The organism is Polaribacter sp. (assembly GCF_051251875.1).
In the GTDB taxonomy this organism is placed as follows: Bacteria; Bacteroidota; Bacteroidia; order Flavobacteriales; family Flavobacteriaceae; genus Polaribacter.
In genome coordinates, this window is the sequence record NZ_JBPOGL010000014.1 from 1 (window position 1) to 57,671 (window position 57,671).

Genomic DNA, 57,671 nt, shown 5'->3' on the forward strand with positions numbered 1-57,671 from the left:
AAGTAATGATCCAATGTCTTTTTTTATCACAAAGATCTAATTATTTTTACGCTTCACACACAACTTTTGAGATTGATTCATTAAAATTCAGCAAAAAAAAATAATTAGTTCACCTGTTTTTTAAATTCCCTTGGTACCTTATTAATTGATTTAATCTGAATATTTTTATAAAAAACTTCTGCCGCTTCAGATTGAATTTGAATTCTTCCTTTTGTTAACGGAACAATTTTTCCTTCAGAATTTTTATACTTTGAGTTGTACAAAGCCATCACCACTTTTCCGTTTACAATATGATAACTGGTTCCTTCAAAACAAATCAATTCTAAGGTATTCCATTCTCCATGTAGATTTTCATTATTAAAACCTTTATTAGCATGCCCTGGAGAAGATCTATCTACACTAGAAAAGGGATTTAAGTTTCCATTTTTCACATACCTAAATTCTTTTTCTCCTTCTCTTTTTTCTGATGGAATGTCTATTAAAGTTCCTTTTAAACTATAATAATCTCCTAAATCTCCTTCTTGAACCTGAAACTCTTGTGAGGACATCCAAACATGCCAAAATTTTTCATAGGCACCAAAACAATGGTATAAAATGCCACTATCTCTTTCTTTTAATAAACGAGGTTCCCAAATTTGTTCTCCCCATTTAAATTGTAGCTTTAAATGATAGTTTTCATATTCTTGTTTTGAAGTTAACGCTCCATAAATTTCTCCTGAAATATGTAATACTTGCTCATCATCAATCGTTTTAAAAGTAAACACATTTTTAGGATCATTATTCAAGCCTAAAGGTTTTGAGTTGATACCCGTACTTTTTGGGTCTACATTTTCTAAACCTTTTACAGTTGCGTGTGGCGCTCCAATAAAAACATCCCAATTTTTAGAAGGATCTCCTTCAAAAAGATTGGTCCATTTTTTAGTTGATGGTTTTTTTACATTTTCTTTATCTGCCGCCCAAAGAATGGCTCCTTTAATCATTTTTTTAAAACGAACATCTTCATAAGATTCATTGGTATGCCCTAATCCTGTGTAAAAAATACGTCCACCATCAAAATGATGATACCAAGTTATTGGATGACTTTTTGTAGTTACATCTTTGGTTTTGTAAGAAGTATCATCTATAGTTGCTAAGACATTTACATGTTTTGCAACAGGTTTTATAAAACTATGCCATTCATCTTTAAAAATTTCTTCATCTTTTAAATGATTGATTGCAGGGTGTTCACTAGATTTATTAAAATGTAAAGTGGCATTTTGTACTTTAGGATGGGTTCTAAAAGTTGCTCCAATCATATTTATAAACCAATCCCACTCTTTTTCTGTGTCTGTTACAGAATGAATTCCTACAAAACCATTGCCATTATTAATATATTTTTGGAATGCTTTTTTCTGCTTTTCGTCAAAAATATTCCCAGTTGTACTTAAGAAAACAACAACATTATAATTCTTTAAATTTTCTGATGTAAAATCATTAGAATCTTTAGAAAAATCAATTTTCCAATGGGTTTCTTTTTGTAAATTTTTAAAGAATGAAATTCCCGAAGGAATAGATTTATGCTTATAACCACCGGTTTTTGAAAAAACTAAAATAGAAGTTTCATTTTGTTGAGAAAAAGCACTAAAAACTAAGAAAAAAGAAAAAAAAGCGACTATTATTTTTTTTAAACTCATTGAGGAAAGTATTATTTATAAAAGAATTATCTTTTAAATATTTGACTATATCTTGTACTGTATTGGATTATTTTTAGTTTATTCTATTCGAAAACTCTTGCAAAACGTACTGTATATATTAATAATCTCTATTCTGTCTTGTACGCATTTTGTTTGCCTCTCTATTTCCTTTAAATTTTTCTTTCTTAGGATTCCAATTTAGTGTTTCTCCTAATTCATACGCAATATTAGCAGCGTTACAAACTGTTGCCGTTCTATGTCCTATTTCTGCATCACAAATAGGCTGCGTGTTCGTTTTTATGCTATCTATCCAATTTTGATAATGATTGCCTTGCGCACTCATCATAAGTTTTTTATCTACTTTTAAAGTAGAGCGTAAAATTGATTCTGGATTGGTTTCTAAATAACTACGACTAATATCCATAGTGCCTTCTGTTCCAATAAAACGAACTCCCCAACCTCTACCAAAATCTTCGTGAACCATTTCTATTCCGTTTTCATAAAACATTCTTAAACCCCTTACTGCCTTTGGATCTGTAGGTGGTATAAATTTTACTGGTCCTGTGTGATCCATTCCCAAACACCATTGTGCAATATCAAACATATGACCACCCCAATCGGCTAAAATTCCTCCTCCAATTTCTTTATAATCTCTCCAATCTGGATATCTTTTCACCAATTTTGGTGCAATTTTGTCATTATATCCTATCAAAGGAGCAGGGCCACACCATTTGTTCCAATCAATTCCATTTGGTAATGGTTCTGTTGGTAAATCATAACTTCTTGCTGGGTCTCCAACATTTACCAATACTTTTTGAATGTTTCCTAATTTTCCTGAACTTACAATCTCTTGTGCAGTAATAAACTTTGACCAAGAACGCTGCATACTGCCTGTTTGAAATATCTTTTTTGTCTTTTTAACGGTATCAGCAATGGCTCTTCCTTCCGTTATGGTATTTGTTAAAGGTTTTTCGCAATAAACATGTTTACCCGCTTTCATGGCATCTATAGATTGTATAGCATGCCAATGATCTGGTGTAGCAACAATAACTGCATCAACATCATTTCTATTTAATATTTCTTGGTATTCTAAATAAGTATCAACACCTCTAAACCTCCCATTTTTTCTATGCTTAGCATATAAACTTTCTAAATTCTTTTTGAAAAATGTTCTTTTACTATCCCAAACATCACTTCCTGCAACAACTTGAATATTTGTATTTGAAAGAAACTTGTTTGATAATATATTCCCTTGCTTTCCTAAACCAATAACACCTATATTAATTTTATCACTTGGAGCAATAAAACCTTGTCCAAGAACATGTCTTGGTATTATAGAAATAGCTGCAAATGCTAATGAAGTTTTGGTTATAAACTTTCTTCGAGAAAGAGTTTTTTGATTTTCCTCTTCATTTTTAATCGATTTGATGCTATCCTTTTTCATAGTACTAATTGGTTTACATTGGTTTAGTTTTAGGAAAAACTTCTCTATTGAGAAGTCTTATTTACGCAAACCTATTTTAGAAAAATCAATTGGAGTGATACCCATTTTAAGTGCTGGCGAATCTGGTTTAAATCTAAAATCTCCATTTTCTGCATCAACAAATAATGGGTCCACTGCTTTACTGTTTTTGTCTACTCCGTTTTTTTGATTCTTTGCAATCAATTCTTTCCCTTTTTCAGGATTTGTTTTACAGAAATAAATGTTATTATCTGTATCTGCATCCATTGCTCTCGCTAATGCTCTACCTCTTCTATCTTCTGAGGTTCTTCCATTTCCTGCTGGTAACTCATCAATAAATCTTGACTCATTCGTAAAGGCATAAAAAATATTATTTTTAATAGTTGCACCTGTTAAAGGACCTTCTCTTACAGATAAATAATACCCTCTTGGTGGAGCAATAATATTTACAACAATATTATTTTCTACTTTATTATCTAGCTTCGTAAGAATACCTTGAGAAGTAGCATTAAAAATAATATTCTCTGTAATTAAAGTTCCTGTTTGTCCGCCATCTGTTCTAATGGCAGCTTGCATAATCATATCTGCTACCATTTCATGAATGTAATTTCTACGAATGATATTTCCTTTACCTGAACCTCTAATATAAATTGCATTACCATCTCCTAGCCTTTGCATTCCATGATGAATTTCATTATTTTCTACAATATTATCATGTGTATGTAAAAAAGGCAATACCTCTTCTAAACTTAAGCCTTTGTTAAATTCTGGCATTTCATCTCTACGTAACGTTCTTAAAAGCTCACGTCCATTTCCTTTTTTTGCAAAAAAATCGGTCATACAACCCGATAAAATAATAGCCGTATAATCTAAATGATGAATTAAGTTATTTGAAATATTGTTTTCTCCACTTTGCCAAACAAAGATTCCTGGTGAATGCCAATAAATTTCTCCAACATGATGAATGTTGTTATTATAAACAGTATTCTTTTTATTTACATCTTTTGTACCAGGCCCATAACCTGCAAGAAGGATTCCTCCACCTCCCATATGTTCTATATGGTTGTTAGCAATTTTATTGTTTATTCCATGTAAGTCTACTCTAATTGCACCACTTCCACTATGCAAAAAATGAGAATTTTCGATACTACAATTTTCTGTTCCTCTAAAACGGACTAAGGCGTTATCCTTATCTATCATATCCCAATCGTGTTGCAAACCTTTATCATCTGCAGTTAAGGTATATCTTTCTCCGTGTTTAAAAGTTAACCCATTAAAATGTAAGTTACGCACTGGTATATCTTCTTGTTTAGATTCTCTAATCTTGCCTTCTACACGAATTAGCTCCATTAATGTTGGTGCAAATACTGGAGAATCATTTCTCTTCCAAAGATATACTTTACCCTCTTTTGTATTTAACGCCCACTCACCTTCTTCATCTAATGCTTCAACTATATTTTCTATCCAACAGTTCTCTGTATCTTTCAAAAAATGAAGTACATTCATAGCATACGTTGCATCTATAGAAGTATAAGCTGTGTTCTTTTTTTCATTAACTGAAACTACAGGCAGCATATTTGTTATCCAAGCATGATGAGGTCTTACTTTAATTTCAACATCCTTTACATTGTCCCAATTTTTTATAAATCCGTCAGGAAATTTAACGCGGTTTCTACCATTCTGTTTTTCACCAGTGATAATTCCTTTTGATTGTGCTCTTGGCAACATTCCTTCATCATCATAAAGTGTTAAGAATTTATCAGAAACATTGGCTACATATACATTTCCTTCTGCTTCTTTTGGAAGTCCAGGAAGTTTTGTAGTTACTTTTTCCCAACCTTTAATTTCTTGCCCAGAACTAAATACAGGTTTTTCTCCTGGATACGCTGCATACGTAATTGTAGACTCTCCTTCTGCTGAATCTTTTAAATCAAAAACTACGGTTTTATTTAATTGATAAACACCACCTTTTATGTAAACTAAAATGTCTTTTGTTTTTCCTTTTTTAAAATCTCGAACAGCATCTTTAGCGTGTTCTAAAGTAGCAAAAGGACCGTCAGTTTTAGAAGCATTTGGTTCTGCCAATGTTCCTGACCAATCATCTGAACCTAAAGTAGACACAAAAAAATCTGCTTTAGTAGTGGTATTTATTTGTGCAGAACTACACCCAAGTCCAACTATTAAGGTGAATATAATAATCCATTTGTTTTTAATCTTATGCATAATTTTCGTCTTTATCAATTTATATTTTGAAAGAATATAATCTAGTTATTTATTAATTTGCAAACCAATTTTTGAAATATCAATAGGTAAAATTCCCATTTTTAAAGCAGGAGAATCTGGTTTAAATCTAAAATCCCCATTTTCAGGATCTACAAACATTGGGTCTGTTGCTTTGCTATTTTTGTCTACTCCATCACTTTGTGATTTAGCCAATCTCTTTTCTGCAATTGTATTGTCTGCCTTACTGTAAAAAATATTATAATCAGAGTCAACATCTCTTATTCTTGCTGGTACTCTACCTCTACTATCTTCACCAACCAATCCTTTTCCAGCTTTTGGTTCTGAAAGAAAAATACAAACATCTGTAGTTGAGTAAAAAATATTTCGTTTAAGCGTTGCCCCTGTAGATGGACCTTCTACCAATTTTAGATAAAGACCACCTCTAGGTGGACCAATATCAGCAATAATGTTATTTTCAAAACGATTATTGAGTTTTAAGGTCATCCCTTGTGAATTACATTTGTAAATCAAATTTTCTGAAATTAAAACATCCATTTGTCCTCCATCAGTTCTAATTGCACTCTGTTTTCCTGTTGGTGCTACTAAGTCATGTATATAATTTCTACGAATGATATTTCCAGCACCAGCAGCACGAATGTAAATACCATTTCCATCACCTAACTTTTTCATTACATGATGAATTTCATTGTTTTCTATGATGTTATTTTTACTGTGCCAATACGGACGAACATCATCTGGAGTTAAATCATTTAGTTTTGGTAATTTACCAATTTCATGCCATCTAATTGCTCTATGTTGTTCTCTTCTGTTAGAAGGTTTAAAAAATCGAATAACACAACCAGAAACGATCAATCCACAGTAATTTGTATTATGAATTAAATTATTAGCAACTCTATTATCTCCACTATTCCAAAGAAAAATTCCTGGAGATTGCCAATAAATTTCACCTATATGATGGATATTGTTATTGTAAACTGTATTTTTTTTATTTACATCTTTAGTACCTGGACCATAACCACAAAGTAGAATTCCACCTCCACCCATTTGTTCTATATGGTTGTTAGAAATGTTGTTATTCATCCCATATAAATCAACTCTGATAGCGCCACTTCCACTATGTAAAAAATGAGAATTTTCTATAGAACAATTTTCTGCACCTCTAAAACGAACCATTGCATTATCCTTGTCTAGCATATCCCAATCGTGTTGCAAACCGGCATCATCTTTGGTTAATGTATAACGCTCTCCGTGTTTAAAAGTGAGTCCACGAAAATGAAGATTTTTCACAGGAATATCTGTAGCTCCTTTAAAATCTATTTTACCTTCTACTTTAATAAGTTCTAATAATGTAGGTGCAACAATAGAAAACTTGTTATTTCTAGGCCAGAGATATACTTTTTTCTCTTTTGTATTCAATACCCATTCTCCTTGCTGATTTAATTCTTCTAACACATTTTCTACCCAAAAACCTTTTTTAGTAATTGCATAGGTTGCATCCACTGATGTAAGTGCAACGCCCTTTTTTTCATCAACAGATTTAAGGGGTAACATATTTACAATCCAATCTCTTGTAGGACGCACTAAAATTTCTACATCTTCTACATTAGACCAGTTTTTCAACGTTCCTTTCGGAAAAAGAAGTTTGTTCTTTTTACTTCCTTTTAACGGTACATAACGTTTTGATTGTGCACGTGGCAACATCCCTTCATCATCATACATTGTTAAGAATTTATCAGAAACTTTTGCTTCCCAAATATTGCCAACTGCTTCTTTAGGAAGTCCTGGAAGTGCTGTGGTTACTTTTTCCCAGCCTGTAATTTCTTTTCCAGAACTAAACACAGGTGTTTCATTTGGATAAGCTTGATAAACAATATTCTGATTATCACTTCCAGAATCTTTTAAATCGAAAACAACCGTTTTTCTTAGTTGATAAACACCTTCTCTAATTAGAACAGTAATATCTTTTGTTTTGTTTTTTTTCAGTTTTCGAACAGCGTTTTTTGCTTGTTCTAATGTTGCAAAAGGGCCATCAGTTTTAGATGTATTTGGAGCTGCTAAAGTACCAGACCAATTATCTGAACCTTGCGTTGACACAAAAAAATCTGCTGAAGGTATTTCAGAATTTATTTGAGCTATGGCACTAAAACATCCTATGATTAGTGTGAAAATTATGAGTATGTTTTTTTTCATTTTTTTAAATTATTATAATTAAATAAACATAGATTATTTTTCTGTTTATTAAACCTTTTACTCTTTTTATTTAACAATAAATGTAATTGGTATTTTATATGAAATCTTTACTGCTTTACCGTTTTGGTATGCTGGAGCTATTGCTTTTGGTACATTTTTTAAAACTTTTTTTACTTCATTTGACAGATAAGCACTTGGGGTTTTTACTTTTACATCTACAACACTACCATCTGTATCAATACTAAAGGAGCAAAACAGTCTTACTTTTCCTTTAAGTTTAGTGTTATTTAGTAAGTTCATATCAAATTTTTCTGACACATGAGCAACAACTTTTTCTCTATTACATTTTCTTAAATCTGTTGGGTTTTTTGATTTTTTACAACCTTTAAAAACTGATGTTTTTTCAACCTTAGCCGTATTGCTACATTCAACAATAGTTTTATTATTAGATTTAGTTATAATAGTATAAATATACCACTCCAAAATATCTTTAGAATTAATATTTAATTTTTCAATTGGAAATTTTTTAAATATGGAAACCAATTTATTATAACTACTTTTATTAGCATTATAATTTAAGGTTTTAATTTCAACAGCTTTCCCTTTTTTATCAATACTAAATATTAGTTTAATTTCATCTTGTTTTTTTGAAAAAGGTATGTTTTGTAACTCTTTTTCACTTAAATGATTTTTAAAATGCAATGCTAATTCATTTTCTGTACTTAGTTTAGGTAATATTTCATCTGATTCATTTACAAATAAATTAAAATATCCTTTGTAGAAATAACCAGTAGGGTTTCCATTACACATTGCTGGTGTTATTGGCTTAGGAAACAATGCTATAATGCGATGCAGTTCTTCTGATAATTCACGTGATGCAGTTTTAATCTTAATTTTACTTAGGGAACCATCGCTATTTATTAAAAATTTAGGATTTAACTTTAGCCCGCCTTTTATATTTGACTTTTCTAATACAGTATTTGATATGTTATTAATAATATGATTTTCAAGTTTTTTGTTAATACATTTTTTCATTTCAGAATAGCTTGCAACTAATTCGCAGCCTTCATAAAGAGGGAATTTTTTAATAATTACATACTGGCTGCAGTTAAGAATAGATTTACCATCTACCCAAGACGAAAGTTGAATTTCGTAACGATTTAACGGACTTATATTTTTAATATTTAGCTTTTCAATATCATAGGCTTTAAAAGCATCCACAAACATTTTTCTTAATTTAGAATTATTTACGTTTGTACTAACATCAACAATTTTGCCTTCCAAAAATTTAAAACCTAAGAAAAACCGTCTTTGATAATCATTTTTACCCAAAGGTTTTAACTCACTTAATAACTCTGTATCCACACGAGTTTTAAAAAAAGCAGTTAAATCGCTTGTAGTACTTGGTTTTGCATAATAATCATATTCCTTAAACTTATCGTTAAATTTTACAATTTTTGGTGGTTGAGAATAACCAACTAAACAATAAAATAGTGTAAAAATTATGAGTATGTTTTTTTTCATTTTTTATGTAATTATCTATTTTATTAAATCTCTACCAAATTTATTGTTATATCTACCAAAACTATTAGTAATTACAAATATGCACACACATTTCACAAATGGGTTGCTCATTTCTTGCATTTCATTACCCAATTCGCCCAAATTGGCTTTAATAACCTGTAAACAATAGAATTCTATTAAAAAACATTTACTCAATAATCGATTTTATTTGACGCCAATTCTCCATTCCTTCATTTGTTTGAGTAGTACCAACTGTACTTCTTCCATCTAAAATGATTTTTTTAAGTGCTGCTTTTAATTCAGCTGCTTTTTCTGGATGCTCTGCAATCAAGTTTTTTGTTTCTGCTATATCTTCTTTTAGATTGTACAATTGCATTTTTGGCAACTCTAATTTTTGCTTTCTTATATCCTTAGGACTTGGATAACTCCATCCACCAGAACCTGGGCAAGTAATTAACTTCCAATCTCCTTTTCTAATCGCAAAATCTCCAGTAATTGAGTGACTCACTAAATACTCTCTAATATCAATATCTTTTGTACCTGTAATTAAAGGCAACATACTATTGCTATCTTCTCCTTCTGAATCTTTTATTTTATACCCTGTAATTTCTGTACAGGTTGCAAAGAAATCAGTAGTACAAATTGTTTTATCTGTACTGGCATTTTTCAATGCTTTGGCTGGCCATTCTACAATAAAAGGCACTTTATGTCCTCCTTCAAAAATATCTGCTTTCGCACCTCTATAAACACCACTTGGATTATGGTTCACTGCTGCAAGTTCTTTAAAATCTGCTTTTGGAGAACAACCATTATCACTTGTAAATACTAATAATGTATTTTCTGAAATTCCTTGTTTTTTTAATACGTCTCTAATTTGTCTAACAACATCATCTACCTGCATAACAAAATCTCCATACTCATTTGTTTTGCTTTTTCCTAAAAATTCTTCTGAAGGTAAAATAGGCGTGTGAGGTGCTGGAAGCGGAAAATATAAAAAGAAAGGTTTTTTTTCTTTCGCTTGATTGCCAATATACGTTACCGCTTTATCTGTTAAATCTTGTAAGACAGTATTGTGGTCAAAATCATCTGCAGTCAATCCTTTTCTCCACATTTTTTTCTTTTTATTAGCGGTATATTTTGTTGGTACCATGGTTGGCATATCATTTTCTACATACACATAAGGTGCCATATCTAAGGAAGCACAAAAACCAAAAGAATACTCAAAACCATGTGTAGATGGTCCGTTTTTAATTGGTGCAGTAAAATCTACAACAGGTGCTGTTCTTGGACTTTTGGGGTTTGGATCTTCTGTAACAATTTTCCAATCCCAACCTAAATGCCATTTACCAATAAAAGCTGTATTATATCCTTGCGTTTGAAGCATTTCTGCAATCGTTATTCGCTCTTGTTTTATCAATGATTTTGAATAGCCATTTATTACGCTACTCTTTAACTCTGACCTCCAGTTATATCTTCCTGTTAAAATTCCGTAACGCGTTGGTGTACAAACCGCTGAAGATGTATGAGCATCGGTAAATTTTATACCGTTTGCAGCCATATTATCTAAATTTGGGGTTGCAATTTTTCCCTCAGGATTATAATTTTGTACATCTCCATACCCTAAATCATCCGCCAAAATATAGATAATGTTTGGTTGTTGTTTTGTTGCTGTAGTATGTTGTGCGTTGCTTTTGCAAGCAGTAACAATTAATACGAATGCTATTAAGCTAATTTTTAATTTCATTTTATTTATTAATTTTAAGTTGATTTATTTTTAAAATGTTAATACAGACGCAGGTGGAAGTGGTACTTTATTATTTTTTCGCCACGTAACAAGCTCCTTCAATAACTCTGAACCTTTTTCAGGATTTTTATCAATTAAATTTTGACTTTCCTTTAGGTCATCTTCTAAATTATACAATTCTACTTTTCCATCATTTAAAAACTGAATGAGTTTCCATTTTCCTTTTCTGATGACAGAACAAGGTGGATTTCTATATCTACTAGCAAGATGCCAAAAAAGTGGACGCTCTTTAAAAGCTTTGTTTTTTAGTAAAGGCACTAAACTTGTTCCGTCTAAAACGCCACTGTAATTTTTAATTTGTGCCAAGTCTAAAAAAGTTGGAAAATAATCCATACCAGTAATAGGTGTTTTAGAAATTCCAGCATTAATCTGTCCTTTCCAGTTTACAAAAGCAGGAACTCTAATTCCTCCTTCATACACCATACCTTTTGCGCCCCTTAATGCATTCGATTTACTTGTTAAACCATTAAATCCGTTGTCTGATGTAAAAATTACAATGGTATTTTCACGCAATCCTTCTTTATCTAAATAATCAAAAATTCGTTTTACATTCTCATCAATAGATGCAATCATACTTGCATAACCTGCTGCTTCTTCTTTGTTTTTTATTCCTTGCCCAGTTATAGTATCTGCTTGTTTCTCCATAAATTTTTGAAACGCTTCATCATTTCTTGGTACAATAGGACGGTGTGGCGCATAATAATGAAGATTAACAAAAAAAGGTGCTGCTTTATTTTCTTTGATAAAATCAATGGCCTCATTGGTTAATCTATCCGTAAGCCATTCATCATCTTTTTTATCTTTTATAAAAGGATTTTTAAAAGGTGCTTTATAACCTCCGCTTTCAGATTTATAACCTTTTTTATAACCTCTGGCAGGATCGCCCCACCAAGTTCCTCCAACATTTTTATCAAACCCTTTTCCTACGGGATAATATTGTTGAATTTCAGCTGATTGATGATTTGCTAACCAATTTAAAGTTCCGTTGGCTGGCTGCTTTAAATGTTTATTTAAAGGAAAACTTTTTTCTTCTTCAGGATTGGGCCCAACCACATGCCATTTACCAATATGAATTGAATGATACCCTGCTTTTTTTAGCGGTTCAGCATACATAGTATGTTCCAAACCCACTGTCCAACGAGAAAAAATATTGTCCTGATTATTTCCTTTTTCTAAAACAGGCACATTATAAACACCTGTTCTAAAAGACTGTTTGCCCGTTAACAACGCTGCTCTAGAAGGTGAACAAGTAGGATACATATAAGCATCACTAAACACCAAACTTTCCTTTGCCAAAGCATCTAAGTTAGGTGTTTCAAACCATTTACTTCCCATAAAACCAACATCTTGCCACCCTAAATCATCTGCCAAAATAAAGATGATATTAGGTTTATTTTGCTCTTTTTCTTGACTTTTACACGTTAATATTGAAAAAAAACAAAGTGTAACAATGCATGCTGTTTTAGAAAGTTTTAACATATTAATTAAAAATAGATGTAATGTCATTTACGGTAGTTCCAAAAAGTTGTTTGATAATTGGGTTTAAAGTTTCTTCATCTCCTTCAATATGACATGTTAATTGTATATGTATGCCACTTTCTCCAGATTTTAAAGCCATAGCTGGCGATGATGTTTCCAACTCATAAAATGGTCCTAATGGTTTTGCGCCAGGTTCTGGAGCTCCATCATTGTAAGCATTCACTACATCTCCTTCAAAAGGTTTGTCTTGAATTTCCCACATAGAGTTTACATAATCTGTAACATTTTTGGGTTGATTGTATTTTACAATGGTTAAAACACCATTTTTTGAATCGTAAGAACCTGCAATATCTTTCGCACGTTTTGGTGATAATCCTATTTTACTTCGATATTGACCATCTCCACTAAAATAAATAACACCATCTTTAACAACCAAACGATCTGAAGGTACTTTACCAAAATAAGCATCATTTACAATTGCTCCCAATTCAGTTTCATCACCGGAAATATAAGGTATCATAATTGTGGTATTTGGTGAATGATTGTACATACCCAACATCCAAATAGAAAGCAATCCTGTTTCTTTAACCCAATCAGATTTTCCAACATTGGTAAGCATATTGGTGGTTTTATACGCTACTGATTTTAGACTTTCATCTAGCGAAATTAAACCCAACTCTTTTTTGATATCTTCTTTAGATAAAATTGAAACCTCACGTTCAATAGCCATATCAAACTGAAATCCTGAATAATTTTTTAAAGCTGCTTTTTTTGTCAACACTACTTTGCTAGAAGATTGCTCCTTTACATCAAACGGTTCTAAATCAATAAGTTTTGGAGTGTACCAATCATCTAAAATAAATTTTGCCCCTTTTTTAAAAAAGATAGAAAATTGTCCGCCTTCTGGCCCTAGCCAAAAACGTTCTTCGCCACCAAAAACATTAATATGCTCTAAAGTATCTTTAGATTTGAATAATTCTTTATTAATCCAACCGTAACTTCTTCCCTTGTCACCAAAAGCACTACTGGTCATTACTCTACCTTGCAACGCTGCAGAAATAGCTACACTTGAATTGTTAGATTCGTCTGTAAGTTCAATGATTTTTATATATTCCTTCATAAAAGCAACATCATTTGCATAATTTGATGCGCTCTCATTTGCAGCATTAGTATTACTTGAACCGATTTTGTTATCGTCTTTTTTCATGTTAGATTTCTTTTTGGAATTACAAGATATTGCTAATAACAGAGCACATACAATAATTGTATTTCTTATTAATAGAAGTGATTTTTTCTCTTTCATTGAGCTATATTCTTTGTATTATATTGCTTGTTCTTATTTAGTTTCAAAAAAACTATCCTTATTTCTTATCGTTACTATTTACATTTTTAACCTCCATCAATTGTAATTTTACAAAGGCATAACTTTTTTCCATTAATTCATTATACACTATTTTATCTGCTTTTTTCTTTCGAAAAAAAGGTCCGTTAAAAAACCCATGATCTTTTCCTGCATAAGATTCTAACTGACAGGTATTTCCTGCTGCATTCATTAATACATTAAAACGTTCTGCATTTTCAAAAGGAACTGTTTTATCAGCTTTTCCATGAAAAACTAAAGTAGGCACAATTCCTTTTTTTACGTGATGATTTGGGGAAATATCTGTTTTACGTTCTTCACCTACTTTCTCCATTCCATACCCTTTTTCAGTTGTATCTAATACAGGATTGTACAGTATCATAGCATTAGGTTTAGAACTGAACGACAAATCTTCATTTTCTTCTTCATACCCTTCAATAACACCTGTACATGCAGCAACATGGCCACCTGCAGAACCACCTGCTGCAACTATTTTACTAGGATTGATTCCTAATTTTTTGGCATGTTTACGAACCCATCTAATTGCCGATTTAGCATCACTTACAGCATCAAAAGGTGTTGTACCGTGTTTGTTCTTAATTCTATATTCTGCGGAAATGGCAACAATTCCTTTTTGGGCAAAATAGCGTGATTGCTCATAAAATTGTTTAGGAGTTCCACTAGTCCAACCACCACCAAAGAAAAACACAATTACTGGAACGTGGTCCGTAACTTTATGCCCTTCAGGGTTAAAAACATGAAGAGACAACTTCTTGTTATCATTGGTTTTGTAAACAACAGATGAATCTGGTTTAATGGTTTCTTTAAAATCAACGGATTCTGCATGAGCTACTATGTTCGAAATCAGTAGAAATAATGTAACTAAAAATGTCTTCATATTTTTATATAATTTAAAAGTTCTAATATTTTATTTTGATTCGTTTTTTCATTTAATATATTTTCTGAAAGACTTTCTTTTTCCTTTTCAGATTTGTTTTTACACGATACAATTAATAAGGTAGAGATTACAATTCGCAGAATTGTAAGTGATGATTTTCCTTTCATAATTATATATTTTTTTCAGTGTCTACTATTGCTGTTTAGTTAATAATTTTTTTCTTGATTTGTTGTTTTTATACTAATTGGTTTTAATTACAGCATTTATATGTATTACCACCCTTATTTTATTTCGCTATATCTTCAGCGTAGATATCTATATCTCTATCATTTTGTTGTGAAATACCAGGTGTACTTCTTCCTAAGTCTACATAAGACTGCAATAAAATAGTGAGTTCTTTTACTTTTTCAGGATATTGAGCCTGTAGATTATGTTGTTCATCAAGGTCTTCAGATAAGTTAAATAACTGAATAGATGGCAAGCCGGAAGGTGTTTTTCCTGCTCTCGGATAGCTCCATCCTCCTGAACCGGGGCATAGTGCGAGTTTCCATTCTCCTTTTCTAATGGCGAAAGACCCATTTATAGAATGATGAACAATGGCTTCTCTATCATTGATTGATGAGTTTTTTAGCGTTGGTAAAAATGAAATCCCATCCACCCCAGAAGCTTCATCTAATGGTTTACCTAAAATGTCTGAACAGGTGCTAATGAAATCGGTCATACAGGTAAGTCGGTCTGTTTGAGTACCAGCTTCAATAATCGCTGGCCATCGAACAATCAATGGCACTCTATGACCTCCTTCGTATATATCTGCCTTATGGCCTCTTAAATTACCATTAGGATAATGTCCTTTTTCAATCAGAGCAGGAATTTTGGCTGCTGGAGAACATCCATTATCCGTTGAAAAAATCACAAGGGTATTTTCATTTAAACCATGTTTATCAAGTGCTTTGAGCACTTCACCTACTACCCAATCCGTCTCCATTAGAAAATCGCCATAATTGCCAATTGTAGATTTACCTTTCCATTTTTCGCTTGGTATAATAGGCGTATGCGGTGAGGTAAGTGGTAAATACAAAAAGAAAGGCTTGTTATTTTGGGCTCTTTCATCTATATAATCAACAGATTTTGCTGCAAAATCACGCAAACAATTTACAGCTTCAAAGTCCTCTGTTGCAGCACCTTTTCTCTTGAAAGCTTTAGTAACTGTTGGGATTTTGGCGGCACGGTCATTTTCAATATACACATAAGGTGGCATGTCTAATGAGGCTGTAATTCCAAAAAAGTAATCGAATCCATTGCTGGTAGGAGTCACAACTGGTTTGCTATAGTCAATATTCCACCCTTTCCCTACTTGTCCTTCTTTCTTTTTATAATCAGGAATTGTCTCCCAACCAATACCGAGGTGCCATTTACCAATACAAGCAGTATGATAACCTGACTCCTTCAAAAAACTCGCTACTGTTACCTCATCTTTTTTAATTAAAGGCGCTTCAGTTGGACTACTAAAAACGTGATTGGCAAGTCTCGTCCTCCAATTGTAACGACCTGTTAAAAGTGAATAACGTGAAGGAGTACAAACAGAAGAAGACGTATGTGCATCCGTAAACTGCATGCCTTCTTTTACCAAACGATCCAGATTAGGTGTTGGGGCTTTTCCTTTATTGCTCGAAATATCACCTATCCCCATATCATCGGCATAAATAAAGATAATGTTTGGAGTATCTTGTGCTTGCATTTTTAAAGTACCAACACAGCATACTAAAATTAAAAAAGCACTTAGTTTTAACGTAAAAAGTTTATTGTTATTCATAGTAATGTCTTATTAGTTTAGTTTATTCTTTTTCAATTCTAAAAATTAATTAATTTCTGTTTTATATCTATTTAAAATAGCTTCCATTTCTTTTACTACTTCTGGATATTGATTATACAAATTAGTTGTTTGATATTTGTCTTCCTCTAAATAATAAGGAAAAGCAAGTGAAACCGAACTTGTTGGCGTTTGTGTTGACCATATACCAACAACCTCATCTAAAACTTTTTGACCTGGTGTTGCAGTTCCCCAAACAGGAACCTTTATACCACGTTGTAATATTATATGATTACTAAAAATATTAGATAGTTTTAATTCAGAATTATTAAATCTAGCTTTTACAAAGGCATAACTTTTTTCCATTAAATCGTTATAAACTATTTTATCTGCTTTTTTCTTTATAATAAAAGGTCCGTTAAAAAAACCATGATCTTTTCCTGCATAAGATTCTAACTGACAAGCATTTCCTGCTGCATTCATATAATTCATAAAACTAAACTTAAATAATTATTTTTTTTTTCTTTCTTTTGAAAACAGTTTTTTACTAGGTTCTTTAGGCAACTCTTGCTGCCATTGTTTTATACTACTTATTAGTTTTTTAGAAACCTCTTCATATTGCTCTTTAATGTCATTTTTCTCATAGGTATCTGCAACAATATCATAAAGCTCAAAATAACTCAAATCATTATTGGCTACTAATTTCCAGTTCTGATCTACAACTGCATAAGACACCCAATGATCTGGAGCATTTTTCTTTGCTGGCCAACTAGAATCAAACTTCCAAAAAAGTGGTTTTGTTCGTAAAGCATATTCTTTTCCTAAAAGAGTAGCTTCTTGATTAATTCCATCTGGTTTATAAGCTTCAGTCAAAGTAACATTTGCTATTGCACAAAATGTTGGAAGCAAATCTACTGCAGAGATTAAGGATGTATTATCGATTTCTCCCGCTTTTATTTTTCCTGGCCAACGCGCAATAAACGGTACTCCAATTCCTCCTTCAAACAAAGATGCTTTATAACCTTTTCTCCCGCCTGTAACACCTTTTGATGCACTCGTATTAAACCCAGCTCCGGTTGCAGAATCGAACATTAATTTTAATTCTTTTACTTCAAAAGCAGCTCTCGCAGGACCATTATCAGAACTAAAAATAACCAATGTGTTATCGGTTAATTTTAATCGGTCAATTGCATCTAACAATTCACCAATTCTATCATCTGCATGAGATAAAACAGACGCATAAATATTATCAGCTTCTGCTAAATCAGGAAAACGCCATTGGTATTTAGGAATTACATGATGTGGTGTATGAGGTTCATGCATCCATAAATTAATAAAAAAAGGTTTATGCTCTTTGTTAGATTTTTCAATAAATGCAATGGTATTATTAACATCTTCATGAACGGGCATTTGTTCACCAGAACAATTAAATGCACCATATTCATCGTAACCATATTCCCCAGGTGAAGGTGAATCTGGAATCATATTATTTGAAAGATGCCACTTACCAAAATGAGCCGTTGTATAACCACTTTCTTGTAATAACCTTGGTAATAATGTTGTTGCTGGATCTAACCAATCTGGCATGTTCCGTTCTTCGTTATTTTGAACCCAAGCAAAATGACCATCAATGTTATTTCTTGCAGGAAATTGACCTGTCATAACTGCTGTTCTACTTGGTGAACACACACCACTAGCAACTGTAAATCTTTGAAAATCGGTACCTTCATGCACAAGACGATCAATATTTGGTGTTTTAATATATGGATGCCCATGAGCACTTAAATCTCCCCATCCCCAATCATCAGCAAAAATAAAAATGATATTGGGTCTGTTTTGTTCTGTTTCTTGACTTTTACACCCAAATATTGTAAAAAGACATATTGAAAGTGTAATCGATATTTTTAAAAGTCTCATCATTTTAATTCTAATTTTATGCAGACACCTCCACCAGAAGCTATATGTAGTTTTAGTGTTTCACCTGCGTTTACTATTCTTTTTTCTTTGATATATACTTCACGATTTTTCTCCCAAGTTGTATACTGTCCATCAAGAAAAATTGTTGCTTTATAACCTTCTAAGAATATGTTATTTTCTTTTTGATACCCTATTAATTTTGATAGGATCATTTGGTTTTTAAAAATTCTTCGATAGCTACGTTATTCTCAAATTCCTTAATTTCAATATTTCTATAAAAAATCTCAGCTGTTTCTGATTGAAAACCAATGATACCAGAACTAGGTTTTATATTAAAAGCCATATTAACAATCTCGCCATTTAGTTTATGAATAGTATACTCTTCACCCATCACTATAATTTCGCAGGTATTCCATTTATCATTTAATGCATTAAAATTTCTTGTGATTTTAGCATTATGAAGCCATCTTTTTCCTTTGTAAGACTTTTGTTTATTATAAAGAATTCCGCCATCGCTAGGACTTAAGAAATCACTTGTTTTTTCATTGAAGTACCAATCGTAAGTTTGTCCTGGAGGACGAATAAGATCTCCTGTACCATTACGATCTTCTTCTGGCATATATTGAATTTGGAATTCTACGCCAGTAGGAAAAATCTTATCATCTGTAACATGATAATACACCCCTGCGTCATATTGCCACTTTGCAAAATAATTAGCTTTTTTTGATCCCCACTTGTACTGAAATTTTAGATGATATTTCTCATAACTTTTTTTTGTGTACAGCATTCCAATAGTTCCGTCTGTTCCTTTATCTAAATCTATCTCTTCTGGCCATCCTTTGCCAAAAACATGAACCATTCCATCCTCAATTTGAAATACACGCTTACCCAAAGCTTCATCATTATCCTTTAGTTTAATATACCAACCTTCAAAATTTTTCCCATTAAAGAGCGTTTTAAATCCATTGCTTTTTTCTTTGTTGATAGCACAACCTCCAGATAAAAGCATTACGCTAAAAACTATTAAAATTGTATATTTTTTTTTCATACTTATTGAGTTTATATTATAGTTAGTTAATACTTTCTTTTTCTATATAGTTATTCAATTCGGCGATCTTTTATTAATTTATTGATGACTTATTTTAGCTGTATTCCAATTTCTGAACACCAATTTTTTAGACTTATTTTTCAAATTCATCATTTACAACTATGCACTACTTACCAGTCTTTCATCCACTTAAAATTTCTAAAGGATTTCATTACCAGTTTCAAATACTCCTAAAACCAATTTCACATATCGTTTTTAATCAATTTTCCAAACTTTAGTCTCTCCTTTTTTTAGGGTAATAACTTTACTTAATTTATCATCTAAAAATATTCTAAAGTCTCCACCATGTATTGCATGTATTGTAGCTTGTGCTAACTTTCCTTTTTTCCAATCAATATCAACTTCAAAACCACCACGTGCACGTAATCCTTTTACACTTCCGTTAGGCCAAGCAGATGGTAAAGCTGGTAATAAGTGTAATATATAAGGAGCATTTGTTAAAGATTCTTGCGGCACAACAGGCACAAAGTGATTGCTGTTTTCTATATCTTTTTTATAAGCTATAAAAGCTGCCTTTTCAATTTTATCAGCATCATTATTGATACTTCTTAAATGACTTTGCAACAACATTTCGCAAACTCCGGCTATTCCTCCAAAATTTCCATCAATTTGAAAAGGAGGATGAAAATCAAAAAGATTTGCATAAGCACGTTTTGAAGTTAAAAATTGATAAAACTGATGTGCTTTATCTCCATTATGCAACCTTGCCCAAAAATTTGTTTTCCACGCCGTACTCCATCCTGTGGAAACATCACCTCTGTGTTTCATAGTAACCAAAGCCGCATTAGCAATTTCTTTGGTGGTAAGAGGCGAAAAATCACGACCGGGATGCAAAGCTATTAAATGAGAAATATGACGATGTTGATCTGTAGGACTATCCCAATCTTCTGGCCATTCCTGCAGCTGCCCATATTGCCCAATTTTTTGAGGACAGAGATTAGGAATCATCTCTTGTAAAGATTTTCTAAATGTTGCATCTTTATCTAAAACAATAGATGCTTCGATACAATCTGTAAATAAGTTTAAGACTAACTGCTGGTCATAAGAAGCACCATAGGTTTGTTTGTTTAATTTTCCAAATTCTTTTGACAAATATGTGTTTTCTGGTGACCACGTTGGATAGACCACAAGTGTTCCATCTTTCCAAGGAGCAAGAAATTCCATATAAAATTCTGCAGCTCCTTTTAAAATAGGATACACTTCTTCTAGATATTTTTTATCTTGATTAAAGGCATAGTGTTCAAATAAATTTTGAGACAACCAAGCTCCTGATTGTTGCATACGCCTACCATGAACGTTAGGAGCTGTAAAACCGAATACATTTCCATTAAGCCCAACACTCCAACCTTTTTCAATTCCGAAAGTTTCTTTTGCTATAATCTTACCTGATTCCGATTGTATTTTTAACCATTTAACATAAGGAGTAAAAGAGTCTGGCAGATTCGCTGTTTCTACCATCCAGTAATTCATAGCAACATTGATGTCATTATGATAATCTGAATTCCATACAGGTTTTAAATATCCGTTCCATAATCCTTGTAAATTTGAAGGTACAGGTGCTGTTCTAGAACAACTTAATTGCAAGTAGCGAGAATAATTAAAATACAAATTTTCTAATTCTATACTCGCCCCATTTTTTACCAATGCATCTGTTGTTAAACCAGAGGGTTTATAATCTAACTCTAGTTGGCAACGATTCATCAATTCTGAAACATCTTTTTTGTGATTTTCTTTTAAATTTTCATAACCCATTTCCACAGCGGTTTCCATAGCCTTTTTAGTATCAGACTTATAATCTCTTCCTTTAAAAGATGGGTAAATAGGCAAATAATCTGAATAAGCTGTAAGGTATATTTTAACATCTGTTGCGTCTATCACTTTTATAGAACCGTCTTCTTGAGCTACTAACTTTCCTTTTCCTGCATCTATATAAATTAGTTGTTGAAATTTAGTATTGTCTTGCACCATTGAAGCTTCGCCATTTAACACTATCAAATTTCCCGTAGATGTTACCTTATTGATTTTATGTAAAGTGGATGTCTTTATTTTGAGGTTCATTTTGGCATTTTCAGCCCTATATCTTATAGCTATCAAATCATTTGGATGACTACAGAAAAATTCTCTAGTAAAATGTCCTTCACCAATAGTATAGCTTACATTCCCCATTCCTGTTTGAGCATCTAAAGTTCTGGAATAACCGCTAACTAAAGCGCTGCTATGTTGTTCTGTAGAAATATACAAATCTGTAAAGGGCGCATAATTGCCCAAAGGTTGGGTGCTACTTAAATATTTTGTAGAGAGTGATTCCATACTATTTTCAGAAGTACCATATTTACCTTGTCTGTATGCCTCTCTTACTTTTTCGAAATTTTTATGAGCACCTATTCTTGTACCTGATTGAGCAATAGAATCTAAACCACGCTTCGTATTCATCCAAAGCGTAATATCATTTATCATTAAATGTTCTTGACGAATACCACCAGTAAACATTGCTCCTAAACGTCCATTTCCTACAGGTAACGCCTCTTGCATAAAGCTTGATTTTATGCCTCTTTTTTTTGGATTATCCGGCAAATCATCACTTGCTGGAGTATTATAAAATAATTTATATGATTGTTTTTGACCACAAACAATTGCAGTAATAAACAAAAAGAATATTGTTATTAGCTGTAATTTTTGGTTCGATATTCTGTATTTATTTTTCATTAATCCATAGGTTTTATCCACATACAATGTCCTCCTCCAGCAACCATTTTTGCTTTTACAATATCACCTTTGTTTACAGTTGATGTTCTTACTTGGTATGCTTCTGCGTTTGTTTTACTATTTGTTTGCGCTGTATCTTCATAATAGGTAATTGCATATTTCTTATTTTCCTCTAGAAAATCTAAAGGGATTTCTAAAACTCCTCCATTAACATGAACAGAACCAATAAACCATTCTTCTCCATGTCTTCTTGCAGTAGAAATATAACCATCTATTTTGGAGTGTAAGACTTTACTTTCATCCCATTTTCCAACAGGCATTTTCTTGATAAATTCAAACAAATCTTGTTTAGCTGCATAAGCCTCTGGTGCATCTGGTAATACAACCAATCCACTAAAAACAATTAGTGTTCTTGCTGCTTCTGCTGTAACTGTGGTAAATAAAGAATTCGGTTTTCTTGGACCTTTTTCTCTTTCTTTTGCATTCACGCCAGAAATATCAAAAATTCCATTATTCATATCCAAAGGACCTTGTATTGCATTGATTAATGCCATTCTTACAAAGGTTTTAGGAGTAAATGCTTTCTTAGAATCTTGTTGTGCATGGCAGAATTCTCTTGTAATAGCATTCGGATACGTTCTAGTTACTCCCGCTAAAGGAACTGGACCATCGTGAAAATCTATTAACAAATTACTCTCTGCACTTAGTTTAATGGCGTCTCGTGTAAAATCAGCTTTATTGCCCATAAAACCATATTTAATTCCTTTTACACCTAATGATTTATAATGTTCAAATAGTTTTTCATCACCATAATCTCCTTTTCTTCTATCATAATATAAAAATATTGCTACGCCTTTCTTTTTAGCATAGGTTATCACTTTTGCCAAATCCAATTTTTCAGACATCTCAATATTTCCCGGATTTACATCAGTATACCATGCATCGTCAATTAAAAAATATTCTATATTATTTTCTGCAGCAAAATCTATAAATCTGTAATAACTTTCGTTATTAATTCCATAGGTAAATCCGTCTTTTGCTTTGTAGCCATGAACTCTCCAATCCCAAAGTGATTTTCCCGGTTTTACCCAATCTGAATTTTCTATTTTGTTAGGAGTCGCCAAATTAATAGCAACATTATTTACAATCAAATCTCCCATTGTTTTTCCCACTAAAATAACTCGCCAAGGCGAAGTAAGTTCTGCTTCTGTTGTAGTGGCTTTGTTTTTTGACACAATCGCATTTGTTTTTAAATCTGCTGCTATCTTCATTGTTTGAAACCCTTTTGCTTCATACAAATCAGATTCAAAAATTGCCATAAACAAATTCTCTGGCGTTGCTACAACTAAAGGAATATGTAATGCTACTTTTTTACCTCTTTTTGCCGTTTTGTTCTGTGCTACATCTAATTCTTCTAAGGATATTGGACCAAGTGGTTCCTTCTCCCCATTTGGTAAATAAAATTTACTTTGGTGTTGAGTGCTATATGAACAATTCCAAGAAACTTCCTTCGGTTTATTTCCTTTATCAAGAATAAATCGGAAAGCAACTCCTTCATTATAAACTCTTGCTAAAAATCTAGATGAAGTATTGTTTGAAGAAATAGAAAGTTCTAATTCTTGGTAATGATCTCTCATTTTTTTTTGTTGTCCCCAAACAGCCTCCCAATGCGTATCTACATCAGATACTTTGTGATTATTTACAATTACATCTGCACCTACTTCAAAATATTCTAAGGTTGATGTTTCTATCATTTTTTTACCCAACCAATCCATTTGATAATGGATTTTATTGTTTTTTAAAAAAACTTTTAGTGTTACATTTCCATCAGGTGAAACAACCTGATAATTGTTCTCTGTTCCTTGTATAGACAACGACAGCGTAAAAAGAAATACAAGAATTAAATATTTGATTTTCATCATAATACGATTGAATAAATTATTTTTATAATCAAAGAATTGATATCATTATACTACTAACTACCTGTTGTGCATTATAAATTTATTTCATCACAAAATGTCAGTTCGAGTGATTTTGAGGAACGAAAAATTGTATCGAGAACTTTTTTAATGCTAAAATTCTTACCTGCCTGTCGGCAGACAGGTTCTCGATACAAATTTTACTCATTTCAATCGTAAAATTCACTCGAATTGACAGAATTTTATCATAATGCACAACAGGTTACTTACTCTAAAGGTTTATTTAAAGTTACTTTAATCACAACATCAAGAGCTTTTTCAGCTTGTTCAGCTAGAGAAATTCGTAAATTATCCTTGTCTTGTTCATACGAGATAGCAGCTCCATTTGCTAAATAACTTACAGATGTTACCTTAGTAGAAATATTATCTAACACCATTTTACCAGATGTTGGTTTATGAAGCATATGAAGATATAGTACATCTCCTTCTTTATTTGTGCTAATATCTCCCCACGCTGGTCGGCTATCAAAAGGATTGGGATTTGTATTATGAATAGACTCACCATTTACTTTCATCCATTCACCAATAATTCCGTACAATCTAACCGCTTCAGGATCTAATTTACCGTTCCCCATGGGCCCGTTGTTCAATAAATAATTACCACCTGTACAAACGGTATGCACCATTCTTTCTAACATTTCTTTTTCATCATGATAAAACACTTCTCCCTTATCTTTATACCCAAAAGATGAACCAACTGAATCCGGAGATTCAACATATAAAGGAAGTTTTTGCGTTGGCACTTCTTTATCTGCTATTGAAACATAATCAAACAACTCTAAATTTTCTTGCAATACTTTGTCTTTTCCACCTTGAATAATTCTTGAATTGATTAAACAATTTGGACGATATTTTCTAACCACATCAGCAAACAACTTTGCACGTTTAAAATTCATTTGTGCAGGAGTATCAAACCAAATTAAATCTATTTCATAATTCTTCATTAATTCTTCTACTTGTGGGAGACTTTTCTCCTTAATATAGGTATCAAAATCTGGTTTAAAATCAGCAGAAAGATTAGGATGCAATCTCTCTCTTCTGGTTCTTCTTGGGTTCAGATACGGAGCATTTGGGTCGTCCCAATCTTGGGCATGAGAATAATAAACACCAAACTTTAATCCGTGACTATGACAAGCCTCACTTAATTCTTTAATAACATCACGCTTAAAAGGTGTATAGTCTACAATATTATAATCACTAACATTTGAATCAAACAAAGCAAAACCATCATGGTGTTTAGAGGTAATCACCACATATTTCATTCCGGCATCTTTAAAAGTTTTAACCCACTCTTCTGCGTTAAAATCAGCTGGATTAAACCCTTTAGCTACTTCATGATATTCATCTACAGACATTCTTGCATTTACCGCAATCCACTCAGCATAACGCGCCTTTGGAATATTATCTTTGTATGCTCCACCAAGATCAGAGTACACGCCAAAATGAATAAAAGCACCAAATTTGGCATCTTTATACCATTGATTTAATCTTGCTTCAGAATCAGGTGTTTGCTTTAAATTACTTGCGAAACGATATTCGAAACTGACATCTTTTTTCTGCTTTTGAACAACTTTTTTATCTTGCGCTTGCGTTGCGAAAACTGAAAGAAGTAATATATATACTATTTTTTTCATCGAGTTTTATTTTAAATTCTAGTTAATCTTTTGTCATCATACTTCCCCACCAATTATCATTTGGTTGAAAATCAGGAGACAACATTTGTTTTCTTTGCTTTTCTAAAGAGGGCATTTTTTTGTATTCCATTTTATGTAAATATTCGGTTGCTTTTGTTTCTGAATATTCAGGATCAGCTTCTGGAAACTTTGCTTTCACTTCTTTTAAATAAGCAAACAATTCTTTATTCAACTCTTCCACTTTTTTAGGATAAGCCGCTGCCAAATCAGTGGTCTCACTAATATCTTTTACTAAATTGTAGAGTTCTTTTCTGCCATCTTCATAATAGTGAATCAATTTCCAAGCTCCTCTACGAATAATTGATGAGGGTTCTCCTCCTTGATTTCCATAATGAGGAAAATGCCAAATAAGTGCACGTTCTTTGATGCTTTCTCCTTTTATTAATGGCAATAAACTAACACCATCATTATGTTCATTTGGCAATAGTTTTGCACCTGCCAACTCTAAAAATGTTGGATAAAAATCTGCACCAGTTACAGGAACATCTATTTTATCTCCTTTTTTAGATAGTCCAGGAATTTTAATAATATAAGGTTCTCTAATGCCTCCTTCAAACTGATATCCTTTTCCTGCTCTTAATGGTTTATTACTGGTTGAAAAATTATCACCAGCAGCTACGCCACCATTATCGGATGTAAAAACTATAATGGTATTTTCATCAAGTCCTTGAGCTTTTAAACCCGCAAGAACTTCGCCAACAGCATCATCCATTTGTGATACTAAACCAGCATAAACAGGATTGTCTTGCACTTGACGAATTGGCAAATATTTTCCCATTTTATATCCTTTTTTTGCAATTCCTTGCGATACAGCTTTATTTTGATACTTTTTCCATTTATCCTTTGAGGTTTGAATAGGAGAATGAACGGCATAAAAAGAGAGATAAGCAAAAAATGGTTTTCCTGTTTTCTTTGGATGATTCTCACCTATAAATTTTACCGTTTCTTTTGCCAAACGATGTGATAAATTTTCTCCATCTTCTCCATTTTCTAATTTTGGATTTTTATAAGGTGAAAAATAACCTCCACTAGGACCTCCTTTTGTCCAACCACCAACATTAATATCAAAACCATGATCTTCTGGCCAAGATCCTTTTGGGCCTAAATGCCACTTTCCTGTAAAAAAGGTTTTGTAACCTGCTGCTTTTAATGCCTCTGGCATGGTTGTATAATGAGCAGGTAATTGATGCGTGTAGGCTGCAGGAAGTAATTTGGAAAATCTTTTTCTCGATCTCCAAGCTGTTCCAGAAGGAGATCCAATATGAACAGTAATATCGTGTCTTGCCGTAAATTTCCCTGTCATGATACTTGCTCTTGAAGGACTACAAACTCTACTATTTGCATAGCCATTTGTAAATACGGTTCCTTCGTTTACAATTTTATCAATATTGGGAGTTTCATAAAATGTACTACCTGTTGCGCTCAAATCTGCATAGCCTAAATCATCTGCTAAAATGAAAAGAATATTGGGTTTACTTTCCTTATTTTGAGCAATAACAACTGTAGCGCAGATTAAAAATAACCAACTTAATAGCGTATTTAATTTTTTCATCTTCTAAACTTAATTTTGTTGGGTTTCAGTTATTTTAAAAACGGCACTTTGTAACGGTTTTCTTAAATCAACCCAAATACCGCTGTTCATTAAAACTTCTCCTGATACTAATTGCTTGTTAAAACTTATATGTGATTTCTTACTGTCCATATTTATTTCTTCTACTTTGTAAATTAATGTTGGATCTAACCCTTTCATTTTTACAAAACTCCGTTCGTATCTTCTATGATGTGTATGACTATACACCATTAACAAAGCGTCTTTTTTAGTTTGAGAAACATAATTAATAGCTGCATATCCATCATCATCATAAGGAGATAATAAGCGATACAAATCTCCAAATTGTACAATTGGACGAATATCTTTGTACAAGGAAATGGCCTTTTTTGCAAATTCCAACTCTTTTTTATCCAAAGCATCTGGACTTAATTCTATTCCTAAACGTCCTGCCATGGCAACATCAAATCTAAATTTTAAAGATGTTTCTCTTTTAGTTTGATGATTAGGAGACTTGGTAACATGTGCTGCTGTTGCTATTGGCGGATAAATATGATTGGTTCCCCACTGAATAAATAAACGTTCATAAGGATCTGTATCATCACTTGCCCAAAACTCATGCGTGTATTTCATAGAACCAAAATCTACACGTCCACCGCCAGAAGCACACGCTTGAAAAATGGTTGAAGGATATTTTTTTGTTAAACGTTCCAACACTTTTTCTAAACCACGAGTGTAATTTATAAAAAGGTGTGATTGTTTTTTTTCTGATAAATAAGTTGACCCAAAATTCTGTAAATGTCTGTTTGCATCCCATTTTATGTAGGCAATTTTAGGATGCTTAGTTAACAAATCATCAACCACTTTAAAAACAAAATCTTGAACTTTAGGGTTTGATAAATCTAACAACAATTGATTGCGTTCTAACAACTTCTTTCGATTATTCTGTCTTTGGATAATCCAATCTGGATGTTTTTCTGCCAACTCACTTTTAGGATTTACCATTTCTGGTTCTACCCAAATTCCGAAACGCATTCCTTTAGATTCTGTATAATCAATTAAATCGTCTAAACCTTTTGGTAACTTTTTTTGATTTACTTGCCAATCTCCCAAACCTGCATTTGCTCTGTTTCTTGGATATTTGTTTCCAAACCAACCATCATCTAACACAAAAACCTCAACGCCCATTTCTGCAGCGCCATCCATCATACTTTTTAACTTGTCTGCATCAAACTTAAAATAAGCGCCTTCCCAACTATTTAAAACAATTGGTCTTAATTCATTTTCTGCTCTTAAATTGTATTTTTTTGCCCAACGATGTAAGTTGATTGACGCTTTGTTTTTTCCTTTATCACTATAAGTTAAAATCATTTTAGGAGTTTCAAACTTTTCTCCAGCAGGAAGAAAATACGTAGATGCAAAAGGATTAATTCCGGCAATCATTTGACATCTTGCTTTGTCATCAACTTGAAAAGTCAATTTAAAATTCCCTGACCAAGCCAAAGCTCCTGCAATAACTTTTCCTTTATTTTCTTTTGAAGAACCATCCAATGATAATAGAAAAGAAGGATTTTCATATTCGGTTGTTCTAACGCCTCGTTTGGTTTCTATGGATTTAATTCCATTGGTTAAACGTTCTTCGGAAATCATCATTTCTTTAGAATGACTTCCATAAAAATGTGACAAATAATAATCAGTAGCTTTAAATCCAATGGCTGAAGAAGCATATTGAGATAAACTTATTTCTTGTTTTTCATTGTGATGAATTGTTGTCCATTGCTCAATCACATTTTCATCTGAATAGGCATTAAAATGTAAATCGACATACAATTCTTTTTTTTCATCTTTTAAATGAATCACGGTTGTTTGTATATTGCCTTCTTTTTTTTGTTGATGAGAAACATAAAATAAATCTGTTGCCATCGTTCCATCGTCATGCGTAGCCATCAATGCAACTTCATCATTCATTCCGTTACCAAAACTAGGATAGGCTTCATTAAAAACGACAGACATATTCTCTAAACCTTGTGTGTTTTTTATAAACGTCCCATAATGAGATTGGATTACTTTTTTATACTTTGTGATTTGAAAAACTAAAGAGTTCTCTTGAGTTTTGATATGTATAAGTTGTGCAAACACATTGTTTTGCATAAAAACACACACAATAAAAAGAACAAATATTTTTTTCATAATGTTTTTACAAAATTGCTTTTAAATAATTTATATATAATTGTTGTTACTACTAGAAAAAATATTCCTCCAAACACTAGAACCAAAATCTGCTTTTTTTTATAAGGATCTGTAAACTAGCGGAAGCGGGGTTGAAATAATATTTTCAAGCCTATTATTCCCAGTTTAGTTTTTCTATAAAATACTGATGCTTTTCAGATGAACTATTATAATTCCATTCATTTAATTCTTGTTCAAGTCTACTTAGACTAAAACCCTGAGAAGAATGGGTTTTGTTTATAATGTCTGTCATTAATGGTGAAGCTTTATTATTTTTACTAAAAATATCATTTAACTTTGTGAAATTAAATCGAAAAAAAGTAAACGAATAATTTATTAGAGTTTGATTTGAGTCATCAAATTGATTAACCCTTTTCCATAAGTTATTTCTATTTACTATTAAATAAAAACCGAAAGGTAATTTGGCTGATTTGTCATTGTGTAAACAATATTTTATGTACTTATAACTTTCAGAATTAAAAGTAAAATTAATCTGTTGGACTAATTGTACAAAATTAGTATTTTTATTAAGTGCTTTCTTTTTATTTAAATCACTTAATTTCTCAGCACTTAAAACATCTGTTTTTGTGGCATTATTAATATTTATCCATTCTAATGAAGATTCAGATAAAATTGAATTCACCAACCCATTAGGAGTGCTGTTATCTATTTCACTTATTGATTGCAGTGTTGACTTTACAAAAGTATTATCAGGATACAATGCATAACTGAAATTTGATAAACTTGTATCTGTTAAAGGCAATGAGTCTTCTTCGTATTGTGCGTTTATTAATAGAGAATAACTAAATAATAAAATTGCTAAAAATAATTTTAAATTTTTCATAATGTTTTTACAAATTTGCTGTTAAATAATTTATATATAATTGTTGTTACTACTAGAAAAAATATTCCTCCAAACACTAGAACCAAAATCTGCTTTTTTTTATAAGGATCTGTAAAATTGCAAATACCTTTTTCATCACAAAAAAAGCGCTCGTCATAAGAATAATACCTATAAGTACATTGAATAAATGCTTTGCAATTTTCGATTCTAACCAAATCAATAGTTCTAATACTATCTATAATGATTTGTTTAAAAACACGTTTTTCTTGTTCTGAATCTTGTCTAAGAATAAAGGACTCTTTTTTATCACCAAATTGAAATTCAACACTATAGGTGTAACCATGTCTGCTTCCAGCACCGTTACCAGAATAAGCTGTTTTAGTAACTGAATCTATTTGTATATTCTTAATCAAAACATATTTATTTTCAATCAATCGATTTATATGATTTTTATAAAATAATATAAAAAACAAAAAGAACAAAGTATAAAAAAGACTGATGCTAATTTTGGCTATGTAAGCTCGTTTTGTCATATTTAATCAAAGGTGTAAATTAAATGATTGATTTTAAAACAATATGAAGAAATTCAAACATCTGTTTTTTATTAAAATTTGATAGTTTTGCATTTCCGATTAATGAATGTTAACAATAATATAAAACCTAATTACTTCACTTTTAAAACCACATCATCCCAAAAACAAACACCATTAAAATCAGGTGAGGTTATACAGCGTAACTGCATATTTTTAATATCAGCACTATTAAATGTGCCTTTAAACTGAACCCATTCATCTGTTTTGCTTGTTGTATCTATTTCAAACTTGCAGGTTTCATCAAAACTTCCATTGGTATCAAAAATGACTTTTCCTTTGGTTCCTGATTTAATTTTTAACTGAACACTTAATTCGTAATTGGTATTTGGATTCAATACAACTTTTTGTAATAATCCTTTTGACTTTCCTTTTCCAGTATATTGAAGTGCAAAATATCCCTTTGCAGTATCACCTTTAAAAGGAGAAAATCCTGTAGAATTTCTGTTATACCAGTTTTTTACTTGTTCTTGTGTAATCAATTCAAAAGAAGGATTTTGTATTATATTGTCCACTTTTGATTTAGAAATTTTCAATGAAGTAATTTTATTATTTGCTTCAATCGTTTTTAAATCGATTCTATTTTCTTCTAAAATCCAAGATTCTCCTTTGAAATTATCTTTTGCAAAAGCTTCAACTATAAATCCTTTCGGAATTTCAATAGAAGATATTTCATTCGGTTTTATGCTATGTTTTACCAATTCAGTCTGATTATAATTCCCTTCAGATAAAGTACCCATCATTCCATTAAAGTTAATATCCTTATGAAAAGTTGGCAGTTGCACTCCTAAAGTTTGTTTCACCATATTTATGGTTCCATCTTCATTAAAATAAATAGGATCAAAACAAACAGAACGATTGGTTGCAATGCCTCCGGATAAATTCCCGTTGTGATAAAACACATACCATTGATCTTTAAATTCTACAACAGAACCATGCATGGTAATAATATCTGTACTGTCTACAAATACACCTTTGCATTCATAAGGACCATAAAGATTATCACTGATGGCATAACGCATTTTATTTCGTTTTGGAAAATCATCAGGATAAATAATGTAATATTTCCCCTTACGTTTAAACATCCACAAACCTTCTCTAAAACCATCTAAACCTTTAATTGAATGCGGTTTTCCTTCAATCTCCATCATGTTTTCTTTTAGCTTATATCCTGTAGGATCTCCTTCACCACCAATAAACAAATAAGACTGACCATCATCATCCGTAAAAACACAAGGATCTATTAAGGACTTTAAACCTTTTATATACCCTTGCTCTTTGAAACCTGAAGCAGGACTTTTACTGGTTGCGACACCAATTTTCCAAGTATCTCTACCTTGCCCAGATCTATGAGGAAAATAATAGTAATACATTCCGTTTTTATAAGCAGCATCAGGTGCCCACATAAATCCACCTTCTTTTCGTCCCCAAGGTACTTGACTAGAATGCAAAATTTCTCCATGATCTTTCCAAGTAATCATATCATCTGTAGAAAATACATGATAACCATCCATGGTACTATAGCCTTTTGAAGGAGCTGGATCTGAAGATGGGTACACATACAAACGTCCATCTTCCCAAACATGTGTAGAAGGATCTGCAGTAAACATGTGGCTTACGATTGGATTTGAACGACGGTTTTGAGCTTCAATCTTCACAAAAGAAACTAGCAATAAAACGACTAAAAATATTTTTGTTTTCATATTAGAAATTATTTTTGAATTTTTATAAGTGATACATAATCCCAATTCCCAACACCATTAAAATCATCAGAAGTAATACAACGCAATTGTAATTTTGTTGTTTTTCCGCTATTAAAAACACCTTTGTAAGTTATCCATTCATCTGATTTGTTTTTGGCATCTAGCTCAAACTTACAAGTTTCATCAAAACTTCCATTGGTATCAAAAATGACTTTCCCTTTTGTTCCTGATTGAATTTTCAACTGAACACATAATTCATAGTTGGTATTTGGGGTAATTTCTATTTTTTGAATCAAAGGTTTTGGTTTTCCTTTTCCATTGTATTGAAGTGAGTAATATCCTTTGGCTGTTTCATCTCTAACACTCACATAAGGTTTTGGGTTTTTATTGAACCAATGCTTTACCAAACCTTGTGTCGTCAATTCAAAAGAAGGGTTTTTTACCAAGTTCGCTACGTTTGATTTTGATATTTTTATTGAAGAAATTTTATTATTAGCTTCTATTGCATTTAAATCAATTCTATCTTCTTCAAATACCCAAGATTTTCCTTTATAATCATCTTTTTCAAAACAAGTAACTACATATCCTTCCGGAATTTGAATAGAAGAAATTGCATTCGGCTGAATTCCATTTTTATCTAAATCCGCTTGGGTATATTCTCCAAGTTCTAATGTTCCAAACATTTCATTAAAGTTGATGTCTTGATGAAAAGTTGGCAATGCTACCCCTAAACTTTGTTGTACCATTTGAATGGTACCATCTTCATTAAAATAAACAGGATCGAAACATATAGATCTATTTGTACCGATACTTCCTGATAAATTTCCATTATGATAAAACACATACCATTGGTCTTTAAATTCTACTAAAGAACCATGCATGGTAATTACATCCGTATTCTCTAAAAATATGCCTTTAAATTCCCAAGGACCTAAAGGATTTGTGCTCATCGCATATCCCATTTTATTCGTTTTTGGAAAATGATCTGGATATATTAAATAATACATTCCTTTTCGTTTGATAACAAAAGGACCTTCTCTATGACCTGTAGCACCAATTTGTTCGGTCATTTCTCCTTCAATCTCCATCATATTTTCCTTTAATTTTGCAGCATAAGGTTTTGTATCTACTACCGCATAAATATAGACTTGCCCATCATCATCTAAAAAAACACCTGGGTCACAGAACCTATTCATCCCTTTTACATATCCTTGCAATTTAAAGTCTGATGCTGGTTTTTTACTAGTTGCTACACCAATTTCCCAAACACCTTTTTTGTTTTTATGTGGAAAATAAAAATAATACGTACCATTTTTAAAAACACAATCTGGCGCCCACATAAATCCTCCTTTTTCAATTCCCCAATCTACATCTCTAGAATGCAATATCTCTCCGTGATCTTTCCAAGTAATCATATCATCCGTAGAGAAAACATGATAACCATCCATGGTACTATAGCCTCTTGAAGGAGCTGGATCTGAAGATGGATACACATACAACCGACCATCTTGCCAAACATGTGCAGATGCATCTGCCGTAAACATGTGACTTACAATAGGGTTTGAACGACGATTTTGAGCAGTCAGTTGAAATGCCAAAATTAAAACTGTAAAGAATATTTTTATTTTCATTATTTCTTATTTTATTTATTAATAACGTACTTATTCCAGAAAGAATTAATGTCCTTCGCTTCATTTTCAAGATTAAATATGTTCCAATTTTCTACACAATCAGAAAAATCTACACCTCCTGCAGCAATCCATTTATTTGTCCAAGTAGATTCCCATGCATCACAGACTTCGTCAGCCAACATCCAAATATTTCTAGCAACTTTATTTGGGTTTTCAGTCGATTTAGCAAGCGCTAACCATTTTGTATCTTTAGAGCGATATCCTGGAGTTTCATTATCACTAGTGTTTCCATCATCAATTTTTTTATAAATTGTATGTTGCTTTAACCACACTAATTCTGAAGGTGTTGTGTTTTTTTCATTGTACTTGCTATGTTGTACAATAATTACATTTTTTTTAATGATAGCTGTCTCAATTCCTTCAGCAATTACTGCCTGCAATACATCATACGTAAAGTTTGATTGTCCTGCTTCTTGAACAAAAACTTTGCCTCCATTTTTTAAAATGGAGATTACTTTATTTTGAACTCTTGTAACAGATTCATTCCAATAATTATGTGCGTTTGTCCACTTTAAATTCTCCGGACCAAACAACTTATTATAATACTCAGGTACACCCTTTGTAATAAATATATGATTTTGATCTCCGTAAGCACCAGCTACTGCATAGTAATTTACACCTTCAAAATCTGGATGTTTTAGCATACAAGCCAAAGCAGCAGCAGCCATAATATCATCTTCATCAGGTTTTAAATCGAAATTTGCTAGCAACAAATCTTTATTCTTTTGAAACTCTTGTGATGTAGCTTCGTTGATACCAATTACTGATATCAGCAGATATAAAATGATGTATTTTAAATTCATAATGTTAAATTTTCATTACTACAATTTGAAGATATATCTTCAAAATTAGGATTAAATAGATTGTTTTTTATGTAAACTTCTCCTAGTACTTCTGTGTTTTTAAGTGCGCAAAAATTTGATAAATTTTTATTCCCAAAATCGGATTCTCTTTCTTTTTTACTATTGGTTAGGGGTTTGTAAGTACCTATTTCCAAATTACCATGAATTACTCTTAAGTTTATTAAACCATTTAGGTTAGTGATGTTAGCATTTTGTATTATTCTTAAATCACCACCAATTTTAATAATATTATTTAAGCCATATAATGATTGGAGATTTTGATTTTTACTGATTGATAAATCTCCTCGAACTTCTTTTAAATTTATTAACCCATTAATTGATTTGAGAGCAGAATTTCTACAAATGTATATCCTATTAATAGACTCCAAATTTGTAAGTTGATTTAGAGAAAAAAGTAAATCATTAGATAAAATATATAAATTTTTAAGCGATGTTAGATTGTCTATACCTTTTAAACTCTTAAGTGACATATTATAAGAAATTGAAACACCATTAACGTTCTTCAATTGCTCAAGTCCAATTAATGTTTTTAGCCTTTCGTTTCCTCTAATTTTAATTTCACCTTTTAACTTTGATAGATTATCAAGACCTTTTAAGTTCAATAAGGATGTATATTTTACACTCAAATCTCCACCAATAGATTTGAGATTATTCAATCCGTTTAAAGTATTTAACTCATTGTTTTGGTGAGTGTAACCATTATCTTTAAAACTAAAAATTAAATCTCCTTTTATTTTTTGGAGTCTCTTTAAAGGTGTTAAATCTTTCACTCCAGAAATCAATAAATCGCCTCGTATTATTTCTTTATTTTTAGAACCTAATTCATTTAATTGCTCTTGATTGTAAATTATGTAATCTCCTTTTATAGCCTTGTTAGCTATTGGAAATACATATGCAATAACCAGTATTGAAGTTATATAAATAAAATTTACTTTTATAATTCTAATAACAGATTTCATTTCCTTGTGGTTTAACAGAAACGCAATCCTTATTAATTGAATAAATACTATTATAGCTATAATAAAAAGTAATAGAATCCATCCAAAAAAACCTAACCCATATTCTTTCACTGGGCGATCAGCCAACCCAACACTCGCCCATATAATTGAATTATAAAAGAAACTTAAAAGAATTAATAAGATTATTTTTTTCATAAAAAACTAATTGTAAAAATTTCTGCTATTAAGTTTAAAATTATAAAGACGTTTTAATTTCTATCTCTTTTTGTTCTCTTACAACTTTTAAAGTAACTTCTGAGCCTTTTATATTATTCATAAATCGAAAAAACTGTTTCAGATTCATAAATTTTCTACCATTTGCTGCTAAAATTAAATCTCCTTCTAACAAACCAACTTTAGCTGCTTTCGTTTTTTTAGATACTTTTATTAAGGCAATACCTCCATCTTCTTTAGAAACTCCGTAAGCCGAAAATTCCATTCCTGATAAACCACTAACAGTAGCTCCTAACCAAGTAGGTTTTCTTCCTTTTTTTGCTCTTCCTTTATTTTTAAGTGTTTCTGACACTCCTAAAGCAGGAATTATTGGTGTTCTTGCAATTGCTTTCAGACTTGGCTTTTTAACTCCAAATTGATCCATCGGGAAGTTTTTAAACCCAATATCAAAGGCAGGTGAACCTTCTTTTACTCTAAAATCTCCATTTGCTGGGTCTATAAATTGAGGATCAGCCACAATTGAATTTTCATCCCATCCAAATTTTTGTGTTAACTCTGAATTAAAGATAAGGTTACTATCAACACGCTTACCTGTATTATTTGCCGTTGGTACTTTTACACCTTGATAAACAAACATAAAAATGTTAGAAAAAACCTCATCTCCACTGTTTTCATACCACACATGTGGATGAAAAGTATTGTTTACTGTAATATTATTCCAAGCACGTCTTCTGTACCCTTCTCGAAGTTTTAAACCACCAGACAACATTAAATTGTTATAAATATCGTAGTTGGTAGAACCATCGTCTAAATCAATATCCCAACCATGATCACAACGCCAACGACTATTTCTAATGGTGGTTGTTTTTATAGCATCTGCAAATGGTAACTTTGGATATTTACTTATATCTCCATTTTTTAGACGCCAATATCTGTCTCTTCCCCAAGAATTAAATGACCCATGATCGTGCGTTTCTAATACTGTATTAAATACATCACAACGCTCTATTAAATGTCCTCCAAAAGCACCATCTCCAACATTAATTCCTGAACGAGCACAATCGTAAATTGAACAATCTCTAACGGTTATTTCCATCGCCATTTCAATCTGTACTCCTGCAGGTTGACGCTCAACCGTTCCAATATCATGTATCAAACAATCTTCAACAGTACCTAATGCAGGATAATTTTCTGTTTTAGGACCAGGAGTTTTGTCAACAGTATTCATATCATTTTTCTCTCCATATTCAAACAACGGATCACGCAAAGCTTTTGGATCTCCCACAAAACAAACGCCACTTGCACCTGTATGATGAATGTAATTTCCTTTGATTAAAGTATGTCTGTTGTAATTGTTTACAAAAATGGCATTTCCTCCAACCTGATCAAATTCACAATCTAAAATCTGAATATTTTCTGTACCTGTTAACATAAAAGCACCTCCTCTAAATATGGCCCAATCAGAACGCACCATTGGTTCTTTTGTTTCCATAAAAGTTCTAGCGGCATGTTTTACCACAAAACCTTGAAATCTAATATGTTTTACAGGATTCTTTATGGAACCTTGAAAATCTATCAATTGTTTTAATTGAACAACCTCTACTTTTGCTTTTTCTAAATCTGTAATTGCTTCTGGTTTGTAATATAAAATTTGAGTTTTTTCATCATGAAACCATTCTCCAGGAGCATCTAATTCTTCAAAAATATTTTCAACCATTCTATATTCTGGATGCATTCCTAATTGACGATTGTTTTGCCAACCACCTTCATAAGTTACTTCTCCATTCCCTTTTTTTCCTGTGATGATATAATGATAACCTCCCCAACGTTTAGAATGCATTGCATGAATATATCCTCCTTTAGGATTTTTCCAATTTGCAGCGCGTTCTTTAGAAAATGCATCTGCGGCATAACCTTGATAAGCCGCTGTTTTTTTACTAGCATCATAATTTGGATAACGTGCCATACGTTGATTTAATCCATCAACAAAAACCTGGTCAATTACAATTCCTTTTGCTGTTTTTGCTTGATAAATTCCATTTTGATACAATTTCCATGAAAGATCTAGTTTTAAACCTCCGCTTAAAACAGCACCTCCTTCATTTTGTGCACGATAAATAATTGGATACTTTTCTGAACCTGAATCTTTTGGATTAAAAACGATAGTTTCAGGCAAATAATATACACCATCAGCAAAATAAATGGTTACTGCTTCTTTGCCCGCAAATGTTCTTGCTTTTAATTGTGCTGCTGCAAATGTGGCCAATGGTTTCTGTAGACTACCAGTATTAGCATCTGAACCATTTGGACTCACATAAATATCTAAAGCATAGGTTGTTGTTATGAAACATCCCATTAAAAGATAAAAAAAGATTGATATGTATTTTTTCATACTTAATATATTTTACTAATTAATTTTATTTGATTCTTTGATGTGTGTTTTTTGTTTCTTCCCTAAGCCTCTTTACTACTTTAGTATATTTTTCATTATGTACTAAATTATTCATTTCATGAGGGTCATTTTCTAAATCATATAATTCCTCAATTACAGGAGTATGTTCATAGTAAATGATGTATTTATATCTATCATTTCTTACCCCTCTAGATCTATACGATTTATTGGCTTTAATAATATCCTGATTTGCTATTTCAAAATCTGGGTATTTTCTTTTGGAATGTAAATTGGTAATAAAAAGACTTTCTGAATACACAGATTTCTGCCAATGTTCCATATTTTGAGTTTTATCTAATATCCCCATAAAACTTTTTCCTTGCATCTTTTCAGGAGTTTCTATACCTGCAAAAGACAATATGGTTGGTGCTATGTCTACAGCAGACACAAATGCAGGTTCTCTATATCCTCTTTTTTCTTTTGTTTTACGACCATCAAATACAATTAAAGGCGCTTTTATAGATTCTTCATAAAGAATTGCTTTATCATATAAACCTTGTGAACCATGAAAACGTCCATTATCACTCGTGTAAATAATTATGGTATTATTAAGAATCCCCATTTCTTCTAATTTATCAACCAATCTACCTACTTGTTGATCTACAGTATATCCTTGCGTTGCAAATCTTCTAACTAATTTTTGATATAATTCTGGAGTTGATGTTCGTTTTTTATGAAGTGGCACTCCTCTCCAATTGTCTAACAATTCGGGTAGTTTGGTGTTTTTTCCTTCAACCCAATTTTCTGGAACACTAAAGTTTTTATCCTCAAATTCCTTTACATGAGGAGGATACATATCTCTATCTTTGTCATTTTTTACAGCATAAAAACTAACAGACAAACAAAATGGTTCGTCTTTTGGTTGCGTATCTAAAAAATGCAACATTGCATCTCCCGTTTTTAACGTTCTTTCATTCAGAGGTCTGTCTTTATCATAAATTTTCTTTAAGGTTGCATCCTCTGGCCACATTTTAAAAGCACCTCTAAAATGCACTCCATTACCCGCAAAAAAGTCGAAGTATTCTCCTAGATTTTCTTGCAAATCATAACCAGAAACTCCACCTTCTGCATGGTAAGCTTTTTCAGTAACAGGGAAACCAAACTTGCCAACAAATCCTGTACGATATCCAGATTTTTTTAATCTAGCTGGATAAGAATCCTTAAAATCTGTCTTTGAAAAAGTGAGGTTGTTAGGATAAGAAAAGCCCACTCTATGATTAGACAAATAACGCCCAGACATTATAGTAGCTCTACTAGGCATGCAAATTGCAACAGGATAATAGGCTCTGTCAAATACAACTCCTTCTTCTGCTAATTTATCTATGTTTAAAGTTTTAAACTCTGGCCTTCCATAACATCCAAAATTATCCCAACGTTGATCATCTGTCATCAAAAAAATAATATTTGGTTGTTGGGCAAAACCCACCAAATTAAATAATAAGTAAAACAACAATACAAGTTTTTTCATTTTAAAGGATTTATTAATTATCAATTGGTAAAAGTTGTACATTTATAATATTAGGTGTTTCATTATTAAAATCTGAAGTAACTTCAAGCGTAAGCGTTTGCATACCCAGCGTATTAATTTTTATTTTTCCTAAGATAGCAACTGAGCATTTCATTTCTGTTGCCATTCTTTCATTATTCCAACGTTCTTGTTCTATCAATTTATTTTCAACAGATTTTCCTGCAACACTAACACGCATGCTACCATCTGATTTCCATTTATCGTGCTCACTAACGCTACTTAATACAGCTACTTTGTAAGTTCCTGGTTTTAGAATTCTAAAATCCCAACTTAGTGCTTCTCCTTCTTTATTTAGTCCAACAGTCATTCCTCTTGCTGGCATTATCCCTTTTCCTTTTTTCATCACTGTAAATAATCTTTGATCTAAAGGTCTAAGTGCTTTGTTGGCAACAATGTCTTTATCATGAACGGTAGCTCTAAATGCATCTAAAATAACGGTACCATCTTGTTGTTGCAAAAAGGTTTGATCCATCTTTGGAGCTCCTTCAATTTTTAATGCAATCACTGAAACATACGAATCTGGTGCTGTTTTGGACACATCAATAGAAATCACATTTACACCTGCAGCCGCATTAAATTTTGTTTTATAAGAAAGTGTATTCCCACTTGCTAAAAGTGATACTTTTTCTACTTTGTTGTTGAGTCCGTATAATTTAAAAACACCCTCTTTTGGCCAATCTACCACATTCAGATAAAGTGTTGTGGTATTACCTTCCGTACTCTGTGTAATAGAACCCCAATTAAATTCATAAGGATAAGGACCTGCTTTTGTTCCGTAAATGGCTTTTCCGTTTTTCTGAAGCCAATTCCCCATTATTTTTAATCTCTCTTTCGATGCTGAAGGAATAACACCTTTACTATTTGGACCAACATTTAGCAAATAATTTCCACCATTACCTGCAATGTTTGTTAGTTTTTTAAGCATTGTTGCTGCAGATTTCCAATTATCATCACCAGCCGTAAAATGCCAATTATCGTTCATGGTTTGAGCAGATTCAAAATCTATACCAATGTTGCCCGAAGGTGTCATATTATCTCCCATTGAAAGATAATTTACATACTCTAAGGTATCATCATCTCCCAAACGACTATTAGAAATTGCGCCATAAGAATTTAACAAATCCATCATTTCTTGTTGACCTAATAATCGTTTTCTGTTTTTATTTCTGAAACCTGCAGATCCATCAAACCAAAATAATTTAGGTTGATAATTTTCGCACAATTCCTTTATCTGACCATACATAAAATCCATGTATTTTGTAATATCAGCATCTGGATTTGGGTTAAAATGAAACCCATTTCGGTTACTATAAGTAGCATCATATTCTGGATGATACCAATCTGCAATTGAATAATAAAAACCAAGTTCAATACCTGCTTCTTTACATGCTGCTGCCAATTCTCCAACAATATCTCTTTTAAAAGGAGTTGCATCCATCACATCCCATTCTGTTAGTTTCGAATCCCATTTGCAAAAACCATCATGATGTTTTGTGGTAAAAACGATGTATTTCATACCTGCATCTTTGGCAATTCGCACCCATTCTTTGGCATCAAAATCAACAGGATTAAAGTTTTTTACTGAATTCTCATATCGTTCTGTTTTATTACCCCCTTCTACCAAATAATCTTCTGATGTGGATGCTCCAAAATGAATAAACATTCCAAATCTTGCTTCTCTAAACCAGCCCATTAATTCATCATCGGAAGGTTTATTTTCATTTTGAGCAGACAACAAATTTGTTGAAAGCATCAAAATGGTTAATAAAACATATTCTATTCCTTTTCTCATTATTTATTTCTTTTATAATTGAACCAATGTTGATGATATGATAAAACCTCGTGAATCTTTTAAATTCACATAATAGGTTTTTGCTCCCTTGGGGAGTTTAGCGCATACTGTTTGTTTTCTATCGTCAACTATTGCTGTCATCTTCTGCCAATTACTTGGTTGAGGATGTTTTGCATCTGGTTCTTTTCTATAGGTTAATTCTTCATTTAGATAATATACTGTAGCTTCAGTTATTGGAACTTCAGAAGTATATTTCAAATTTATTCTCCGTCCTTTTGGTTGCTTTACAATTCGTCCAAAAGGTAATTCTGTCTTTTTTAAAATAGCATCTGCAAAAGCATAAATCTCCGGTACTTCTTCTGGTTTCCACCCAGGTGGATGACCATGTTTCATACTAGGATGAATGGTCATGTATGCATGATTTTCAGTTACCTGAAAGGATTTAGAGGTGATGTTCAAAGAAAAATGAGCATCACTATCTCCATTTACCCAAAGCGTAGGAACCGAACCCGTTTTAAATTGATTTGCTGGATCCCAAAATTTCTTCTCCTCTATAAACTTATTATTACTTCTAAATACTCCAAAATGTCCTTTTGATTCATGCAAAAATCCTGCTCCATAAACGGGTATAGCACATTTTAATCTATCATCAATTCCAGATACTAAACTACTTAAAATACCTCCCCAAGAAATTCCTGTAATTCCAATACGGGTTGCATCTACTTCTGGCATTTTAGCCAAAAGGGAATGTGCTATTAGAATATCAGAAACCGCATGATACATCCATTGTTCCGTAAGAGGTACATCAATATCATCAAATTGTCCTACACGTTGTGGACCACTATATTCATATGTAAATTTTCCTTGTCCTGTTTCATTAGGCATAAATCCTTCTAAACTCATGGCTATAGCAGCATATCCTCTATCATTCCAAATTTTTACCCACTCGTGAAATGCCCTTCCACCACCACCATGCACCAAAACCATTGCAGGAACAGGCGTATTACTTTTTGGAATTCCTAAGTATGTAAAAGCTCTTGTTGGTTTTCCTTTATAATCAAGAGTTTCAAAAAACAACGCCTTAATTTCTCCTTGATCTTTAGACGGTTCCCAATACATCTTAGGAGCTAGAAACACTTTTGAATCTAATAACTCATGTAAGTTTTTCGGATTATTTTGTGCTACTAATAAAAAACCAACAGCATAAAACAAAACAAATAATAGTTGTTTTGTACATCTCTGTCTTATATTTCCACAAAATTTTAAAACCATCCTTAATTATTATTGTATGCCCTCTGTTTGCTGATTCCATAATCGATACGGATCATTATGCTCTTTCATTTGAGCAAGCAATAAGGTTTCCATTTCTTCTAATTTATTCTTGTATTTAGGATTATTAGCTAAATTGGTTAACATCTCCTTATTTTTATGATGTTCAGGTAAATATTCATTAGGATTTTCTGCTAGGTTAAATAGTTGTGTTTCACGAATTTCGCCATTCATCATATCATATTTAATTAGCTTCCAATCATCTTTTTTAACTGCACGCATTCCTGGCTTACTACCTCCACTATACACGCCATAAACTATATCTCTTAACGATTGTTCTTTGCCTTCTAAGATGGATTTAAAACTCTTCCCTTGTACTGTTTCTGGTATTTTTATACTTGCCAAATCACATAAAGTTGGTAGTATGTCTAATAGATAAATATTGCCTTTAACACGACTATTTGGTTTGATATTGGGTCCATTGATTATAAAAGGTACTTTCCATGAATGTTCATATAAGTTTTGTTTTCCCATTAATCCATGACTACCAATTGCAATACCATGATCTGATGTATAAATGATATACGTATTGTCTAGTTCTCCCATATCTTTCAATTTACCCAAGACTTTTCCTAATTGAATATCAATGTTCTCAGAAGCGGCATATTCCCTTCCTAACTCATTTTTAATGGTTTGTTTATCTCTTCGTTTCCAAACCCCAGATACTCGTTCTTCATCTCTTAAATTTGGATGTCCATGAAAAAATGGATGTTTGTCTAAGTAATTTTTAGGCAACTCCGGTTGATGAGGATTCAAAGGTGGAGGATTATTTTTATCTGTATGATTTATTGCCCCATACTTTTTTAATAATTCAGGAGTACCATCTCGTGTATCATGTGGATGAGAAAATCCAAAATAAATAAGAAAAGGATCGTCTTCTTTTGTGTTTTCTCGATTACCTAAATAATCTAAAACTTGTTTTGAATGCCATGCACTTCCACTTTCTTCAGTTCCGCCTCTTTTTGTTGCATCTCTAACAACAGTAAATTGCTTATTTGCAGCTGAATAAGAGTTTCCTTTTTTACAAGTTCTCATGGTTTTGTAACCTGCTCTATTAAAAACGGATCCAATAGTTTGTAACTCTAAATTTTCTGGAGCATTCGGATTCTTATTACCTCTAAAAGCGGGTAAATTCCAAAGTGTACGCCCACTCATAATCATGTGTCTGGAAGGGGTACAAACTCCCCCAATCATAGCACCCATATTACGAGCATCATCGAAAACCATTCCTGAAGCGGCCAATTTTTCAATATTTGGGGTTTCTAAAATGGAATTTGGGTTGTACATTTTTAAATCTACAGCAGACTGATCATCTACCAAAACAATTAAAAAATTAGGGCGTTTTTCTATTTTTTTATTTGTTTTACTACTACAACTTAACATCAAGAATGTTAAAATTGTTAGAGTGATATATTTGATAAATTTCATTTTAGCTGTTTTTATAAAATTTTATTACTCAATCAAAGAGATTTTCATATTAATCAGATCTTTTTTTGCAAGGTTCTTTTACTTTTTATTTCAAAATTGATAGTTTTTTTACTGTTTTATGACATCATAACTTATCAACAACAAAAAAATTATATATAATTTAATTGTCAGTATTTTCAGGTGCCCAATTAGGAATTCCCTGTTTTTTTAACTGCTTATTGTAACGCTTTGCAAAAGGTTGATCTTCTGGAGCTACTTTAGGCAAACCTTCATTTACCATTAATGGTTTTACATTTTCCCACCATTTATCGAAAGATTTTTGCAATCCTGCAATTACTTCAGGGTGTTCTGCTGCTACATCATTTTTTTCAAAAGGATCTACAGAAATATCAAAAAGTTCTTTATTATTACTAAAACGCCATTGTTGTGTTCTAACAGCTGACTTTTTAAATTTAAATTGCTCTCTTTTACCATCACTCCAACGACCACAGTGTATAAATAATTCTCTATCTGACCATTCTGCATTAGGATTCTTTATAAGTGGCAACAAAGAACGACCACTTAATTTTTGCATTTTTTTTGGCAACTCAACTCCTGCAATTTCTGTAAAAGTTTGATATAAATCGATATGAGAAACCAATTTATCAATATCAACACCTGTACCTAATTTGCCTTTCCAATACCAAAAAGCAGGTACATGTGTTCCTCCTTCAAAAGGAGAGTTTTTTCCTCCTCTTAAATTGGCATTAAAGTGCTTTAATTTTTTTCCATTCAATTTACCACTTAAATGTGTAGCTCCATTATCTGTCATAAAAATAACAAGTGTATTTTCTAAGGCATTCCAAGATTCTAATTTCTGCATCATTGCACCAAAATTATCATCAATGTTTTCAATCATTCCATAACGTCCTGCTGTACCTTGATCATATCCTAAATCTAGAAAACGTTTTTTATATTTTTCTGGAGCAACTAATGGTGCATGTGGTGCATTTAAAGAAACATAAGCAAAGTAAGGCTCATCTGTTTCATTTTGTTTTTTTACCCATGCCATTGCTGCATCAAAAAACACATCTGTACAAAAACCTTTTGTTTTAACAATCGTTTTATTATGAAGCAACACATTATCAAAATACAAGTTTTCTTCATTCGCTGGAAAATCACCATATCTGGTTTGGCCAATTCCTCCACCACCATGCATCAACACTTCGTCAAACCCGCGGTTTGATGGAAGATATTCTTCTTCATCTCCCAAATGCCATTTTCCGAAAAGACCTGTTTTATAACCAGCAGATTGCAATGCTTGCGGCATTGTAAAAACATCTTGTGACATGCGTTCTCGTTGTAAAATTGTATGCGTTACACCAACTTCAAAAGGACGATTTCCGCTCATAATTGCAGACCTTGTTGGTGCACAAGTAGGACTTACTTGAAAGTCAGTAAAACGTGTCGATTTTTCATAAAAGGCATCAATATTTGGTGTTTTTAATACTTGATTTCCCATACAAGCCAAATCTCCCATTCCTTGGTCATCCGTCATCACCAAAATAATATTGGGTTTGGTATTTTTTAGCTTTTTTTCTTGAGCGTTTGTACATGAAAAAACTAAAAGTAAAAACAAAACTGACAGAATAGATTTTTTAAAATTGGAATAATTCATTGGAATAGATTTAATTTATATTTGTTATTATTTGAGTAAACGATTCTTATTTATATTAACTACTGTGTTTTCAACAATTATTTATCTTCCTCTAATAACCATTCAAGGCTGTTTAAAAGTAACTGCTGAAAATATTTATTTGTTGCGGCTCCTACACCATGACCTAAAGAAGTGTAAAAGACTTTTCCTTTTCCATATTTTCGAACCCAAGCAATTGAAGTTTTTCCTCGTTCGCTGTGTTCTGCTTCTAAAAGAACGGTTGATCCTTCTTGCACGTTTCCTAAGAAATACATTTCATCATATATTTCAAAAGAACCTATATTTTGAGTTATAGAATGGTCTTCTTTTTTTATTTGAACTGGAAATCTGTGAATTGGAGGATGACCAGCAAAATGAGCTCCTAACACTTTATCATATTCTTGACGCTGTACTTTTTCTTTAGCAAAAGCTGCTATTGCTGAATGTAATCCAAGAACTGGTTTTCCTTCACTAACTGCTTTAAGAAATCCATCCAACTCTTCTTGCTCAAGTTTTTTAGGCATTCCATTAAAGATAATCACATCATATTTATCTAATGAACGGGTGAATACACTGTAATCTTCTGTATAAGTTACATAATAATTATGACGTACTTCTAAAAAACGTCTAAGTATAGCAGCTACACTAAGGTGATCATGATAGCTACCTCCTGCAGTGTATAAAATATGTATTTTACCTTCTGGACTTCTATCTTTATAATCGTAAAATTTATTTACCTGACCTTGTAGAATAGAAGCGCTAATGATAAAAGCTAGAAATAAAAATACTTTTTTATAGTCTGTCATCTTATAATTTTTTTAATTGAATATCTTTAAATGCAATTAGAATTTCATGTCTTGCATGCACTTGTAGCGCTATTTTTCCACTCATTCCTACTTGTTGTTTTATATGAATGGCATCGTTTAAAATACCTTGTCCATTAAAGTCTGTAACTATTGTACCGTTTAAAATAGTTTTAATGTGTGTTCCTTTACAAATTATATGGAGTTCGTTCCATGAAGGCTCATCATCTGCGTAATAAAATGTGGATTTGTTATTTGCCACTTCTGGCGAAAGTCCCATTCCTGAAGTTTTAGGATATAACCAATGGTCATAACCATCGGTTTCATCATATAACAAACCTGAGCGATCTGAACGCGGTGGATGAATATCAATTTGAGGTCCATCAACATCATCATCTAAACCGTATTTACTTCTTACTTGAATACCACTATTACCTGGACTGTCTTTATGCGCTTGAATTTTTAATTTCAATTCAAAATCAGCTAATTCTTCTTCATAAAATAACCACAAAAAACCATGATCTTTATCTCCTATAGTATTGCAAACAATAGCACCATCTACCACTTTAAAATAGTCTTTTTCAAGATCTTTGGTTTCTGCATAAAGTTTCCATCCTGCTAAATTCTTAGCATTAAAAATTTGACTAAATACAGGTTTTAGTTTCTTAACTTCTACATCATCAACCATAGCTCCAATACCTTCTTTACCAAAATAAGTATCTTCAAACGAAATCATCATTTTTGAATTATAAGCTTCAACAGTATAAACATACCTATTCCATTTGCCCAAATCAGGTTGAATTTTAGCTTCTAAATTTTCATCTACCTTAAAAACAAAGTAGCTTTCTTGGTCTGTAACTCTAGGTCTTGCTCTTGCATAAAACGAAACTTCATAAAAAGCTCCTTTTTCTACTTCAAATTCTTGAAAGAGTTTATACCCTTTATTATTGGCCAATTCAGCATAATATTCTCCAGTTACAGGAGTTACACCTAAAATGCTATGATGATGTCTTTCCATTAGATCTCCTTCTGATTTCCAAACGGAATTTTCTTGCTCAAAACTGTAGTTTTTCACTAGGTTTTGTGCTCTAATACTTCCTGCTAACATCAATAGCAATAAGAAAAAACATGAAGATTTAAATTCTTTCATTTTATATTTATGAGTAATTAATGAGCAGACATTACACCTTTTTCATCTGGAACACGATTTGAAGTAGTTGTAGCATCTCCATACCAATAAACCCCTACACCATACGCCATATCACAATCATTCCAGCTCCAAACTTCCATATCTAGTTGAAGAGAGCTGCTAAAAGGCATCACGTCTAAAGATCGAGTACGAGTTTCTGTACTATATCCTTTGGTGTTTCGTTCTCCTATAATTGTTTTTCTATTTAATTTATTATACTTGTGACTGTATGGTTGCGCATGAAAAGGATGTTCGTAAAAATCAGTGCTCATACCTCCCCAAGAGTATCCATAATAATCTTCTGTACCTGTACCGAAAATAGAAGGAAAATCTTCTCCATCTACCCATATTTTTTCATCACCTTCTCCCCACCATTTTTCTACAGGATTCATAATTGTTAAAGCATCACCTACATAAACGCCACGGCCTTTAAGAGTAACATAATTCCAATCAGAAAAAGGACGTGTTGGAACAGGGTTTTGCCCTCTCCATGCCGCATTAAAATACATGCTGTTTTCATCCCATTTCCAATCTCCAGTAACTGTATTCAACTCAACATCAACAGGTTGGTTACTTAAGTTGAGTACCGATATTTTAGCAGATTTTTGATAAGGCATTACCCAACGGCAAGACATAGTTCCGTCTTCTGAAACAGTTCTATACCATCCTTGGAATGGATTTAAACCAATTCCTGAGCCAAAAAAATCGCCGATAGGACACCAAACTGTTTCTTTACCGTCAAACTCCATTTTAAGAATAATAGAACGTGTTATTAATGAATCTTGATAATTACCAAGTTTCAATGAAAGTGCACGAACTGCTGCAGTTCCTTTTGGCAATACAATAGATTTTTCCTCTTTAGAGTTTACTGTTTCTTTTAACATTACGGTTGTTCCTTCAGAGGTATTTTCTGGAGCTATAAGAGTTTCACAAACCTGTTTTATTTGGTCTTTTGCTTTATGGAAATCATCCATGGTAAAAGTCTTCACATTTGTTCCTTCAGGATATTCTCGATATGTAAATTGATAGAAAAACGGTCGTTCTGTTACTGTAATTTTACAACTTTTTGCATACGGAATTGGAAAAAACGAAACTGCCGAACGTAAAGATTTATGAGCCAGTGGAAAAGGAATCAAACCTGTTCCGTTTAATAGATTAAGCATATTTCCTTGAAGCGTTGGTTCTGTAGCTCCATCCAAATAAATCTTAATAATACTATTGGTGTTTACTTTTTTCGTAGATCTAAAAGGCATCCAAGTACGTACAATAGCTCCAACCCCTTTATGATCCATTAAAACCCATTCTTTCCGCCCATTATTTTCTTCAATTCTGATAAAATTTTCATGGGAATCATTCGTGTTATTATCCTTGTTATTGAACCATCCTACTGAATCTTTTGGACTTACAGAAGCACGATTATAACTGCTCTCTTGTTTTAAACGAAAATCTTTTTGTGGAAAACTTGCCACCATATCACGATCTATCATTTCGTGAAGAAGTGTCTCTATACTGATATTCTTTTTTGATTGGGAGTAAGAAAATGAGACCGTTGTTATTAATAAGATCAGGCTTAAGATTAATATTTTAGTTATTTTCAGATTTTTCATTGTATACTTTTTAAAATAATTTTTAATTGGCAAGACTAATTTAATTGGTTTCTTTACTTTTTACTTTGATACAATTTTAGTAATGCTTTCATCTCTAATACTTTTTCAGGATAAAGGCTATACAAATTTTTTGTTTGATACAAATCCGTTTTCAAATTGTACAGCTGTGCAAGTGGTGCATTTGCTTTTATTTTACCATCCTTAATATCACTATTAACTTCTCCTGCAAAAGTTATCGCTGCTGGTCCTCCAAAAGAATGTGTCCCTTGTTTTTTGGAACCAAAGCCACCTCCACCTTGAGCACCGATATATAACCAATTTCCTTTACGAATTGCCAAATGAGATTTTCTTTTTGGTGCTAGAAGCACTTCGTCTCTTATCTGCTTATTGGTTTCGCCAGTAATGGCTTTCAATATATTTTTACTATCCTGTCCTTGTCCTTGCTCCAATTCCTGTTCTGTAAGTGCTGCGAAAGTTGCTAACATATCTACATTACAAATCAATTGATTAGACACCTCACCTCCATCAATTTTATTAGGCCAATGCGCTATAAAAGGAATACGATGCCCACCTTCCCAAGCATCAAACTTAAAACCTAGTAAATCACCATTTAATTTGTGTCCATCTTTCCAAGCTTTTTGACCAGTAGCATTAAACATGCCGCCATTATCACTTGTAAATATGACTAAGGTATTATCTGCCTCTCCCATTTCTTCAAGCGTTTGCATAACCTCACCAACAATCCAGTCTAACTCATGAACAAAATCGCCATACAAGCCACTTTCACTAGTTCCTATAAATTGTGGTGCTGGCGTAAACGGATGGTGAATGTTTGTTGTAGCAAAATACAAAAAGAAAGGGTTGTCTTTTTGTTCTTTCATCCAACCAATAGCTTTATCTTTTAAATGGGTTCCTACTTGGTCATCAACATATAATGCATGGGCATTATCGGCTCCTCCAATATCATCCAAATTCATTTTTTCAAAAACTTCTTTTGTATTCGCTTTTTTTCCATACACAAATGGGTCGTCTTCCGTTAATCCAACCACATTATGGTTCTCTACATACACAAAAGGAGGATGACTATTTACCACTGGTACGCCGTAGTAATAATCAAAACCAAGTTCATTTGGTCCAGGGTTTAATGGTTTGTTCCAATCAACGGGCTCTTTTGTTCCAAAGCCTAAATGCCATTTGCCAACACAAGCTGTTGCATAACCTGCCTTTTTTAACACTGATGCTATAGTTTCTTTTTGGGTATCAATTACTAATTTGTCTTTAAGAAAAATAGGTTTGTTTAAATTCCCGTGTCTAATTGGGTATTCACCTGTAATTAAGGCATATCGTGATGGGGTACATACAGCTGAAGCTGAATGCGCATCCGTAAACATTCGTCCTTCTTTGGCTAATTTATCAATATTTGGCGTTTGAAGTTTTGTGGCACCATAACATCCTAAATCTCCATAGCCTAAATCATCTGCATTAATTAAAACAATATTAGGTGGTTTCTGCTTAATCTGAAAAGCAAAAGATGACTGACTCATAATTAAGATTATGCAAAGTCTAAGAACGTTTTTCATACGATATATTTATTTCCTTGTTAATTTGTTTGATTAATAACTGCTATAATTCTTTTAGGTTTTTAGGATACAAGTCTTCTAAATGTAAATATTCTCCTCACTTCTATTTTTATCTTGTATAATGATGCCTTTAGGTCAGGTTTAACTGTATTTTTTAAAAAATACAATTACCAATAATACTATTTCATTAATGTAATAATCTCTACAACAGGATTTTTTCCTGTAGTACATACCACTTTATATTTGTTATTTTTTATCAGTTTTAAATCAGGAACTATTTGAATATCTCCTTGATTATTAATACGATATTGTATTTGATCATTTACACTAAATGAATGTTGTTTTTTAGTATCATTTAGCACAAAATTTACTCCATCAGTTGTAAGTAACAACCCCGTAGTTTCTTTACGTTTTGTATGATGAATAGTAGGCGGAATCCATGTGGGTCCGTTTTCTAAATCTACTTCTAATTCACCATTCAACTCTAAGACAATTACAGGTAATGTTTGATTATAAGTTTCTTCTGGAACAGTTGCTTTTATAGTTGCATTATCTGTATTTTGTGTAAAATCCACAGCTGTATTTGTACCTAATACATACGCCTTATTTACTTTGGTTTTAATCCCGTTTATATTTATGGTCTTATTTTCATCACCAAAAAGATGTAAATAAACCTTTTTTTCTTTTGTTGTGATAGAACCCCATTTATATTCTCCTTTAAAAGGTGAGCCTTTAGTTTTATAAATAGATGCTCCATTAGCTTTTGTCCATTGTGCAATATCTTTTAAACGAACAGTTTCTTCTGGAGTAAAACAGCCATCAGGACCTGGACCAATATTTAATAAAAAGTTTGAATTTCTACAGGCACATTTAGACAACATGGATATCACTTCCTCTGAAGGTTTCCAATTTGAATCATTTTTGTCATAGCCCCAATTATGTCTTAAAGTCATTATAGATTCAAGATATCCTTCAGCGCCAGGAGATGCTAATTCACGATCTCCTAAGTTTTCATAATCGCCAAGATTATTTCCAATACGACTGCTAACAATACATTCTGGCTGGTATTTTCGAACCAAATCATAACACATTTTGTTTAAATCTGCATGTCTTTTGACTCCCATATCAAACCAAATCAAGTCAATTTGACCATAATTGGTAAGCAATTCTTCTAAATGCGTTTTTACTATTTTTTTATACTCTTCTGGCACTTCGGCAGCATTTCTTCTTACTTTTTTATAGTGATACCAATCTTTTTCATGTGAATAATAAATTCCAACACGCATGCCTTGTTTATGACATTCGTCTATATATTCTTTTAACAAATCTTTTTTATAAGCAGACGATTTTACAATATTCCAATCAGAAGCTTTTGTGTCAAACATTGCAAACCCATCATGATGCTTTGTAGTTAGCACCATATATTTCATACCTGCATCCTTTGCCATTTTTACCCATTCTGCAGGTTTATAATCTACCGGATTAAATTGTTGTGCTTTTTTTTCATACGCTTCTTTAGGAATATCAGCTAAAAGGTAAATCCACTCTGCACTTCCACCTCCCATTTCTTTTCCATAATCAATACCATTCCATTCGCCTCCAAAAGCTGAATAAACGCCCCAATGCACAAACATTCCAAACTTAGCATCTGACCACCATGCCATTCTTTCAACCTTTTCAGCCTCTGTTTCGCTCCACACTTTTTCTTGTGAGAAGCTAACTTGAATGATTAATAGATGGATCAGAAATCCTATAACTATTTTTTTCATAATTCTGTATCGATATTAATTCTAAAATTGATTTTAGTTGGGCGTTTATTTTTGTTTTCCATAAACCCAATTTCTATAAAAAACTTACTTTATCTTTTAGCAAAAGAAGCTTGTTTCCATACAAAATCAATAGCATCATTCTTTTGTACTTTACCTGGAGTACTTCTTCCATTATTAATCTGTTTGATTAATAATTGCTTCAATTCGGTTACTTTTTCAGGATGTTTTTCTGCTAAATTCTCGTGCTCTCCAACATCTGTTTTTAAATTATATAAAATGTTTTCAGGAAGATCTTTGCCCTTTTTATCTGGTCGTCCAACTGCGTTTAAACCAGTATTTGCAGCTACAATTAATTTCCAATCTCCTTTTCTGATGGCAAAAACACCTTCTTTACTGTGATGAATAGTTGCTTCTCTAGTATATCCTTCTTTTTGTAATAACAAAGGCAACATAGTATAACTATCTTCAGCTTCATTGTCTTTTAAGTTATAATCTACAATATCTGCACAAGTAGCCATAAAATCTGTGGTACAAATTGTTGCATCAGAAATAGAGTTTGCTTTAATTTTTTCAGGCCATTTTACAATAAACGGTACACGATGCCCTCCTTCTAAATAACTTCCTTTGTTTCCACTATATATATAACTTGGGTTGTGTCCTTTCGCTTTTAATACTTTATAATTAGCATTTGCGGCGCATCCATTATCACTCGTAAAAATTACAATTGTATTGTCTTCTTCACCACTTTCTTTAATCGCTTTAAATATATTTCCCATTAAATCATCAATCATTAAAACAAAATCTGCATAAGGGTTTATTTTACTTTTTCCTTTCCAAGGAGCAATAGGTAAAATAGGATTGTGTGGTGCTGGTAACGGTAAGTAGATAAAGTAAGGTTTGTCGTCTTTTGCGTTTTCTTTGATATAAGAAACTGTTTTGTCTACAAAAACAGGCAATACTTCTTCATGTTTAAAATCATTTGAAATAGGCCCCTTTATCCAATACGCGTATTTATTCGTTTTTCTCTTTTGTTCAGAAATACCATTTGGCTGCATCACTACTTTATCATTCTCTACATACACAAAAGGAGGCATGTTTAAAGATGCTGCTAATAAATACGAGTAATCGAAACCTAAATCTAAAGCTCCTTTTTTCAATGGTTTCGAATAATCTAATTGATTTATTGGATACTTGTCTTTCACACTTGAGTAATGTTCTAATTCCTGACTGCTATCTTTCAGTGTCCAATTTAACCCCATGTGCCATTTACCTATATTTGCCGTATTATAGCCATTTTGTTGTAACAAATCTGCTACGGTAAAACGTTCATCTTTTATCAACATTGGAGAAGTTCCCCATGTAACAAATTGTTTTAATGGAGTTCTCCAATTATACCTTCCCGTAATAATACCATATCTAGTTGGTGTACAAACAGAAGATGACGTATGTGCATCTGTAAACCGCATACCTTCTGCAGCTAAATTGTCTAAATGCGGCGTATTAATTTTGCCCTTTTCATTGTAAACACTTAAATCTCCAATACCTAAATCATCTGCTAATATGTAAATAATGTTTGGTTTTTTTTGTTGAGATTTTTTTTGACCACTTACTGAATAAATTAAGAATAACGAGATGACAACTAATAGTTTTTGTTTCATTTTTTAAATACATTTAAAGAGCAATGGAATAATTTTTTTGAATACTTATAACTTTTTTTTGCTCTTGAATAAGAATTTATTTTTTTGATTACAAATTTGAACTAATACATCTTAACAACCTTGCTCATAACAACTATTAACTTGCTAAAAACTATCATATTTGAATTCTTATAATCTTCAACAGGCTTTTTTACAGCATAATAAAGAAAATCTTAAAAAAAATTAAACTATTTTTTAATGATTCCCATCTTGCTTATATCAAGAGGTTCAATACCGAGTTTTAATGCTGGACTTCCTTCTTTAAACCCAAAATTTCCATTTTCTATATCGATAAACATCGGGTCCCCAAACAAACTTTTTTTCTCTTTATTTATAGCTTGCATTCTAGCTAAATGCGCATCCATCCAATTGGAATTTACAGGATTGAAATATAAATTCCCGTCCATTTCTGTTTGAGATAAATTTGGAAGATTTGTTACTTGATCCTTTTTCGGTCTTTCTGCATAGGCATTTCCTCCTGTTGGATGAGAAACAATAATATTGTGATATACTTTTGATCCTGTTACAGGAACCCATTCAAAACTGATATAACCAAACCTTGGTGCAACTCTTGGTGCTACAATTACATTGTTGATAATATCATTGACTCCTTTAGATGCAATACCTGCACTAAAAGCGTAATTATTATAAAGTACATTTCCTAAAATCAAGGTTTCATGTTGATCATCATCACATCGAATAGGTGCCGGCATTGAATGCTCTAAATTGTCGTGTAAATAATTATAGCGAACGATATTGCCTGTTCCGGCGCCAGAAACATAAATACAGTTACCATCAGACAATAATTGTACCGCATTTGTAATTTCATTATATTCTATAATATTATGACGTGAATGATTGTATTTTTCACGAACCTTCCAGTTTTCGTAGGTCTCTTTTGTGTTTTTTTTAACCTCATCAGGAATTTCATGATGTCTGACTGTTCTTCCTCCTTCACCATTTATTCTTCTATCTGGTTCTACACGATTGGTAATCAAAATTCCGGCATACCCACTATGGTGTATATAATTATTAGCAATGCGATTGTAACCACTTTGCCACGCCCATATTCCTGGAGAATGCCAGGTGATTTCACTAAAGTGATGAATGTGATTATTGATAATTTTATTATGATGGTTTACATCTTTGGTACCAGGTCCATAACCTGCTAATAAAATTCCTGCTTCACCTAAATGCGCAAATTCACAATTTTTCACTTTATTTTTTTGTGCATGCAAATCAAATCGAACACCTGAACCACCAGAATTTACAAACTTACAGTTGATGATTTCACAATCTTCTGCACCTCTAAAACGTAATGCTGCTGTAGGTCTATCAAACATATCCCAATCATGTTGCATACCCCAACCTAATTGATCTTCATTACTTGTCCATGCTCTTCGATCTGCATGAGAAAATGTAATTCCAGAAAATGAAATGCCTTTTACAGGTTTGTCTTCAGATCCTTCATAATCTATATGTCCCGCTACACGAATCAATTCACTTGTTGTTGGGGCCAAAATTCCTTTAGGAGAACCATCTTCCGCTTTATTAACTGGCCATAAATAGATTTTTCGAGTTTTGGAATTTACTACCCATTCACCTGGTTTATCCAAAGCTTCAAGCGTATTTTCAATCCAAGCAGAATTGCCATCTTTTTTATGTACCCAATGTGCTAATTCGCCCATTGCATAAGTTGAAGATACTTTGGTAGTTGCCATCATATTTTCCTCATCTACCGATTCTAATGGAAGCATATTAATCATCCAAGCACGACTTGGTCTTATATTTAGCTCAACATCAGCAAAATTTTCCCAATTTTTTATTTTTCCCTTCGGGAAGTAAACCGTTCTTTTATCACCCATTTTAGTAGGTATAAAACCTGCTGCTCTGGCACGATTTAAACGTCCTTTTTTATCATAAAGCGTGTAAAACTTATCTAAACCTTCTGGAATATCTGCTACCCAAACTTTACCCATAGCTACTTCTGGTAATTCTGAATGCGATTGTAATAATTGCCAACCATTTACAGGTTTTCCTGCACTTATTATGGGTTCTTCATTGGGATAAGCGGCAAAAGTCAAATACGCTTTTGTTGATTCTTCATCTGCAACTTTATCTAAAGAAGTGGTTATTCCATCATCAATACCTAGAACAAGTGTTTTTTTCAAATAATGACGACCTTCTCGAAGATAAATAGTCATTGGTTCTGTATTGCCTAATTGTCGTAAGTCTCTAACCTTTTCTACCGCCGCAGGAATTGTAGCCAACGGTTTAGAAACACTACCTTCTGCAGAATCATCACCTGTAATAGAAACATAAATTTCATTTTT

Annotated in this window: 38 protein-coding genes (1 of these 38 running past the window's edge); all 38 read right to left on the reverse strand. The window is 32.3% G+C overall.

The genetic code is table 11. From position 1 onward, the window contains the following. Window positions 1–104: 104 nt before the first annotated feature. A complete protein-coding gene (locus ACSHW5_RS08025; protein ID WP_435675601.1) occupies window positions 105–1,673 on the reverse strand; it encodes a ThuA domain-containing protein in 1,569 nt (522 codons plus the stop codon). A gap of 118 nt (window positions 1,674–1,791) precedes the next feature. After that, window positions 1,792–3,117 (reverse strand): Gfo/Idh/MocA family protein, encoded by a 1,326-nt coding sequence (locus ACSHW5_RS08030; protein WP_435675602.1) that lies wholly within the window; start codon window positions 3,115–3,117, stop codon window positions 1,792–1,794. A gap of 57 nt (window positions 3,118–3,174) precedes the next feature. Beyond that, entirely contained in the window at window positions 3,175–5,358 is a 2,184-nt protein-coding gene (locus ACSHW5_RS08035) for a right-handed parallel beta-helix repeat-containing protein (protein WP_435675603.1), read from the reverse strand. 45 nt (window positions 5,359–5,403) lie between these two features. Further along, the gene (locus ACSHW5_RS08040; RefSeq protein ID WP_435675604.1) at window positions 5,404–7,569 is read right to left on the reverse strand and encodes a right-handed parallel beta-helix repeat-containing protein; all 2,166 of its coding nucleotides are present in this window, start codon (window positions 7,567–7,569) and stop codon (window positions 5,404–5,406) included. Between the two features lie 66 nt (window positions 7,570–7,635). Continuing rightward, on the reverse strand, window positions 7,636–9,093 hold the full coding sequence (locus ACSHW5_RS08045; protein WP_435675605.1) for an energy transducer TonB: 1,458 nt from the start codon (window positions 9,091–9,093) through the stop codon (window positions 7,636–7,638). A gap of 187 nt (window positions 9,094–9,280) precedes the next feature. Further along, a complete protein-coding gene (locus ACSHW5_RS08050) occupies window positions 9,281–10,837 on the reverse strand; it encodes a sulfatase family protein (protein WP_435675606.1) in 1,557 nt (518 codons plus the stop codon). 30 nt (window positions 10,838–10,867) lie between these two features. Next, window positions 10,868–12,403 (reverse strand): sulfatase, encoded by a 1,536-nt coding sequence (locus ACSHW5_RS08055; RefSeq protein WP_435675607.1) that lies wholly within the window; start codon window positions 12,401–12,403, stop codon window positions 10,868–10,870. Continuing rightward, window positions 12,378–13,583, reverse strand: coding sequence for a DUF6786 family protein (locus ACSHW5_RS08060; RefSeq protein WP_435675608.1), 1,206 nt, complete (start codon window positions 13,581–13,583; stop codon window positions 12,378–12,380). The genes ACSHW5_RS08055 and ACSHW5_RS08060 overlap by 26 nt, the downstream gene beginning before the upstream one ends. A gap of 154 nt (window positions 13,584–13,737) precedes the next feature. Beyond that, complete coding sequence (locus ACSHW5_RS08065) at window positions 13,738–14,634, reverse strand: alpha/beta hydrolase (RefSeq protein ID WP_435675609.1); 897 nt, start codon at window positions 14,632–14,634, stop codon at window positions 13,738–13,740. Between the two features lie 286 nt (window positions 14,635–14,920). Continuing rightward, window positions 14,921–16,447, reverse strand: a complete 1,527-nt coding sequence (locus ACSHW5_RS08070) for a sulfatase family protein (RefSeq protein ID WP_435675610.1) — start codon at window positions 16,445–16,447, stop codon at window positions 14,921–14,923. Between the two features lie 45 nt (window positions 16,448–16,492). Next, window positions 16,493–16,936 (reverse strand): hypothetical protein, encoded by a 444-nt coding sequence (locus tag ACSHW5_RS08075; protein WP_435675611.1) that lies wholly within the window; start codon window positions 16,934–16,936, stop codon window positions 16,493–16,495. An 18-nt stretch (window positions 16,937–16,954) separates the two neighbouring features. Beyond that, window positions 16,955–18,364, reverse strand: a complete 1,410-nt coding sequence (locus ACSHW5_RS08080; RefSeq protein WP_435675612.1) for a sulfatase family protein — start codon at window positions 18,362–18,364, stop codon at window positions 16,955–16,957. Further along, window positions 18,361–18,573, reverse strand: a complete 213-nt coding sequence (locus tag ACSHW5_RS08085; protein WP_435675613.1) for a glycoside hydrolase family 97 C-terminal domain-containing protein — start codon at window positions 18,571–18,573, stop codon at window positions 18,361–18,363. Before ACSHW5_RS08085 ends, ACSHW5_RS08080 begins: the two co-directional genes overlap by 4 nt. Continuing rightward, window positions 18,570–19,409: a 3-keto-disaccharide hydrolase gene (locus ACSHW5_RS08090; RefSeq protein ID WP_435675614.1), complete on the reverse strand. Its 840-nt coding sequence runs from the start codon at window positions 19,407–19,409 to the stop codon at window positions 18,570–18,572. Before ACSHW5_RS08090 ends, ACSHW5_RS08085 begins: the two co-directional genes overlap by 4 nt. 255 nt (window positions 19,410–19,664) lie before the next feature. Beyond that, a complete protein-coding gene (locus tag ACSHW5_RS08095) occupies window positions 19,665–22,175 on the reverse strand; it encodes a glycoside hydrolase family 95 protein (RefSeq protein WP_435675615.1) in 2,511 nt (836 codons plus the stop codon). Beyond that, window positions 22,175–24,094, reverse strand: coding sequence for a glycoside hydrolase family 97 catalytic domain-containing protein (locus tag ACSHW5_RS08100; RefSeq protein ID WP_435675616.1), 1,920 nt, complete (start codon window positions 24,092–24,094; stop codon window positions 22,175–22,177). Before ACSHW5_RS08100 ends, ACSHW5_RS08095 begins: the two co-directional genes overlap by 1 nt. Window positions 24,095–24,360: 266 nt before the next feature. After that, a complete protein-coding gene (locus ACSHW5_RS08105; RefSeq protein WP_435675617.1) occupies window positions 24,361–25,788 on the reverse strand; it encodes an alpha-L-fucosidase in 1,428 nt (475 codons plus the stop codon). Window positions 25,789–25,810: 22 nt separating this feature from the next. Further along, on the reverse strand, window positions 25,811–27,400 hold the full coding sequence (locus ACSHW5_RS08110) for a sulfatase (RefSeq protein WP_435675618.1): 1,590 nt from the start codon (window positions 27,398–27,400) through the stop codon (window positions 25,811–25,813). 9 nt (window positions 27,401–27,409) lie between these two features. Beyond that, window positions 27,410–29,587 carry an alpha-galactosidase gene (locus ACSHW5_RS08115; RefSeq protein ID WP_435675619.1) on the reverse strand — a complete coding sequence of 726 codons (2,178 nt, stop codon included), beginning with the start codon at window positions 29,585–29,587 and terminating at the stop codon, window positions 27,410–27,412. 154 nt (window positions 29,588–29,741) lie between these two features. Next, window positions 29,742–30,470, reverse strand: a complete 729-nt coding sequence (locus ACSHW5_RS08120; protein WP_435675620.1) for a hypothetical protein — start codon at window positions 30,468–30,470, stop codon at window positions 29,742–29,744. Beyond that, window positions 30,467–30,883, reverse strand: coding sequence for a hypothetical protein (locus tag ACSHW5_RS08125; protein WP_435675621.1), 417 nt, complete (start codon window positions 30,881–30,883; stop codon window positions 30,467–30,469). Before ACSHW5_RS08125 ends, ACSHW5_RS08120 begins: the two co-directional genes overlap by 4 nt. A gap of 251 nt (window positions 30,884–31,134) precedes the next feature. Continuing rightward, window positions 31,135–32,763, reverse strand: coding sequence for a family 43 glycosylhydrolase (locus tag ACSHW5_RS08130; protein ID WP_435675622.1), 1,629 nt, complete (start codon window positions 32,761–32,763; stop codon window positions 31,135–31,137). Window positions 32,764–32,771: 8 nt separating this feature from the next. Then, window positions 32,772–34,394 (reverse strand): family 43 glycosylhydrolase, encoded by a 1,623-nt coding sequence (locus tag ACSHW5_RS08135; RefSeq protein WP_435675623.1) that lies wholly within the window; start codon window positions 34,392–34,394, stop codon window positions 32,772–32,774. 11 nt (window positions 34,395–34,405) lie between these two features. Then, entirely contained in the window at window positions 34,406–35,257 is an 852-nt protein-coding gene (locus ACSHW5_RS08140) for a hypothetical protein (protein WP_435675624.1), read from the reverse strand. After that, on the reverse strand, window positions 35,254–36,471 hold the full coding sequence (locus tag ACSHW5_RS08145; RefSeq protein WP_435675625.1) for a hypothetical protein: 1,218 nt from the start codon (window positions 36,469–36,471) through the stop codon (window positions 35,254–35,256). Before ACSHW5_RS08145 ends, ACSHW5_RS08140 begins: the two co-directional genes overlap by 4 nt. Window positions 36,472–36,511: 40 nt before the next feature. After that, entirely contained in the window at window positions 36,512–38,881 is a 2,370-nt protein-coding gene (locus ACSHW5_RS08150; protein WP_435675626.1) for a PDZ domain-containing protein, read from the reverse strand. A 25-nt stretch (window positions 38,882–38,906) separates the two neighbouring features. Next, window positions 38,907–40,409 carry a sulfatase-like hydrolase/transferase gene (locus ACSHW5_RS08155; protein WP_435675627.1) on the reverse strand — a complete coding sequence of 501 codons (1,503 nt, stop codon included), beginning with the start codon at window positions 40,407–40,409 and terminating at the stop codon, window positions 38,907–38,909. A 13-nt stretch (window positions 40,410–40,422) separates the two neighbouring features. Beyond that, window positions 40,423–42,261, reverse strand: a complete 1,839-nt coding sequence (locus tag ACSHW5_RS08160) for an alpha-L-fucosidase (RefSeq protein ID WP_435675628.1) — start codon at window positions 42,259–42,261, stop codon at window positions 40,423–40,425. A 12-nt stretch (window positions 42,262–42,273) separates the two neighbouring features. Further along, entirely contained in the window at window positions 42,274–43,533 is a 1,260-nt protein-coding gene (locus ACSHW5_RS08165; RefSeq protein ID WP_435675629.1) for an alpha/beta hydrolase family protein, read from the reverse strand. A gap of 9 nt (window positions 43,534–43,542) precedes the next feature. Then, window positions 43,543–45,018, reverse strand: a complete 1,476-nt coding sequence (locus ACSHW5_RS08170) for a sulfatase-like hydrolase/transferase (RefSeq protein WP_435675630.1) — start codon at window positions 45,016–45,018, stop codon at window positions 43,543–43,545. A gap of 160 nt (window positions 45,019–45,178) precedes the next feature. Beyond that, a complete protein-coding gene (locus tag ACSHW5_RS08175; protein ID WP_435675631.1) occupies window positions 45,179–46,675 on the reverse strand; it encodes an arylsulfatase in 1,497 nt (498 codons plus the stop codon). Window positions 46,676–46,752: 77 nt separating this feature from the next. Then, window positions 46,753–47,499, reverse strand: a complete 747-nt coding sequence (locus ACSHW5_RS08180; RefSeq protein WP_435675632.1) for a ThuA domain-containing protein — start codon at window positions 47,497–47,499, stop codon at window positions 46,753–46,755. Between the two features lies 1 nt (window position 47,500). Then, window positions 47,501–48,646: a 3-keto-disaccharide hydrolase gene (locus ACSHW5_RS08185; protein ID WP_435675633.1), complete on the reverse strand. Its 1,146-nt coding sequence runs from the start codon at window positions 48,644–48,646 to the stop codon at window positions 47,501–47,503. Window positions 48,647–48,663: 17 nt separating this feature from the next. Next, window positions 48,664–50,172, reverse strand: coding sequence for a glycoside hydrolase family 172 protein (locus ACSHW5_RS08190; RefSeq protein WP_435675634.1), 1,509 nt, complete (start codon window positions 50,170–50,172; stop codon window positions 48,664–48,666). 173 nt (window positions 50,173–50,345) lie between these two features. Further along, window positions 50,346–51,836 carry a sulfatase family protein gene (locus ACSHW5_RS08195; protein ID WP_435675635.1) on the reverse strand — a complete coding sequence of 497 codons (1,491 nt, stop codon included), beginning with the start codon at window positions 51,834–51,836 and terminating at the stop codon, window positions 50,346–50,348. Between the two features lie 215 nt (window positions 51,837–52,051). Then, a complete protein-coding gene (locus ACSHW5_RS08200; RefSeq protein ID WP_435675636.1) occupies window positions 52,052–53,641 on the reverse strand; it encodes an alpha-L-fucosidase in 1,590 nt (529 codons plus the stop codon). Between the two features lie 89 nt (window positions 53,642–53,730). After that, complete coding sequence (locus tag ACSHW5_RS08205; RefSeq protein WP_435675637.1) at window positions 53,731–55,299, reverse strand: sulfatase family protein; 1,569 nt, start codon at window positions 55,297–55,299, stop codon at window positions 53,731–53,733. A gap of 227 nt (window positions 55,300–55,526) precedes the next feature. Then, window positions 55,527–57,671: the 3' portion of a right-handed parallel beta-helix repeat-containing protein gene (locus ACSHW5_RS08210; RefSeq protein ID WP_435675638.1), read on the reverse strand. The gene runs 96 nt beyond the window's last position; 2,145 of the gene's 2,241 nt are visible here — the last part of the coding sequence; the start codon falls outside the window, past its right edge — the gene reads right to left on this strand; it ends in the stop codon at window positions 55,527–55,529.

What these genes read in the sequence shown, in the direction of transcription:
- ACSHW5_RS08025 (WP_435675601.1), bottom strand. Translation starts at nt 1,673, where the DNA reads ATGAGTTTAAAAAAAATAATAGTCGCTTTTTTTTCTTTTTTCTTAGTT.
- ACSHW5_RS08030 (WP_435675602.1), bottom strand. Translation starts at nt 3,117, where the DNA reads ATGAAAAAGGATAGCATCAAATCGATTAAAAATGAAGAGGAAAATCAA.
- ACSHW5_RS08035 (WP_435675603.1), bottom strand. Translation starts at nt 5,358, where the DNA reads ATGCATAAGATTAAAAACAAATGGATTATTATATTCACCTTAATAGTT.
- ACSHW5_RS08040 (WP_435675604.1), bottom strand. Translation starts at nt 7,569, where the DNA reads ATGAAAAAAAACATACTCATAATTTTCACACTAATCATAGGATGTTTT.
- ACSHW5_RS08045 (WP_435675605.1), bottom strand. Translation starts at nt 9,093, where the DNA reads ATGAAAAAAAACATACTCATAATTTTTACACTATTTTATTGTTTAGTT.
- ACSHW5_RS08050 (WP_435675606.1), bottom strand. Translation starts at nt 10,837, where the DNA reads ATGAAATTAAAAATTAGCTTAATAGCATTCGTATTAATTGTTACTGCT.
- ACSHW5_RS08055 (WP_435675607.1), bottom strand. Translation starts at nt 12,403, where the DNA reads ATGACATTACATCTATTTTTAATTAATATGTTAAAACTTTCTAAAACA.
- ACSHW5_RS08060 (WP_435675608.1), bottom strand. Translation starts at nt 13,583, where the DNA reads ATGAAAAAAGACGATAACAAAATCGGTTCAAGTAATACTAATGCTGCA.
- ACSHW5_RS08065 (WP_435675609.1), bottom strand. Translation starts at nt 14,634, where the DNA reads ATGAAGACATTTTTAGTTACATTATTTCTACTGATTTCGAACATAGTA.
- ACSHW5_RS08070 (WP_435675610.1), bottom strand. Translation starts at nt 16,447, where the DNA reads ATGAATAACAATAAACTTTTTACGTTAAAACTAAGTGCTTTTTTAATT.
- ACSHW5_RS08075 (WP_435675611.1), bottom strand. Translation starts at nt 16,936, where the DNA reads ATGAATTATATGAATGCAGCAGGAAATGCTTGTCAGTTAGAATCTTAT.
- ACSHW5_RS08080 (WP_435675612.1), bottom strand. Translation starts at nt 18,364, where the DNA reads ATGATGAGACTTTTAAAAATATCGATTACACTTTCAATATGTCTTTTT.
- ACSHW5_RS08085 (WP_435675613.1), bottom strand. Translation starts at nt 18,573, where the DNA reads ATGATCCTATCAAAATTAATAGGGTATCAAAAAGAAAATAACATATTC.
- ACSHW5_RS08090 (WP_435675614.1), bottom strand. Translation starts at nt 19,409, where the DNA reads ATGAAAAAAAAATATACAATTTTAATAGTTTTTAGCGTAATGCTTTTA.
- ACSHW5_RS08095 (WP_435675615.1), bottom strand. Translation starts at nt 22,175, where the DNA reads ATGAAAAATAAATACAGAATATCGAACCAAAAATTACAGCTAATAACA.
- ACSHW5_RS08100 (WP_435675616.1), bottom strand. Translation starts at nt 24,094, where the DNA reads ATGAAAATCAAATATTTAATTCTTGTATTTCTTTTTACGCTGTCGTTG.
- ACSHW5_RS08105 (WP_435675617.1), bottom strand. Translation starts at nt 25,788, where the DNA reads ATGAAAAAAATAGTATATATATTACTTCTTTCAGTTTTCGCAACGCAA.
- ACSHW5_RS08110 (WP_435675618.1), bottom strand. Translation starts at nt 27,400, where the DNA reads ATGAAAAAATTAAATACGCTATTAAGTTGGTTATTTTTAATCTGCGCT.
- ACSHW5_RS08115 (WP_435675619.1), bottom strand. Translation starts at nt 29,587, where the DNA reads ATGAAAAAAATATTTGTTCTTTTTATTGTGTGTGTTTTTATGCAAAAC.
- ACSHW5_RS08120 (WP_435675620.1), bottom strand. Translation starts at nt 30,470, where the DNA reads ATGAAAAATTTAAAATTATTTTTAGCAATTTTATTATTTAGTTATTCT.
- ACSHW5_RS08130 (WP_435675622.1), bottom strand. Translation starts at nt 32,763, where the DNA reads ATGAAAACAAAAATATTTTTAGTCGTTTTATTGCTAGTTTCTTTTGTG.
- ACSHW5_RS08135 (WP_435675623.1), bottom strand. Translation starts at nt 34,394, where the DNA reads ATGAAAATAAAAATATTCTTTACAGTTTTAATTTTGGCATTTCAACTG.
- ACSHW5_RS08140 (WP_435675624.1), bottom strand. Translation starts at nt 35,257, where the DNA reads ATGAATTTAAAATACATCATTTTATATCTGCTGATATCAGTAATTGGT.
- ACSHW5_RS08145 (WP_435675625.1), bottom strand. Translation starts at nt 36,471, where the DNA reads ATGAAAAAAATAATCTTATTAATTCTTTTAAGTTTCTTTTATAATTCA.
- ACSHW5_RS08150 (WP_435675626.1), bottom strand. Translation starts at nt 38,881, where the DNA reads ATGAAAAAATACATATCAATCTTTTTTTATCTTTTAATGGGATGTTTC.
- ACSHW5_RS08155 (WP_435675627.1), bottom strand. Translation starts at nt 40,409, where the DNA reads ATGAAAAAACTTGTATTGTTGTTTTACTTATTATTTAATTTGGTGGGT.
- ACSHW5_RS08160 (WP_435675628.1), bottom strand. Translation starts at nt 42,261, where the DNA reads ATGAGAAAAGGAATAGAATATGTTTTATTAACCATTTTGATGCTTTCA.
- ACSHW5_RS08165 (WP_435675629.1), bottom strand. Translation starts at nt 43,533, where the DNA reads ATGGTTTTAAAATTTTGTGGAAATATAAGACAGAGATGTACAAAACAA.
- ACSHW5_RS08170 (WP_435675630.1), bottom strand. Translation starts at nt 45,018, where the DNA reads ATGAAATTTATCAAATATATCACTCTAACAATTTTAACATTCTTGATG.
- ACSHW5_RS08175 (WP_435675631.1), bottom strand. Translation starts at nt 46,675, where the DNA reads ATGAATTATTCCAATTTTAAAAAATCTATTCTGTCAGTTTTGTTTTTA.
- ACSHW5_RS08180 (WP_435675632.1), bottom strand. Translation starts at nt 47,499, where the DNA reads ATGACAGACTATAAAAAAGTATTTTTATTTCTAGCTTTTATCATTAGC.
- ACSHW5_RS08185 (WP_435675633.1), bottom strand. Translation starts at nt 48,646, where the DNA reads ATGAAAGAATTTAAATCTTCATGTTTTTTCTTATTGCTATTGATGTTA.
- ACSHW5_RS08190 (WP_435675634.1), bottom strand. Translation starts at nt 50,172, where the DNA reads ATGATAGATCGTGATATGGTGGCAAGTTTTCCACAAAAAGATTTTCGT.
- ACSHW5_RS08195 (WP_435675635.1), bottom strand. Translation starts at nt 51,836, where the DNA reads ATGAGTCAGTCATCTTTTGCTTTTCAGATTAAGCAGAAACCACCTAAT.
- ACSHW5_RS08200 (WP_435675636.1), bottom strand. Translation starts at nt 53,641, where the DNA reads ATGAAAAAAATAGTTATAGGATTTCTGATCCATCTATTAATCATTCAA.
- ACSHW5_RS08205 (WP_435675637.1), bottom strand. Translation starts at nt 55,299, where the DNA reads ATGAAACAAAAACTATTAGTTGTCATCTCGTTATTCTTAATTTATTCA.